The following is a 57,671-nucleotide window of genomic DNA, read 5'->3' on the forward strand; positions in this document are numbered from 1 at the left end:
CGCCCGCGGGGCGGCCGCCCCCGGGTGGTGATGGCTACCCGCCTGTACGCCCCCGAGCCGGCCGCCGCTGCCCTGCGGTTGCGCGGACTGGCCCGCGCCCTGCTAACGCCGGCGCGCAGGTAACGGTGCTGACCTCCACGCCTCCGGGCATGTGCGCCCCCGCCGACCCCGGCGTGACGGTGCGCTCCGCCCCGGCGCTGCGGGACGAGAGCGGCTACATACGCGGCTACGCCCAGTACCTCAGCTTTGACATCCCGCTCGCGGCGCGGCTGCTGGCCGGGCCCGCGCCGGACCTGATCGTTGCCGAGCCGCCGCCCACCACCGGGGCGGTGGTCCGTGTGGCCGCCGCCCTGCGCGGCGCCCCCTACGCCTACTACGCCGCCGACGTGTGGTCCGACGCGGCCGCCTCCACCGGCGCTCCCGGCTGGGTGGTCGGCGCCCTGCGGGAAGCCGAGCGCCTGGTGCTGCGCGGTGCCCGGGAGGTGTTGGCCGTCAATGACGGCGTCGCCGAGCGGGTGCGGGAGCTGGGCGCCCGGGAGGTGACGGTGGTGCCCAACGGCATCGACACCGACGTGTTCACGCCCACCGGGCCGCGCGCCGCCGACGCGCCGCGGGCCCCCTACTTCCTGTACGCCGGCACCGCCTCGGAGTGGCAGGGTGCGGGGGTGTTCATTGAGGCGCTGCGCCTGGTGCACGAGTCCGTGCCCGAGGCGCGGCTGGTGTTCCTGGGACAGGGCAGCGACTGGCAGGCGCTGAAGGACCTTGCGGGCGGGGACGCGCGCGTGGAGTTCCACGACCTGGTGCCGGCCGCGCAGGCCGCCACTTGGCAGCGCGGGGCAGTGGCCTCCGTGGTGTCCATCCGCCCCGGACTGGGCTACGACTTCGCTACCCGACCAAGATCTTCGCCGCCCTGGCCTGCGGCACGCCCGTGGTCTACGCCGGACCCGGGCCGGCGCGTACGGATCTGCCCGCCAACGCCCTGGGCTGGGCCAGCGACTACGACGTCGAACAGGTCGCTGCTTCCATGCGGGCCGCCCTGAAGGCCGCCCGTGCGGACGACGCGCAGCGGGCGCGGGCGGCGCAGCGCCGTCGGGAATGGGTCATGCGGCACCGCTCCATGCAGGCCGCCCTGCGCGATGCGGCCGGCGTGCTGCTGGCGGACTGACCCGCGAGTTCGCGCTTCGATTGGAGGGACTGCGGCGGTCGGTTCCCACGGACTGACCGCAGCATGTGAAAATGACTCGGTGAAGGTCCTACATGTCAACGATGTCGCTCGGATAGGCAGCGCTTTGGTGCGTCAGGCACGCAGCATCGGCCTCGACTGGAGCCTGTACGACACCGCTCGGGTCGATCCCCGCTGGTCACCGCGCACCCGCGCGCTGCGTCGCGCTTTACGTGGAGCTGTCTGGGAGGCGGGGCTCGCGCGCAGGGCATTGTCGGCGGATCTTCTCGATGTTCATGCGCTACGGTGACGGCTCACACTAGGTGCTGCGCCGCCCGTATGTGCTACACCTGCACGGAACTGACATCCGTGTGCGCCGGTACGAGGAGCCTTATACCAGTTTGGTGGAACGGGCAGTGCGGGAGGCACAGGACGTTTATTACACCACCCCGGACCTGGCCGATCATGTTCTGGACCTGGCGCCTGAGGCTACGCTTCAACCGGTTATTGTTGATGTGCGTGAGCTGCCCGTCGTCACCGGGGAGGTCGGTTCGCGGCCGCGTATCTTGTTTCCCTCGCGCTGGGACGCTGCTAAGGGCGGGTCTATGCAGTTGCGCCTTTTGGCGGCACTGCGTGAGGAGTTCGGCGACGCTGTTGAGCTTGAGGGCCTGGACTGGGGCGAGAACGCGGTGGCCGCCGCGCATGATTACGGGGTGTTGCTGCGGCCTCGCATGAATCACAGCGATTACGCACGGTGGCTCGGCAGCGGCACATTAGCAGTGGGCCAGATGACCGGCTACATGAGCATCTCCGAGCTTGAAGCAATTGCCACGGGCACTACCACGGTCATGGCGCTGAACTCGCGCTGGTATGACGGCTCTCATCCGACTACCCGCGATGTGCCCGTGCTGGGCGGGCTGACCGATGATGAGCATCTGCTCGAGGCTACCGTGATGGGCGTGCGTCAGGCGCTCGACGGCGCAAGGGTGAGCGACGGCCGCCGATGGGTGGCGGCCAATCATTCGCCCGCTGCTGCTGTGGAGCGTCTGAAGGAGCGCTTCGCTCATCTGGCGACGGGTGAGCCAACGGTCCGGCGCCCGGTTACTCCTGTGGCACCAGCTCGGCGCCCCACTGGTTGTTAGACGGGTCCAGAGCCCCAGCGTGGTGTTGCCCGCGGCGAAGCGTCGTGCCTGTTCGATGCGCGGAATACTCGCCGAGAAGGCCTCGAATGCCATGGGATGATCCAGCATGGTGCGCATTGAACGGCTGCGAGAGAGCAGGCGATCTCCGCCTGTGGCGCGCATGGCGACCTGCAGTACGCGCTTGGGCGTTGCCGGCATGGATATGCTCGCGGCCAGGTAGAGTTCCTGGTCTTGGCCCGTCATGGTCGCGTAGTGCTGGGCGATGTATCGCGCATACCAGTCGCGAGTCGCGGTCAACTCCTCTGAACCACGTAGCCAACAGTCCCAGACCTCGGAGTCGAGCATGGGCAGTGCCCAGTCGTAGCCGAAGAACTCGTAAGACTTTGTGGAGTTGTTGATGTACTTGGCCTGACGCTCCCTGACGTTGAACCAGCTCATCAGTCCCTGCACGCCGCGCTCGCCGGTAAGTGGAGTCTCCTTCTCGCAGCGCAGAATCTCCTCACGCAGCAGTGGCAGGTGTTGCCAGGCGGTGTAGCTGCCCTGGACTGCGGTGTGGTTGCGGGCGATCGCGGTGAGCACCTCGGACCGGGTGGGTGCGGAGGTCAACAGGTTGCGTGCTCCGCCGAACCGGCTGGGAAGTGCGTAACCAGGGCGTAGGACCGCAGCGAAGCCGGGGAGCAGTACGGCATCGTCGTCGATGAGGGAGCACTCACGTATCCTGGTTAGGGCGTACCAGTCCTGGACGTGGGGGAGGGATGTCATCCCCCAGGTGGCCGCTTGGAAGCGAGCGCCCTCAGTGGTTGCCCACTGCTGCGTGATTCGTGCTGGATCAAGATCAATGGAGAACCAGTCGATCCCCAGGCATCGGCGACGTTGCGGGAGATACCGGTCTCGCGCGCGCCCGGCTTGCCGTAGGTGAAAGCGACGACACGTGGTGCCTTCAGTCGCTTGAGCCAGATGGCGAGCAGGCGCGAATCGAGACCACCGGACAGAGGCACTACCAGTTGCCGATCACCCGCGTACTCGAGTAAACGGCCCACCGTCAGATCCATGGCCTCGTCGTATGCGGCGGCGTAGTCGGCCTCCGAGGTGATCGGGTCGTTGCAGTAACGGTAGGAGTCCCACAGCCTGCTCTCCCAGGTTCCGTCCGGGTGCAGGAGCACGGTCGATGCGGCCGGAGTGGCGTGCACGCCGTGTACCAAGGTGCGGTCACCGACGACGAAACCGGTGTGGAGGAACACATCCGCCGCCTCTTCATCCCGCCTCCATGAGCCGAGGCGCCGACGGAGTCGCTCAGGGTCATCGCTGACGATCCAGGCGCCGCCTGCACGCGCGAACAGCAGGTGGTGGGAGCGGGTGTGGTCAGTATCGATGCGCAGATCGTCGCCCTGCCGGGAGACAACAGTCCACTGACCGCGCCGATCCGCGGGCGTCGCGGTGACGACCGCGTCCACAGACGTCGCATCGGCGCACCAGTTCCTCAGTGGGCTCCAAAGCCTGGCGTCCCTAGAAGCCGCGTGCGACCACCGGGTGGAGACGAGATCAAGATGGACGCCGTCCATGGGACTCCTAACCATGGGACTCCTAACACAATTCGTATCGAGAGAGGGGGCCTGGCCCGGCACGAGTGCCCGGGGCCCGCCTGCACGTTCGTCGCCATGCGGGCCGCGTGGTTCAATACCCGTATGGCACAGCGGTTAAGGGATCGGTGGGCGGCGCTGAAGGCTGGGAGCCCCGTGCTTGGCGCTATTTTGACGCTGGTCTCTGGGACGGCGACCGCTCAGGGCGTCACCTTCCTCCTGCAGATCTTCATCGCCAGGGTGTACTCGGACACGGACAAGGGCCTGTTCGGGATTTACGGCTCCATCACCGGATTCGTCATCACCTTTGCCGCCCTGCGCTTCGACCTGACCATCATCCTTCCCAAGGATGACCGCTCGGCGAAGGTCCTGGCGCGGCTTTCGCGGCGCTGCATCGTCATCAGCTCGCTGCTGACATCCTTGGCCTGCATGATCGGGGCGAGGCTCTTGCGGGATCACTACCACCACTCCGACCATCTCATGTGGTGGCTGATGGCCTCCGGCGTCACGGTGTTCCTCGTCGCCCAGATCGCCAACGTTCAGTACTGGCTCACCCGTAAGGGACGCTTCGGGGACATTGCGCGTAACCGGGTGTTCCAGTCGACGGCCGTGGCCGGCTGCCAGTTGCTGGTCGGCGTGGTGATGCACGGGGGACTGTCCGCGATCATCATCGGCACGATCACCGGTCAGTTGTTGACTTTGATCTCGTTGGAGCGCCGGGTGCCCGAGCTTCACGGCTCGAAGGATCCGCAGGCACCGTCCATGCGCCAGATGATGCGACGCTACTGGAAGATGCCACTACTGAACGGCCCCAACGTCTTCGTCGACTCAGTACGAAACAACGGCATTAACCTCATTATCGGGGCGACCTCTGTGGCTGCACTCGGTCAATTCCAACTGGCCTGGAACATCATGCAGGTGCCGGTCGCCCTGATCGCCGGTTCGGTGTCCCAGGTGTTCTTGAAGAAACTCTCCGATGCGCCTCCCGGAACAATGCTGCCGCTGGTGCGGTCGGTATTGTGGCGCGCCTTCTTGGCCGCGATCGTGCCCTTCACCCTGCTGTACGTACTGGCTCCCTGGCTGTTCCCGCTGCTGTTCGGGGCCACATGGGACGATGCCGGGTACTACGCTCGGGCGCTCACACCATGGCTGTTCATAAACGTGCTCACCTCGCCGATCTCGAACATCTTCGTGGTCACCGAGCAGCAGAGCCGTCTGCTGGTCTTCGCCGTCGCCTACTGCGCTGTCCCGCTGATGTGGCTGTGGCTGAGCCCGCTGCCGATCATGTCCACGGTGTTCGTGCTGGGGATGTTGATGGCGCTTATGCTGGTGGGCATGCTGTGCATGGCGGTGTTGACTGCGCGCACCTATGACCGCACCGGCGATGGCTCAGCGCTGCAGAACGACGCCGAGTGACGGACCTACCCATCCGCTCGCACATCATGTGCGAGAATACGACGGTCGCATACAGCCTCGCATCCCGACATACGGGGAAGGAGCCGCGTGAAGAAGTCCTTCGTTCCTCTGGTAGTTTTCACCGACAACTACCCCTTCGACGTTGGTGAGGAGTTCTTCGAGCAGGAGATCGGCTTCCTGGCGGAGCGTTTCGAGGAGATCTGGGTCGTGCCGATGCGCAGCAGCGTCGGCGCGGCGAAGACCCGCCGGATGCCCCGGAACGTTTCCTCAGTGTTGCTGCCCCTGGATGAGGAACGTTCCTGGAAGCAACGGGTAGCCGGCTACCTGCCCCGGCTACTGGCGGGGCCCGGACGCATCGAACTTGGCAACACTCGCCGTTCTGCCGCCTGTGCGGTGCGCGAGCTCCATTTTGCTGTGGACGTGCTGTGCCGCTTCGACCGGTTTACCCGCACACGGTTGTACCGGGAACGGCTTGCGGGGCGGCCGCTGGTTGCGTATGGCTACTGGCTGTACTACGGAGCCGGACTGGCGCAGCTGCTACGCGCCACTCATGACGCGCCCGTCATTGCCGTCTCCCGTGCCCACGCATATGACGTCAACGAGGCGTACAAACCTCAGGGCCACCTGCCAGGGCGCCGTCGGCTAGTCGGAGGGTTGGACGAGATCTACCCGATCTCCCGCTATGCCGCGTCGTTCCTGGCCCCCTACCATTCCGTAGACAGCGCTAACATTGAAATCCGTCACCTGGGGGTGCCTGCCAGCGGCAGAGGTGACTGTACTCGTGAGCCGGTTCATATTGTCAGCTGTTCTCACCTGGCCCCTCGCAAGCGTGTCGACCGAATAGCCGACGCCGTGGGGGCGCTGAGCAGAGGTGGCAGGCATGTGCGCTGGACGCATATCGGCGAGCGCGACGAGCAGAGGTTGGAGACCATGCGAGAGTATGCCGCCCGTGTTGCACCCGAGGCGACGGTCGACTTCCTTGGTCATCAGTCCAACGATCGTACGCGCACGCTACTGGAGACGACGGGGTATACCGTGCTCGTCAACTCCTCGTCTGCAGAGGGAGTACCGGTGTCGATCATGGAAGCGATGGCCGCCGGGATACCAGTTGTGGCGACCGACGTTGGGGGGACGAGGGAGATTGTCCACGACGGAATAAACGGACGACTGGTGGCCGCTGACGCCACCGGTGATGAACTCGCGCTCGCGATCGCCCAGATCGCCGACGCCTCGGCGGACGACTTCAGCCGGATGCGGGAGCAGGCGGTGCGCACCTGGAGTGAGGACTTCAACGCCGACCGGCAGTACCGTGGAATAGCGGGGCGGTTGGTGGAGCTCGCCAATGAGCTCGGGCGGGAGACGGTGGTATGAGCGCAGACGGGAACGGGCGGTGGATGGTCTTTCACGCCCCCTACCCGCTCCATCCAGATCCGAGTTCGGCATCCCGACTGCGGCCGTTACGCATGCGGGAAGCGTTTGCGCAGATCGGCTACAGGGTCTTTGACCTCTCCGGCTCGGTTCGACGGCGGAGTGAGGCGTTTGCGGCGCTACGCGCGCGAATCGCCGACGGTGATCGGCCTGCCTTCCTATACAGCGAGAACTCGACCCAGCCCAATATGCTCGCCACGAGCGTGCGCACCGGTGTTGCTCCTTTGCTCGACTTTCGCATTATGCGGGCGATGCGGCATGCCGGAGTGCCCGTGGGCGTGTTTTATCGAGATGCCTACTGGCGTTTCGCGTTTGGGAGGGCGCCGGGCGTGCGTGGGTCGATTATCCCCGCTTTGCAGAGGGCGGACTTGGCTGGGTATCGCCGCAATGGAGTGCACTTCTTTGTTCCGGCGACGCCCATGACAAAGGTCCTTGGACTGGACGATCGGCTCTGCTCACCGCTACCTCCAGCCGGACAGGCGGGCCGACCGCAAGTGTTGCCACCGATGGATGGAACATTGCGCTTGGTGTACGTCGGGGGAATTGGCGGTCATTATGACCTTGACGTGTTCTTCTCTGCTCTTGTCTCGATTCCGTCTGTACAATTGGAGTTGGTTACTCGTAAACCTTTGTGGGACGCCGCAGCGGCTATGAACCCGGATCTTTCCGCGGAGCAAATCACGGTAAGTCATTTGTCGGCGAATGAGTTGGCGCCGGTGTATGTTCGTGCGAGTGTCGGTGTGCTTGCGGCACGTCCTAGTGAGTACTGGAGCTTTGCGGTACCAGTGAAGCTCTTCGAGTATCTGTCTTACGGGAGGCCGGTGATAGCCACGCGTGGAACGGAGGCAGGCAGAATCATTGAGCTAACGGTGCCGGGTGGGTGGTTGATTATGACCGGGAGGCGATTGTTGCCCTGCTGAGGCGCTTGAAGGAAGAACCAGAGGAGATCAAGGAACGAGCAGCGGTCGCGCGCGCCGCCGCCCGCATAAACACTTGGGCTGATCGGGCGCGTGAGGCCGCTAGAGTGTTGACACCGCAGAGTCTCGAGGTACCGTTCTGAACTGATCAGAAGCGGTTACGAAACAGGTCTTTTTCCGAGAAAGAGTTCTCGATGTCAGTTCTCGCGCCGTGGCTGCACAGCACGGGCTATCTGCTCTGCCTAATCGGATTGGTATTCGTGCCGGGCTGGGCGGTGCTGCATGCCCTGGGATACCGCGGCGTTCTCCCGGTCGCGGCGGCACCACCGGTGACCTTTGCTGGAGTCGCCCTACTCGGCCAGGTCTACTCCTGGATCGGGGTGCGCTACACGATCGTCTCCCTGGGCATCGGCCTGATCCTATGCGTACTCCTCGTCTTGCTGGGTGCCCGGCTCGTTCTCGGTGGTATCCCGGCGGTATTGCCGGAGGAGATGTCCCGAAGACGCCGAGGCACGGCGTGGATGGCACTACTCGTCGCGGTAGCCACAGGCATTCTGATCTGCGCGCCGATACTGGGTCAGTGGGATCCAGATCTGCCGGCTCAACAGATCGACTCGGTGTTCCACTACAATCTTGCCTGGACCATTACTCAGACCGGCGATGCATCATTGCTCAGCGGAGCCTCCTGGTCGTTCTCTCTACGAGCGATTCCGGCGTATTACCCACTGGTCTGGCATGCAATCGTCGCGGCGGTGGCCGGCCCTACACACATAGTATCTGTAACAAACACATTGGTTGTGCTGACCCCTACCATATGGACGCTTGGCATCGCTGCTCTCGCATTGGAGTCCTTCCCGAGCTCCAGATGGGCACCGGTCGTAGCGTCACTGACTACCGCACTACTACCGGTTTTCCCCGTTTATATGCTCGCCTATCGGCAACTGTGGCCGAATGCTCTGGGATACGCGGTACTCCCCGGCATGCTCGCGCTGCTGTGCCGTGCTTTGCGCATGCTGCGCGCCACCGTAACTGCGGGCCGGCGGCGAGCCGTCATTGCTCTCTTCGCCTTCTCCATCGCTCTGCTCGGAGCGATCGCCACGTATCCATCTGCCGTCTTCTCGGTTCTGCTCACCGGGATTCCGCTGCTGTATGGCATAGTTGAGGTCGCCGCCGGTTTCGTATCGCGCCGCCTCGGGAGGCGGCGCGCAACTATGTTTCTACTTGCGTTTGGTATCATCCTCGCCCTGATGGTATCTGGGCTACTGATACTCGAGCCCGGCGTAATGGCGCGTCTCGGCCGCGAGGGGTACGCAGGGGTATCCAATCTGTCACGGCGTCTATGGGCGCTGCTCACCCTTTGGCCGCTGGGAGCTGGCGGCTTCGGATACCGAGTGGCGCTTGTGCTGCAACTGCTGTTTACCGCCGCAGGATTGGCAATCACGGTACGCCATAGGCGATGGCGATGGATCGCCTGGGCCTGGCTGCTGCCAATGTCTTTGCTGGTCGCCGCCTATCTGCCACTTGGACCGCTGACCGCGCTCACGGGGCTCTGGTACAACGATCCGTACCGAATCTTCCCCCTGGTTCTGCCTGCGATCTGCCTACTGGCGGCAGCAACCGTGGAGTCTGTCGCTGTCGCAATCACCAGACATGCGAGCGCTCGTCATCGTCGGGCGGCTGCTGAGGTAACTGCCGCAGCGTGTGCCGTGATCCTGCTCGTGGGTGGTGTGGGTGCGAATTCGGCGCGAAGAAGTGTAAGCGAGACTTCTTACACCGCGGGCACCAATGCTTTGGTGCGTACGTTGACCGTCGACGAGGTGCAGATGATACGGTCGCTGCGAGGTCAGGCCGACCCCTCTCTCATGGTGCTCGGCGATCCGGCCGCTGGCGCGGCCTATGTTGAGGTTCTCGCCGGTCTGCGCTCGGTCTTTCCCCACATGACGTTCCGCTCCCTGGACTGGGACGCTCAGTACTTGGCGCAACACTTCTCTGACATCGGTGAGGACCCCACGGTATGTGAACTCGTGCGCCATTATCGGGTGGGCTATTACTACGCCGATGACGCCGGAACGGTCCCGGGAGTGGATATTGCGGAACGTGCACCCGGGTTGTACGGGGTGGATACTTCCACTGGCTTCGAGCTTGTTGCACGGGGCGATACTGCCTCCGTATGGCGCATAACCGCATGCGGCGATATGGACTCCCCTGGGCGTGACCCGTGGGGTCTCAACACCCCCTTTGAACCGGTCTACGGTCCTGATGGCGAGACGAACGTCTTTGACGATGAGGGCAGGCTGATTCTGGAGCCTAAATCAAGATTCGTCGGAGGAGCGTTGGCGAAGTAAGGACGGGGGATCGGCAAAGCTGTTGGATGGTTAGGGGATTTGTTAGGAGTATGATGACTTTGGCTGGTTGCGTGTCACGGCCCGGTTGGCTGAGGCGATGCTGGTGGTGGTGGGGTCGTCCTGGACGGTGCGGATCAGGCTTATGGGGTGAGGATGCGGCGGTGGGCGAGGGCGAGTACGGCCTGGCCCAAGTCGTTTGCCCTGGGCGCGTTTGCGCTCGTAGTAGGCGCGGGATGCGGGGTCGGATCTGAGGGATGCGAAAGCTGACAGGAACATGGCTCTCTTGAGGCGCTTGTTGCCGCCATGGCTGACGTACTCGCCGCGGATGGAGGACCCCGACCGCCGGGTGACTGGGGTTAGTCCGGCGTATGAGGCCAGGTGGGTGCCGGTGGGGAAGGTTCTGCCCGCGGTTTCGGCCAGGAAGGTGGCTGCGGTCCTGGCCCCCACCCCGGGCACGGGTGATCAGGGTGTCAAGCCCCGGGTTTTGTGGAGGGTGTTTTATCTGGCGCCGGTGGTTGCCGGCTGGGGTTGGTTGGTGGTGGTCTGCTCGCCGACGTCCATGGCCTCAGCCTCCGGCTCGGTTTCGGGCTCGGCGATGGTGTCGGTGTCGTCTGGTGGGGTGTAGGCCTGCTCGTGTTCGATCGGGGCGTGCATGTCGATGGCGGAGTGAGGCCGGACTGTGTTGAACCAGTGCAACCATTCGGCGGTACCGAACTCCACGTCCTCGATGCCCTCCCAGGGCCCATGGGAATCGAGGTAGTGGCGGTTGCGGATCAGCTCCGCCTTGTATAGGGAGTTGAGGGCCTCGGCCAGCGCGTTATCGTAGGAGTCGCCCTTCGACCCCACCGAGGCGACCGCGTCGCAGTCGGAGGGGGCCTGCCCGTAACGTATCGCCCGGTACTGCACCCCGCGGTCGGAGTGGTGAACCAGGCCGGTAAGGTCGGCCCCTTCACGCTGGCGCTGCCAGATCCCCATCTTCAGGGCGCCCCTGGGCCAGGTCGGTGTACAAGCTCGTTGAGGTCTGTCAGCCGATGGAGTGCTGGGTGTTTTTTGGACTCTCGGTTGTTGTGTGTTTGTCAGGCTGCTTTCGGGGTGGCGGCCTGCTGTAGTTCGCGTTCGAACTGGTTGGGTGTGCGGTAACCGATCCCCGAATGCAAACGCCTTTGATTGTAGGTCAATTCAATCCACGCCGCCACATCCCGTATCGCCTTATCCCGCGTGGGGTAGACCATACGATACACGCGCTCATTCTTCAATGTCGCGTTGAACGACTCCGCCTACGCGTTATCCCAGCACACCCCCGTACGCCCCACCGACGGCCGAATCCCATAAGAGGCCAGGTGGTCGGCGAAGGCCTGGGAGGTGTACTGCGACCCGCGGTCAGAATGGAAGATCGTCACCCCACGGGTCGGCTTGCAGTTCCGGGCCGCCATATCAATCGCCTGGCAGACCAGTTCGGTGCGCATATGATCCGCCAACGCCCACCCCACCACCTTCTTCGTACAACAGTCCAGCACGGTGGCCAGGTACACGAACCCCGCCCAAGTAGGAATGTAGGTGGGGGCACCTCCCACGAAGTGGGGGAATATCCCCGCACCACTTGAGCCCCGGAGCGGGCGCGGTGAAGTCACGGCACACCAGATCAGGCCGCTCATCCAGGTCCTCCACCGGAACCGTAGTACGGACCTTCCGGCGCGGCCGCGCGGCCCTCAAGCCCAGCTCCCGCATGATCGACCTGACCGTGTCCACGTCGGCCGGCACCCCCTGCCACTCCAGACTCCAGGGTGGCGGCCACCCGCCGGTACCCGTAGGTACCATCGGACTCATCAAAGATCTTCTCAACCAGCACACCGAGCTCCTTTCTGCGGATCGCGGTGGCCGATTCGGGCTTGCTGCGCCAGTTGTAGTAACCGGACTTGGAGACCTTCGCCCACTGGCACATCCAGGCGACCGGGTAGTTGCCCTCTTCGCGGCTGATCAGCTCATACCGGGTGGTCACGGCTGTTCCTTCGCGAAGAAGGCCGCCGCTTTCTTGTGGGAACTCATTCTCCATCCGAAGCTTATAGTTCTCCGCCTTCAGCCGGGCCAACTCCTCCGCATCCGTGGCTTCCTTCTGCTCCCGGGCGTCGGCGTGCTGCTTCCTGTATTTAGCGACCCAGTTGCCCACGGTCTGGGCCACCAAACCATAAGAGGCCGCGACCGACGCGATCGACCGCTCCTTATCCACCACCTCGCGAGCAACCTGTTCACGAAACTCCTCAGAGTACTTCGCCTCAAGTCACATCCATCATCCTAACTATCAGATCACGGGGAACGACAACCATCCCCAAGTCCAAAAACAACCCTCCAGTCCACGATGATCCGCCGCGAGTACACGTCAGTGACGAAAGCCACATACACCCAGCCGCTCATGGTACGTACGTAGGTAATGTCCGCGACCCACAGCTCGTTGGGGTTGAACGCGCTGAAGTGCCTGTTCACCAGGTCTGCGGGGCACTGCTCCTTCGGAGCCGACCGGGTCGTCCTGGGTGATTTGGCGCGGCGGATGCCGTGCTGGCCCATGGCCCGCATAAGCCTCTCGACGGTGCAGCGGGCCACATGCCCCAAACCATGCCGGGCGGATTCCTCGGGCCGGTTGAGCATCGCATGCATCTTCCTGGCCCCCAGCACGCAGTAGTTGTTCTCATGCACCCGTCCGATCTCGGCCTTCAGAGACTCATCGCGTCTGCTCCTTGCTGATGGGGGACGAGTCCTGGCTGCGCAAGTGGTGCTCGGGGCGATCTTGACACCAGCGCTAGTCAGTACCTGGCAGATCGGCACAGGCCCCGCAGCTCCTCCCTGTGTGGGAGTCGATGTACTCACAGATCAGCGGGACGGCCGGTGCGAGATAGCGGTCGATGGTCGCCGCGCTCATCGACACCCGACTCACGCCGCACGTCCTGGCTGTAGCGGTCAGTGCCTTCCGCGAGCTCGCCCGCGGCCTCCAGCAGGCCCCGGTAGCAGAGGCATTGATACCTTCAGGTGCTTGCCGTAACTCCCCCGCCGCTGGCCGCCCACACTCGCTGTAAGACCTTCAACGCGTCGTAGGAGTACTTGCGCGCCCTGCCCCTGGGCTCGGGCCTGCCAGCTCCGCCAGGACGCTTGGCCACCGCCCTCAGGCGCCGCCTGGCATTGTCCCGGCACCCGACCGGTCACCGCGCCCACCTCGTCCAGCATCCTCCCCTTGTCCTTCTAGGGGCGCCCTTGGCATACGCCCCCGCGTACTTCCTGGTGATCTCCGCCCTGGCCCGCACTGACAACCCACTCCCCATGCCCACCACGATCCGCGACTCTCGCGGGCAGTACCTGGATGAGGCACCGAACCACTTTCGCGGGCACCTGTAATGAGTCTCGTCGGTCGCTTGACTAGGGCCTACAACACATGCATAATTATAAGCGTTCCTGACCAGTCAGAGTTGAGCTGGAGACCTGATCATGCGTGCAGCGACATCCTTGGCAGCGGCGTTTGCAGTCACGCTATGCCTTCAAACCGCCATTACTCCCACCGTCGTCGCCGATGGTGTAAGTGGTCCCGGTGACGTCGGCATAAACATCGTCGATGACTTTGGCCAACGCCTCTGGTACGGTTCGGAGTCTTCGACGGTTGCAGCACTCGCTGACATCGCAGAAGAATTCGCCGAGTCCCATCCCGATACCGTTCTCGGCGTAGCTTTAACTTCGGACCGACAAGTAGTTGAAGTGTTCGTCACTTCACTTGACATTGGTGGTCTGGATGAGTTACTTGCTGTCGATGCCACCCATATACGCGCGGTCGTGAATGAGAATTCGCCAGAACAGATCAGAGCTGCAGAAGAACAGGTTCTAAGCCGCGATTGGGATGCGTTGAACATCGAGTCGGTCGCCCCCGACCCCATCGGGGACGGCATCGAGGTGACTGTCTTGGAGGAAGACCATGCGGCGGAATCGAGACAAAGCGGAAACCAGACAGACTTCGCCGACGTTGAAGAAAGTGTGCTCGACTCTCTGGGGGATCTTGGAGTACAAGTGCGCGTAACTCCCGGCGAGCCGGAAGTAGAGGCCAAGACAAGGAACAACGACAGTTCGTACTTCTACGCAGGTGGTGCGATTGTCCATGACAACGGAAGCCGATGCAGCCTGGGTGCGCCCATTGAAATCGGAGGAAAGTATTATGTGTTGACGGCTGGGCATTGCGGAAAAGGAACTTGGCGGAATGGAGGCAATGGAAACTTTGTCGGCAGTTTGTACACGACTACGTGGACAGGAACAGCGAACAAATACGGCGACTGGCAATTGCTGCGCGGTTCACATTACGCTCTACGTGTGTTCAATGGATCGCTTAGTTCTTCTTCGTCACTACCGATCAGCGGTGGAGACTTTGGCCGGAGAGCAGTTGGCCGCGAACTCTGTGCGTCAGGCTCAACCAGTGGAGCAACTTGCAGATATGTAGTTCGAAGTACGAATGCAACACGAAAGGTGGGGGGCGTCACAGTCGGACACCTGACGTCCGCGATACACGACGTGAATCGCGACGGTGTTGCTGACTGCAGCGGTTTCCGACCTGGTGATTCCGGCGGCTTGAGTTATTATGGCGATGGTAAAGGCGGAGCCACTGCCTACGGCATCGTCACGGCTTATACGACCGGAAGCTGCAGTTACAGTTTCACTCAGCTTTCCGGCGTGCGAGCTTGGAACGGAAAGGCCAATGTCGGCTAGTATGACACGCCAACTTTGAGACTGGATGTTTCTCGCCTAATGCTGTCAGCTCTCGTCCTGTTTGTTCACGGTTGTGCGGGCATGACATCTTTTTTTGCGGAAGAAGGGGCTCCATGCCATCATCGCCACCAGCTGTTCTCGTCCGGGATTGTCCACCGGGCACGTAAGTCCACTGCTAAGTTCCGAAGCGAGCGGCGGACCAGATCTATCTTGGGTAAATATGTGCCGCCTCCCAGACTCAGCTTGGAATAATGGCTTCGGGCGCTCGTGAGACGCTCCGTAAATATGAGGTTTTTCCGGTTTGGGGGTGTGGTGGGTGTCTGGTGTGAGTGGCAGGTGTAGTGAGGTGGGTTGGCACCGTCGGCCCGGGATCGTCCTTGGCTGGGCGAGAACGTTCTTTTCAGCCCGGGACCCTCTCGAATGCGGAGGGTATCGGGATGACGAGGTCGTGTCCGGCAGTTCGGTGCGTGCCGAACACAACCACCCACGCCCGAGCACGGCCATAATGCCGTAGCCCCACCTGAACCACCACACCCCTGCACGCGAAGATCCCGGAAGCCGATCCACGTCGCGGCATCAGAACCGACAGTGTCAGACATCCGGCGGTCACCGGCTGTCGTGACTTAGCGCCCAACATCCTGAAACCGAAAGAGCCGCTTTGTCGAACCCCTGGGAGTACAGGTGACAACGACCGTTCAAGAGGTAGAGCAGACCATGGAAACAGAGAAACAATGGTACTCGGCGGAGAATGGTGGAGCCAGGACGATGCGTTGTCATGAATCGGGTTCGGCGGCCAAGAGGGTCTGGGCTACCTTTCCAGCGGAGTCGCCGTCTCCATAAGGGGTTGCAAGAGTATCCGCTGGCCGCGGGCGCTCGGCGGCGGTTACGAGCTCCGGACCGGGTTCCACAAGCATGTTCCAACCAAGTTCCACGGTCTCAACCCATTCGGTCTGCGGGCGCACGGTGGTAGTTGGGGTTCGTAGGAGGAATGCCTCCTTCTGGAGGCCGCCGGAGTCGGTGATGACGCCGCGTGCGTGCATGACCGAGGCGACGAGGTCGGGGTAGGCGAGCGGACGGTGAGAACGCAGCGAACCACGATCGATCGAGATCCCGGCCGCCTCGCATTTCGCGACCAGCCTGGGGTGCGCGAGCAGCACGACCGGATGATCAACCGCTCCCAGTGAGTCGAGCACCGTGTTGAGAATCGCCGGATCGTCCGTGTTGTCCGGACGGTGGATTGTCGCCACGGAGTACGATCCCTCGGCCAGTCCCAACTCGTCCATGATGGCGCAGCCGGGCTGTGCGGCGACCTCGTCACGCACTCGGTAGAGCACGTCGGTCATGACATCTCCCACCAGCACCGCGCGGGATGCCAGCCCCTCCTCGGCCAGGTGATCCATACCCACCTGGGTCGGTGCCAGCAGGAGATCGGCGGCGTGATCCGTGAGTACGCGGTTGATCTCCTCCGGCATGCGCCGGTTGAAGGAACGTAGACCGGCCTCCAGATGGGCGACCGGAATATGCATCTTGACTGCGGCCAGCGCCGCGGCCAGGGTCGAGTTGGTATCGCCGTAGACGAGCATCCAGTCTGGGCGGTCGTCCTCCAGCACCCCGTCGATGGCGGCCAGCATTGCGCCGGTCTGACGCCCATGCGTGCCCGAGCCGACCCCCAAATGATGGTTCGGTGCCGAGATGCCCAGATCGGCGAAGAAGACATCAGAGAGCATCGGGTCGTAGTGCTGCCCGGTGTGCACGATGACGTGCTCGATGCCAGCTGCCTTGAAGGCGCGATCAATCGGCGCGAGTTTAACGAACTGCGGACGGGCGCCTACTACGGACATGACTCGCATGTGAGCTCCTGTGGCTAGTTGGCGGCGGAGGCTGTCAGTTCTTTGACAATGGTGTGGATGGTCTGTTTCTCGCGCTCGAAGCTCAACTCGTGCGCGGCGCGGTCAGAGGCGTGCTTATAGTCGGCTACCGTCTCCGGTGTCAGCGTACGCAGGGTTGCGACGATGTCAGACACCTCGTTGGTTGTCGAGCTGACCCCGACACCGTAGGTATCAACTACCCGTACCATCTCAATCGTCGGTCCCACGGCCACGGCCAGACGTGCCTGGATGAAGTCAAAGATCTTGTTGGGCAGAGTCAGACGTGCGTTGGTGTTGAATGGTGGGATCCAAAACACGCCGACATCATATTCGTTGAGAATGGCGGGCAATGCCTCGGGCGGCACCGGGTCGTGGAAAATGATGCGTTCGCAGTCCGTGGCCCGTTTCTCGAGTGCGGAAAGGTAGGTGCCGCCGTCCCCGCCGGGAACGAGGTACAGATCCAGAGTGAAGTGCTCGTCAAGCTGTTTGACGGCGTCGATAGTTGCTTCAATGTTGCGACCGAAAATCGCTCCGCCGGAGTGCACAAGACGGATTGGGCCTTCGGTCATAACGGGGGAGGGGGACAGGTCTGCGAAGGGTGCGGCATTGCGCACCAGCCTAGGACTCACACCATAGTGGTGGTGATATAGGTCCGCGATCTCACCGCCGACGGTTGTTACGGCCGCACACCGTGGAAGATACGTCCGGCAGATGTGGTCCATGAGCGGGGCCACGAGCAGGCGCCAGCTGGTCACATGCGTGCGTTCTTCGGGTGCCCATTCGTGCATGTCCGCCCAGATCGGTGCACCGTGAGCTACGGCGAAGGCGGTGGGGATTGCACGTGCGTCGTTGGCGACGACCATATCGAAGCGGTCATCACCCACCAGACGTATTGCCGTTTGCGCCGCGGGGGCGGCCGTTTCCGCGGAGCGCAGGCGGCGGGTGGCCAGTTTCAGTACACCGGACGGGGTCTGTGGCAGGGAGGGCGCGGAATCCGGTATCTGCAAGTGATTGGCCACATGCGGCGGTGTAGGACCGTATCCCACACTTGTGACCTGGCCGATCTCTGCCAGCGCGCTGATTTCGCGCAGAACACGCGCGTCGCGGGCGATCGGGGAGAAGGAGATCACGAGGATGGCGGGGCGTCGGCTCACGGAGGCATCTTAGGACAGTCGTCTCACGCTCGCCGGTCGATCCGCAGACGTCGATGACCTACGATTGCTCAATCAGAGGTTTGTTAAGGAAGGAACCTGCATGCGCATCGCCGTCGTCGCCCTGGGAAAGATCGGTCTGCCCCTGGCGGTCCAGTACGCCGGAAAGGGCCACGAGGTCATTGGCGTGGACGTTAACCCCGCCACCGTCGAAGCCGTAAACGCCGGCCGGGAGCCCTTCCCCGGTGAGGCCGAGCTCGCCGACCGACTGGCCCAGCTGGTGCCCGCCGGGGCGCTGCGTGCCACCACCGACTACGCCGAGGCCATCCCCGGCGCCGACGCCGTGGTGCTGGTGGTGCCCCTGTTCGTCAACGACGAGACCTGGGAGCCGGACTTCGAGTGGATGGACGCCGCCACCCGCTCCCTGGCCGGGCATCTGACCCCCGGCACCCTGGTCTCCTACGAGACCACCCTGCCGGTGGGTACCACCCGTGGCCGCTGGAAGCCGCTCATTGAGGAGCTCAGCGGGCTGCAGGAGGGCAAGGACTTTCACCTGGTGTTCAGCCCCGAGCGGGTACTGACCGGGCGGGTCTTCACCGACCTGCGCCGCTACCCCAAGCTGGTGGGAGGCCTGAACGAGGCCGGCACGCAGGTCGGCATCCGCTTCTACGAGCAGGTCCTCGACTTCGACGAGCGCACCGACCTGCCCCACCCCAACGGGGTGTGGGACATGGGCACCGCCGAGGCCGCCGAGATGGCCAAGCTCGCCGAAACCACCTATCGGGACGTCAACATCGGCCTGGCCAACCAGTTCGCCGTCTACGCCGACAAGGCCGGCTTCGACATCCAGCGCGTCATCGACGCCTGCAACTCCCAGCCCTACTCCCACATTCACCGGCCCGGCATCGCCGTGGGCGGGCACTGCATCCCCGTCTACCCGCGCCTGTACCTGTCCACCGACCCGGACGCCTCGATCGTGCGTACCGCCCGCTCCTTCAACGCGACCATGCCGCAGTACGTGGTCGACCGTGCGGTGGAGCTGCTCGGCAGTCTCGAGGGGCTGCGCGTGGTAGTACTGGGCGCCTCCTACCGCGGCAAGGTTAAGGAGACGGCCTTCTCCGGCGTGTTCCCCACCGTTGAGGCGCTGCGGGAGCAGGGGGCCCAGGTGCTGGTCCACGACCCCATGTACACCGACGCAGAACTGGCCGATTTCGGCTGGGACGCTACCACCTCGGTGACGCCGTCGACGTTGCCATCGTCCAGGCCGATCACCCGGAATACGCCACCCTAGCCCCCGCGGACCTGCCCGGCGTGCGGCTGCTGCTGGACGGCCGTCGCGTCACCGACCCCTCCCTGTGGGCGGGCACCCCTCGCCTGACCATCGGCGGGGGCAAGTGACCTGGCTTCAGGCACTGCCCGCAGCTGCTTTCCTCCTAGCGTTCCCGCTCGCACCGGGCTACCTGGTGGAGCGGGCCTTCGGGCTGGCGCGCCTGCAGTCCCTCGGCGCGGCCCCAGCTATGGGGGGCCGTCGTCGTCGGCGCGCTGAGCGTCCTGTACCACTGGGGCGGGGTGCCCTGGCAGACGGGCACCGTTCTCCTCGGCACACTGGTGCTGCTGGCGCTGCTGTTCTGCGTGCCCTCACGACGCATCCGCGACCGGCTCGGCGCCTGACTACACCGACGGTGACCACACCCTGTGGTTGATTAGCGCCTGCGTGGAGTCCTGACTACCGCGTTTCCGCCGTAGTCGTCTGGCAGGGCGGAACCGGCAACCTGGAGTGGCGGGGAAGTGACTGACTGATCTTCGGTAGCCTGATTCCTGTAACTCGCCGGTTCTACGCCAGAACCGTTTTCGGAACAGTTAAGGAGTCCCGATGATCGCTTGGGGTGCACTCGTGCTAGCAGCTGTTGGAATCAGCCTGCTGGTGGTGCTTCCCGGAATGCTGTTGCTGGCGGGCTCCGGAGCAGACCGGTCGCTGGCCCTCGCCGCGGGACCGGCGGTGACGGTTGCCATTGCTGGCGTGGCCGCGGTCGTGTTCTCGCGGTTTGGGATCGTGTGGGACGCCCGAACTGTGGGTGGACTGTTCGTGCTCCTTGGCAGTATCGGAATCGCGGGCGTGCGATTACGTGGATCAACGGTGTGCTGCCACGGCCTACCGCTAAAGCTTCGCGCGCCCCTCCACAGCATCGGCGAGCGCACCGGGTGGTCCGCACTCGCTGCATCGATCATCGGTGCGGTTACTGCTGGGGGAACGCAGATCATTCTGTTCGCTAAAACCATCGGGACACCGTGGGCTATGCTGCAAAACACGGACGCGATGGTGCAGCTCAATCTGATTGAGGAGATTCATCGCAGCGGCGATGCGTCGATGCTAACCGCTGCCATCCCGGTGACGGGAGGTAGCTACCCAACCGTCTGGCACTCATTCGCCGTGTTCCTTACGCCGTTCGCTTCCACACCCTTTACTTTCAACGCCCTGCTCGTGTCTCTGTTCGGTGTGCTGTACCCCACCGGCATGGCGATGCTGGCCACGGCTGCGGGCGGCGGTCCGATCGCGCGTGTGGCCGCCCCTTGGCTTGCGCTATCGGCTCCGTGGTTCCCGGGATTCATGCTGACTTTCAGCTCAATGACCTCAGCCGGATTCGCTGTGGCGCTGGTCCCGTCCGCAATCGCTGCGGTTGTGCTGTTGTGGAGGAGCTACTCGACTGGCGATCGCTGCTGCTTGTGGCAGCGATTGTGCTCGGCGTCGGGCTGGCCAGTCCAGGCGCGGGGCAGTGGGCGGTTCTGGTTTCATGTGTGCTGCTGTTCGTCAGACTGTTTCCACGAACCCGTGGGTCACGGACCAAGGCTCGAAGAGCTGCTTCTCTAGCAGCACTGGGTTTTGTGTCGTCGCTCCCGATTATTGGCATGATGGGAGTTGCCAGGCTACGTGTCATGGGATCCTTCCCACACGGGGCGACAACGTTGTGGTCGCGGATGCTCGCACCTGTTTTGCTGACGGACATCAAGTCCACCGTGTCCCCGGTGCACAACTGGTTTTGGTATTGCATACCTTGTGTTTGTTGGGAGTTTTTGGCACGCTGCGGCTCACACGGAACGTACGCCCGGTGCTGCTTAGCGCGCTGGCCGTGACGGTTGTCTGCGTCTGGATCACAGGCCTGCCGGAAGGACCATGGTGGGCGCTGGTCGGCGGCTGGTGGCGCGACTATCCGCGGTTCCTGGCACTCGAAGTGGTCTGCCTGGCAACCTGCGCTTCGATGACCCTGGAGGCACTTGTATCATGGTTCAACGGAAGGCTTGCCGCGCCGCAGGCCGCCCCGCGCGCTTTGCGAGCTCGAGCGGCTGCTGCATGGCTCCTGCCCCTGGTGCTGGTTGCCTCGATATGTGTGCCCAACCTGAGCGTTTTCCGGCAGTTGACCGCGCGCGGCTACATATACCTGGTCCATCCGCCCTGGGTCACCGTTGAAGAGGCCCAGCGTATGGTGACCGTGGGTGATGAACTCCCACAGGACGCGGTCGTGTACGGTTTCCCGCAGTCGGGCGCAGGACTCATACCGGTCTTGACCCCGGCAACCAGCGTGCACCGCTCGTGGAGCCCAGCTGGTAGTGCCGATCAGAAGTTCTTGGCAGCGCACTTCGATGAGCTTGGTGGTAATCCGAAGGTGTGCGAAGCCATCAGAAGGATCGGTGGTACGCCCTACTACTATGAGGACTCCGAGATCTCGGATCTGGAGCGTTGGATGTACTTCCCAGGGTATGACGCAGTCGATCTGTCTGCCGGCTTCGAGCTAATTGCGGCCCTGGACACGGCGCGCCTCTACCGTGTCACAGCCTGTGACTGAGACGAACAAGCGGCTAGTTGTATGAACACGAACCTGATGCCAATCGCACGTATTGTGGTGGAGTTGCTGCCGTCCACGACCGTTGTCTCGAGCGTGCCCACGTCTTTGACTTGGGTGGCGGCGGTGGCGTTGCTGCTGGTGCCGGGGTGGCTGCTGGCGCGTTCCTGGGGGGCGAGAGGCGTTACCGCGATCGGTAGCGCGCCGGCGCTGACGCTGGCTTTGCTGGGGCTGGCCACGCTGGCGGCCCAACGTTCGAACCAGCGCTGGGAGCTACAGAATCTCTTCACCGGCTGGCCCGCGGCACTGCTGGTAGCCAGCTGCATTTTGGGCGTCGCCCTGCGCCGGCTGCCGCATTATGTAGCCACAACAGTCGAACGGGCGCGGCAAGCGGACATTCCGGCAGGAATCGACCGGTCACCCATGCCACGGCGCGAGCGATTGTTCCTGGTGGGCGCTGTCGTCCTGGCCGGTGCCGCGACCGCGGTCCCCGTTGCGGTCGGCACCGGCTCGTGGAACAACCCCGCGCAGGCCTCCGACGCAGTGTTTCATCTGTCGGCAACCGCTTCGTGCGAGAGACCGGCACGGCGTCGTTTCTCGGTGGGCTGGCGCCGATGTACGACGGTATGGCCGTGTATTACCCCACGGGCTGGCATGCCGTGGCCGCGCTTCTGCCGGGTGATGTGGTTACGGGAGCTAACCTGCTGGTGGTGGTGCTTACCGCCCTGGTGTGGCCGCTGGGCATGGCGGCACTGCTGCGCGAAGTCCTGTCGGAGGCCGGCGGGGTGCTCGCGGTCGGGACCGCTTTGTCGGGCTCCGTGGTGTCGCCCTTGTTGCTGCTCACCAGCGTGTGGCCCTACGGCATGTCGGTGGTGGTACTCCCCGGCGCATTGGCGCTGATCGTGCGCGCCGTGCGCGCAGGCAGGGTGGGCGCAAGAGTGCGCGCCGCCGCCTGGACGCTTGCGCTGGGCGCGTCTTTCGGAACGCTGATCGCTCATGGGGCGGCCGTGTTCAACCTAGCGGTCCTGGGCCTTCCGCTGATTGTGACCGCCGGGTTGCCGGTGCTGCGGCGTGCCTGGGGCAGGGGAGTGGCTGCTCGCACGGGTCTCTTGGCGGCAACGGCGCTTGGGTTGATCATCTTGGCCGGTGGCGCGTGGATCATGCGCCGTTCCCTCGCCTCAGTTTTCAACTATCCCCGGGGAGCGGCGAACATCTGGGAGACACTGTTCGCCGTCGTAACCGACCACCCGTTGCTTGCGTCCTTCACCCCCTGGATTCCCGGAAACATCCTGGTATTCGCATTAGCCGTGTGGGGGGCTGCCGCATGGAGGCGCATTGAGGCTGTACGCGCCTGGGTGGTGGGAACGGCGATCGCTCTGGTGCTGTTGCTGCTCGCATCGGGTCCCGCCTGGCCACTGCGGGCGCTCGCCGGCCCCTGGTACACCCAGCGGGCGCGAATCATGCCTCTACTCACGCTGGGGATGCTGGTGCTCGCAACCATAGGCGTGCAGGAAGCACAGCGGCGCTGGAGTCCTGTGGGGACAGCGATCGCAGCCGACCGGCGTAAATGGGCGCTACTACTGCGGCGACATGTGCCCGCAACGATACTCATCGTCTCCTTGATTGCCGCACCCGGGTGGCGCTGGGGGCTGCGCATCGAACTGCTGGAAGCGATCCACGATCCGGAGCGCGCTTCCTACGGTGCCATGCTCTCGGACGGTGAGCTTGACTTCATTCGCCGCATAGGCGAGGAACTCCCGGAGGACGCCGTGGTCCTGGGAGACCCGTCCAACGGCAGCGCCTACCTGTGGAGCGTCGCCGGTGTACACGTGCTCTACCCGTCCCGTCCTAAGCCGTCGAGTACAGAACTGGCGTGGCTCGGTGAAAACGCCGACCAGATAGATACAGATCCGCGGGTATGCGAAATCCTGAACCGGCACGGCGTCGGCTACTACTACAGCGACGACGCCGAGCCCGATGGACTCACCGGGGGCGTGCGTGAGCCCCTATGGGGGGAGGCGCTGGCTCGGGTGCCACACAGCGCACTGGAGGAAGTCGACTCCCAGGGCGATGCGACGCTTTGGCGCATCACCGCCTGCGGTGACGAGGGCGATTAGGTCCCGCGGCGCCCGAGTTTAGGATCAGTGGGCGCCGCGGGGCGGGGTTACTGCCCCTGCGAGGCGTACTTGGCCTCGACCTCTGCCTTGAGCGGCCGCCACCAGGCCTCGTTGTCCCGGTACCAGTCGATGGTGGCCTGCAGGCCGGAGCGGAAGTCCGTGTACCGCGGGGTCCAGCCGAGCTCCTGCACCAGCTTGGAGTTGTCGATCGCGTAGCGCATGTCGTGGCCGGGGCGGTCGGCCACGTGCTCGTAGTCGCTGGGGTCGTGACCCATCAGCTCCAGGATGAGCTCCACGACCTCCTTGTTGTTCTTCTCCCCGTTCGCACCGATCAGGTAGGTCTCGCCGATGCGGCCCTTCTCGATGATGTCCCACACGGCGTCGTTGTGGTCCAGCACGTGGATCCAGTCGCGCACGTTCTCACCCGCGCCGTACAGCTTGGGGCGCACGCCGTCGATCAGGTTGGTGATCTGGCGGGGGATGAACTTCTCGATGTGCTGGTAGGGGCCGTAGTTGTTGGAGCAGTTGGAGATGGTGGCCTCCACCCCGAAGGAACGCACCCAGGCGCGCACCAGCAGGTCGGACCCGGCCTTGGAGGAGGAGTAGGGGGAGGAGGGGTTGTAGGGCGTGTCGGGGGTGAACTTGGCCGGGTCATCCAGCTCGAGGTCGCCGTAGACCTCGTCGGTGGACACGTGGTGGAAGCGCACCCCGTGACGGCGCACGGCCTCCAGCAGCGTGAAGGTGCCCACCAGGTTGGTGCGGATGAAGGGGGAGGGGTCGCGCAGCGAGTTGTCGTTGTGGGACTCGGCGGCGAAGTGGACCACGACGTCGGCGTCGGCCACCAGCGGGTCCACCGTGTCCATATCGGCGATGTCCCCGACGACCAGGTCGATGCGGTCGCCCAGGTCCGCCAGGGAGCCCCGGTTGCCGGCGTAGGTGAGCTTGTCGAGCACCGTCACCTTCGCGTCGGGATGACGCACCAGGGTCTGGTGGACGAAGTTGGCACCGATGAAGCCGGCGCCGCCGGTGATGAGGACATGCATGGAGTGCTCCCACTGCGCTGCTAGAAGGCGTTCGAACGATCGCAATCATGCCACAGGACCTTCCTGCTGGGCGGGGGTCCAAGTATCCACGCGATGTGGCAATGACCGCCCACTTATCTCTGATCGCTCAACGCATTCGAATTACGTCGAGATAATTACGCATCTGTAGTTAAGTGACATGGATCAATTCGCTCGCCATGTCTCGGGTATCGGCGGTAACCTGCCTTTCAGGTCACATCAGTCACATGTGTCTCAACGTGCACATGTGACTCACAGGTTTTGTTCGCGGTGCTGAAAGGACCTTATGCGCCTCCCACGACTTCTCGGGCTGACGGCGGTGGTTCCGCTGCTCGCGGCCGGACTCATGCCTGCTACGACGGCGACGGCCGATCCGGCGGCCGCACCCGTGCAACTGCTCGAACTGACCACCTCCACCGGCGAGGCCACCGAAGTCGCCGAGGCCGGGCTGGCGGAGGAGACGACCCCAGCGGGTACGAGCGGCGGCACCGGCGTCGCCCCCGCGCTTAATGCGCGTCTGGCAACTGCGGCCCGGGCGGCCGCCGGCGACGTGGATCCGGAGGCGGACGCGCTCCTGCTGACTGAGCCGTTGGAGGTGGATGACTTTCTGGTGGCCGGCTTCACCTGGAGCGGCGCCGATGAGCTGCCCGACGGGCTGGACGTCTACCTGCGCGTGCGGGAGAACGGCGTTTGGTCCGACTGGTACCTGAACGAGGCCAGCGGAGCCGGCCGGGATGACACCACCGGGGTGGCCGGAACCGAGGAATTCATCACCGGCGGCGCCGACGCCGTGCAGGCCAGCGTCGTCGGCGATGCGGCCGACCTGCCCGCCGACCTTCAGCTTGCGCTCATCCCCGGTCAGCCTGTCGGCGAGGAGGTGCTTGAACCCGAGAGCCTCGACTCCGTGGATGCCGAGCCCACCGGGGTGGCCACACCTGAAGAAGCACCTCAAGACCTGACCGGTGGGTTGGCGACCCCCACCCCCGTCTCGCCGGAGACCGCTGAGGACGACGCGCAGGAGGGAGAGCCGGGGCCCATCGAGACCACCTCTGCAACCACCGAGCCCGCCGCGGCCTCGACCGGCGCGAGCGGCGGCACCTCCGTCAGCCCGAACCTGCCCGCCGCGCTGTCTGCCGCTACCACCGCGGGCGGCCTGCCGGTACCCGTGATCACCGCGCGGAGTGGGGCGCCAACTCCTCCTACATGACCTGGACGCCGTCATACGTGGCGGCCAAACACGTGATCGTCCACCACACCGCCGGGACGAACAACTACACCTCCAGCCAGTCCGCCTCCATTGTGAACGGCATTTACTACTACCACGCGGTCACGCTCGGCTGGGGCGACATCGGCTACAACTTCCTGGTAGATAAGTACGGGCAGGTCTTCGAGGGCCGTTACGGTTCCACCAGTGCCGCGGCCGGCAAGATGGTGGTGGGCGGTCACGCCTACGGCGCCAACACCGGCACCATGGGCATCTCCATGATGGGCACCTACACGTCCGTCTCCCCTTCCAGCACTCAGCTGACCAACGTCGGCAAGATGGCCGGCTGGTTCCTGAAGCGGGCCGGGGTCACCAGCGCTACGGGCTCCGCCTCCTTCACCTTCAAGTCCACGGAGAAGTACGCCGCCGGCCAAACCATCTCCCTGCCCGCCATCTCCGGCCACCGCGACGTCGGCTACACCACCTGCCCGGGCGACGTCGGCTACTCCAAGCTGGGACAGATCCGCTCGACCGCGCAGAGCCAGATCAACAGTGCAAGCAGCAGCGGATCGGCGTCGACCACGACGAGTACCAATGGTGCGCGCAGTCACCAGATCTACCTCAACGATTCCTGGTCGGCGACCGCCAACACGGTCTTTACCTACACCACTCCGGCCACCACCGTTCTGGCGGGAGACTGGAACGGCGACGGCAAGGACACCACCGGCGTGCGTAACGGCGCCGCCTACGGCTTCCGCAACACCAACACCTCCGGCGCCAGCCTGCGCACCTTCGCCTATGGCAAGAACACCGATCAGGTGCTCGTAGGGGACTGGGACGGCAACGGCACCGACACCCTGGCGGTGCGGCGCGGCAACACCTACTACTTCAAGAACTCTATGTATGGCGGGACCGCGGACAAAGTGGTCACCTACGGCGCCGCCTCCGATGAGGTGATTGTCGGAGACTGGAACGGGGATGGCAAGGACACCCTCGCGGTGCGACGCGGCCGGCAGTACCACATCAAGAACTCGCTGACCGGTGGGAAGGCGGATCAGGTCATCACCTACGGCAAACCCACCGACACCGTTCTGGTGGGCGACTGGAACGGGAACGGCAAGGACACCCTCGCCGTGCGCCGCAACGCCACGTACTACGTCCGAAACTCTCTGTCCAGCGGTGTTGCTGACATCGTCCAGATCTACGGCCGGGCCGGCGACCAGACGATCGTGGGTGACTGGAATGGAGACAAGAAGGACACTCTCGGCGTGGTGCGCTGAACAGCGCGATGTCGTTCGCGCAGATACGTAGCGCATATGGCAGCTTGTAGGCTTGTGCTGCTCGCTCGGCCACGATGTCAGGCGTGCACACGTCCCGTGCCCATCCGAGAAGGAAGTACATGAAGCTGTTTGTGCAGATCCCCTGTCTCAATGAGGAGGGGACGCTAGGCATGGTCCTGGACACGATCCCCCGCCAGATCGAGGGCATCGACGAGATCGAGATCCTCGTCATCGACGACGGCTCCAAGGACCGCACCGTGGAGGTGGCTCGGGAACACGGGGTCAAGCACTTTGTGCGTCACGCACGCAACATGGGCCTGGCCCGCTCCTTCCGCGACGGCGTGGACTACGCCCTGGCGCACGGCGCCGACATCGTGGTCAACACCGACGGCGACAACCAGTACAAGCAGGAGTACATCGGCGACCTGGTGGCACCGGTGGTGCGCGGCGAGGCCGATATTGCCATCGCCGACCGGCAGACCGCCAAGATCGCCCACTTCTCCTGGTTCAAGAAGCGCATGCAGCACTTCGGCTCCCAGGTGGTCAACTACGCGGCCGGCACGCGCCTGCCCGACGCTGCCTCCGGCTTCCGCGCCTACTCCAAGAACGCCCTGCTCAAGCTCAACGTGATCACCCAGTTCTCCTACTGCATGGAGACGATCATCCAGGCGGGCAACAAGCGGCTGCGCATCGCCTCGGTGCCGATCACCACCAACCCCAAGACCCGCGAATCCCGCCTGTTCAACAACATCTTCCAGCACATGGCCAAGTCCGGTGGGGCGATCACCCGCTCCTACCTGATGTTCAAGCCGCACGTGGTGCTCGGTTGGCTGGCGACGTTCTTCGCCATCGTCGGGGCCATCCCGTTCATCCGCTTCTTCATCCTGTGGTGCATGGGCACCGCCGGCGGTCACATCCAGTCTCTGGTCTTCGGCACCACCATGCTGGTGGCGGCCCTGCTGTGCGTGGCCCTGCTGGTGATCGCCGACCTGCAGCGCACCAACCGAGTGCTGATCGAGGAGACCCTGGAACGGGTGAAGAACATCGAGTACGGACGTGTGGATGACACGCAGATTCCCGGTATCCGAGCCGCCCTCATCCCCGGTCTGCGGCCGGGCGGGGACGACGGCTACGGCCAGGGGAACTGAGACATGCGCAGGGTTCTGGGCTTCGGCACCTACGACGTCGCCTCACACCCGCGCGTCGAGGTGCTTCTGGAGGGGCTACGACGCACCCCCGGCAACGAGGTGCTTGAGCTTGATGAGCCCCTGGGTCTGAGCACCGCCGACCGGGTCGCGATCCTCAAACAGCCCTGGCGGCTACCGGTTCTCGCCGGGCGACTGGTCTCACGCTGGTCCCGGCTGGCCGCAGGTAGTCGCCGCTACCGCGGCTCCCACCGGCCCGACGCCCTGCTCGTGGGCTACATGGGTCATTTCGACGTACTGCTTGCCCGCCTGCTGTACCCTCGCACGACGATCGTTCTGGACCACTTGATCTTCGCCTCCGGCACTGCGCGCGACCGCGGTGAGGACGGGGTGAAGGCGAGGCTCCTGTCAGTCCTCGACCGCATGGCCACGCACTCCGCGGATATCGTCGTCTTGGACACCGTCGAGCACGCCGCCAAGCTGGACGATTCCATCGCCGACCGCGGGGTGATCGTCCCGGTCGGTGCCCCCGCCTCCTGGTACGAGGCCGGAAGGGCCGCGGCGGCGGCGCGCGTTGACGACGACGGTGTGCGAGATGCGGATCGTCCCCTTACCGTGGTGTTCTTCGGGCTGTTCACCCCGCTCCAGGGCGCGCCATATATCGCTGCTGCTCTGCGCCTGCTCGCCGAGCACGGCACTCCGGTGCGGGCACTACTGATCGGAGCGGGGCAGGATCGCGCCGAATGCGAGCAGATCCTGGCCGACTCCCCAGCCGAGCAGATGGTTCAGTGGCGCGACTGGGTGGACTCCGCTGAATTGCCCCGCGTAGTGGCCGAGCACGATGTCTGCCTCGGCATCGTCGGCACCACCGACAAAGCGCTCGACGTCGTCCCGAACAAGGTCTACCAGGGGCTGGCGGCCGGATGCGCCGTCATCACTTCCGACACCGCCCCACAGCGGAGACTGCTCGGTGACGGCGCCCTGTTGGTGCCGCCGGGTGATCCCCAGGCCCTGGCAGACGCGTTGGAGCATCTGGCAACCGATCCGGCGGCGCTGCGCGAGGCACGTGAACGCGCCGCGACCGCCGCGGAGGCCTTCGTACCCGAGCAGGCGGTTGCCACTTTGGCCGCCGTCCTTGACCGCGTGGAAGTCCGGGAGACGAGTCGGTGAACGCGGTCATCAAGAAGACCATGGGAGCACTGCGCTCCACACCGGTACGCGTCGGTTTCCTGATGCTCGTGGTGGTCCTGGCTATCTACGCCGTGGTCTCCCAGTGGAATGACATCGTCACGGCCATGGCCGGCATGAGTCCCCTGCTACTGCTCGGTTCGCTGCTTGCCGGTTTCGCCTACGTACTGCTGACCATGTTCGCCTGGAGGGTGCTGTTGGCAGACATGGGCACCACGCTGCCGCTCGCCGCGGCCTTCCGCGTCTTCTTCATCTCCCAGCTTGGCAAGTACATGCCCGGAGGCGTGTGGAACATCCTCGCCGCGGCCGAGCTCGGTGCGGACCATGACATTCCGCGCCGTCGCTCGGTGTCGGTCATGGCGGTGACGGTAATCGTCTCCATCGTCACCGGCGCCGCACTGGCGGTGGTAACGATGCCGTTCGCCTCGGAGCGGTTGCGCGAAAGCTATGGCTGGGTGAGCTGGACGCTGCCCGTCTTCGTCGTCATGCTGCTGCCGCCGGTCCTCAACCGGCTACTCGCGCTGGTCTTCCGGCTCACGGGACGGCCGCCGCTGGAGCATCCGGTCAGCTGGTCCGGGATCGGCGCTTGCACGGCGTGGACACTCGTCGCTTGGGCGGTCGCCGGCGTTCAGGTGTGGCTGTTGGCCATCGGCATCGGTATGACCGGCTCGCCGGCCACGCTGGCGTTGTGCATCGGCGGTTACGCCATGGCCTGGACCGTCGGTTTCCTGATTGTCTTCGTCCCCGCGGGTGCCGGCGTGCGCGAGGGCGTGCTCGGGCTCGTTCTGGCGGGGTCGCTTACCACGGGCGGCGTCGTCGCCGTGGTGCTGCTGTCCCGCGTGGTGCTGACCGTCGCGGATCTCTCCATGGGTGGGGCGGGAATTCTCGCCGCCCGGCAGGGGCATAGTCGGGAGCGGACATTGCCTGAGTAGGTGTTCCGGGGCGGCCACCGGGCGAGGGTAGGAGTCGGTGATACATGAGGAGTGACATGGTGGAAGATGTTACGGACGCCGTTGCGTCGATACGTCGAAGTCGGACAGGTGACAGCAACGGACGGTTCCGGTGGAGCTTCTGGTGGCGTCGGCGGCGGGCCGACATCGGCGTCGCCCTGGCGATAGGCCTGTTCGCTCTCGCCCTCGCGGTGGTGCAGATCATGCGTGTAACCGAGATCAGCCCCATCGACGAGGCGACCCATATTGACTACGTATGGCGCATCATGCACGGTGAGCTTCCCCACCGCGGCGATATCTACACCCCCTTTACGCTCGAGGAGTGGTCCTGCAGGAAGCAGGCGAGTTTGTACGACAAACTGCCCGAATGCGGTGTGACCGATCCGTCGCAGTTCGACGTGATCACGGAGAACTACAACGCCTGGCAGCCGCCGGGCTTCTTCGCCGTGGTTGCACTGATGACCCGCATCGGCATGGTCGTAACCTCCCTCGACCCGGTGACACTCATGCGCATCTCCTGCGCGGTCCTCGTCGCGGTTGGCCTAATGATGGTCTACGCCCTGATGCGCATGTGGTCCCTGCCACGCGGGCTCGCTGCGCCGGTGACACTGCTGCTGCTTGCCAACCCCTTCACCCTGATGGTGGCCACAACCGTTTCCACCGACGCGCCGTTCCTCATCTTCGGGGTGTTGTCGGCGATTGTGCTCACGCGTGAGCTGTCTGGGAAGTCGGCGGCATTGCTGGCCTGATCACCGGTGCCTGTGCGGGGTTGGTCAAGACGATCGCCCTGGCGTCGTTGGTCATCGTGCTTGGGGTCCTGGGAATTGTCGCAGTGGTGCGACTGGTGCGCGGGCGCGGCCGCTGGTGGCAGCCGCTGCTGACTGTAGCTGCTGGTGTTTCCGGAGGGGGTCTGGTGACCCTGCTCTGGGGGCGATACGTGACCGCCCACACGCCGACTGGCTGGGAGAACCAGGTTCTCGGCCAGAACAACACTGAATATGTGGGTCAACCGTTCGACGAATGGCTGCCGACGCTCACCCACGTGTTCGGATACACCTCGGGATACTGGGAGGGGTCACCGGTCATGACCTATCACGGGCAGCTCCTCACCAATTTGGCGGGGCTGGCGCTGACTGTGGCGCCCTTCTGCGGGCTCATTGCGCTGCGCGGGCGTGAGCGACTCCTGGCGGGTATCGCGGTAGCGGGGCCGGTGCTGGTGGTCCTGTTGGTTCAGGTCCAGTCATGGGTGCGCGAGGAGGTCTACTTCCCCATCGTTTCGGCGCGTTATGGGGTCACGCTGATCCCGCTCACCGCCTTGGTCCTAGGACTGCTACTAAAGTCGTTAAAGAAGCGCGGGCATATCGTCGTCTGGTGCCTGTGTGCCCTGGTGCTGCTGCTGGTGGTCATCGATATCCTCGGAGTGGGGAGGGTCTCCTAGCACGCGGAAATATGCGGGCACAGACGCGGGACGGGGCTGACTCAAGCTCCGGCGTCGAGCGGCCCTGAACGGCCGCGCAGGCCGTCCCGGATGCCTCGGCGCAGCAGGCGTCTGCGCTCCTTGCCGCGGTCCGGCAACACGGAGTTGAAGGCTACGTACTTGGCCAGCCAGTACACGTACCGCACCCGCCACCGCCAGGGCATGAGCGCGTGCCTGCGGACCAGGGCTATGGTGTTGCGGGCGAGGTAGTAATTGCGAGTCGGCCCGTGGACGTGCACTGGTTGCGACCTGCCCGGCAGCATGACGACGTCGTCGCCCAGCGAATGGTGCAGCTTGGCGTCGGGAACAACCAGTAGCCGGTAACCGGCCTGGTGAGCGCGCAATCCCCATTCCAAGTCGACGTGGTCGATGAACAAGGATTCGTCCATGTCCCCGATCGTGTCCAGCGCGTCGATGCTCACCAGGCAGCCGGAGGCGATGAGGAAGGCAACCTCGAGCCGGTCGGTGTCCAGCTCCGCATGTGTTGCCCGCCCCGGTTTCCACGAGCGACACACGTAGACGAGCTGATCGCCGCCCTCGCGGTCTTCTTCCGGTAAAGGTCCTACTGCGGCGACCCGTCCCGTGGAGTCGAAGCCGGACAACAGCTTCTCCACCATTCTCGGAGCCGGCAGTGAATCATGATCAGACAGCAGTATGTGGGAGGCGCCCAGTTCGCGAGCGCGCGCGATACCGACGTTCTGAGCCGCGGCGATTCCCCGGTTGTGTCCCAAGGCCAACACTTCGGCGTTTGTTTCAGCCGCCGCTCTTTTGATGCGGGTCAACCCGTTTGCGGGGGTGCCGTTGTCGACGACGAGTACGTGATCGCACTGTTCGTCCAGAACCCGGAGTAGCTCAGCGATGTCATGATCGGGGCCGAAGGTCACGACAACTGCTACCACTACCGGCATGCGTGTCCTCCCTAGCAATGCTGTGCTCCCGCAACTGGGCTCCCACAGGGTAACCCGTCCGACGCGGTCGACGCAGCCGGAGAAGTTGCGGGAGACATCACCTGCTGCTCCCCTCTGCGCCCGTGGCCTAACGGGTATGGTGGCCTGGTCTGTCCGGCGCGGACGCGCATACGCGAGTCCCTGAGGACTCGTCTGCGCTCCGGCGTGCACCCCGAGGCAAGTGAGGACTGCATGAACAAAACGAACGTGAGGTCCAGGAGGTCGTTCTGGCAGGAGTGGGACCTCATTCAGGCCTTCGGGCAGCGCGACCTCAAGTCGAAGTTCAAGGGGACTGCTCTGGGCTGGCTGTGGTCACTCGTGGTTCCCCTGGCCTCCCTGGGCATTTACACGCTGATATTCGGCGGACTGTTCAAAATGGTTCCGGCAACTATCGCCTCACGGCATGAGGGTATCGGAATCTTTGCCGTATGGCTATTCGCAGGCCTGACTATTTGGGGGTTCTTTCAGAACTCAATTAATGCGGGAATCAATGGGCTGCTCGGTTCCGGGGGTCTGTTGCAGAAGGTCTATTTTCCGGCGTACTCCGCAGTGCTCGGTTCCTGCCTCGCCATCGGGGTGCAGTCGGGTATCGAGGTCGGGCTGCTGCTGGTCGTGTTGTTGTGCCTGACGAACGTGTCCTGGACCTGGCTGTTGCTGGTGCCATTCTTGCTGCTGCTCGTTGTGTTCACCGGTGCCATTAGTGTGGTCCTGTCCATTTGGAACATCTACGTTCGCGACCTTGCGCACCTCGTGGGCGTCTTTCTGCAGCTGATGTTCTATGCAACTCCCATCATCTATAACCCTGACATCGTGCCCGAGTCTGTATGGGGTCTGCCAGCCCACGATCTCATTCAAGCGATGCCCATGGCCCAGTTCATCAGTTTGTTCCGGTCGCTGGTCTACTCGCTTCAACCGGGGCCATTGGCGACTGGCTGGCCTGCTGTACTTGGGCAGGACTCGCCCTCATTGGTGCGGTGCTCGTCTTCCGCAGGTGGGGTGCCGACCTGGGGGAGAGGATCTGAACATGAACACTGCAGCTGCTCCAACCGGTTCCCACACCGGTGACGACTTCGCCATTGAGGTGCGTGGCGTTTCCAAGCACTTCACGCTGCATGCCGACCGGCGTGACTCCCTCAAGGAACGCTTCGTGCGCGGACGCTCTCGCGACACCCACGTCTTCCACGCCCTGGACAATGTCAGCTTCGCGGTGAAGAAGGGCATCACCTTCGGGCTTGTCGGGCACAACGGGTCCGGCAAATCCACTATGCTCAAGATCCTCGCCGGCGTGTACCGGCCTAACGAGGGCGAGGTCATGGTCTCCAGCAAGGTGGATGCGCTGCTGGAGGTCGGGGCCGGCTTCCACGGCGAGCTCACGGGCCGAGAGAACATCTACCTCAACGGGGCCATCCTCGGGCGCACCAAGAAACAGATCGATGACTCCATCGATTGGATCATCAGCTTCGCGGACATCGGTGACTTCATTGACGAGCCTGTCAAGGTCTACTCCTCCGGCATGACGGTTCGGCTCGGATTTGCTGCAGCCGTGGCCATCGAGCCGGAGATCCTGGTGGTCGATGAGATCATCGCCGTGGGAGACGAGGAGTTTCAGCGCAAGTGCTTCGACCTCATGCGGCAACTGCGCGACCGCGGCACCACCATTGTGCTGGTGACGCACTCGCTGTCGCTGGCCACCGAGATGTGCGACGAAGCCGTCTGGCTAGACCACGGCAAGGTGCAGATGGTTGGCGATGCCGATGAGGTCGTGTCCGCCTACCTGACCTCAGTCAATGAGAAGGAGGCCCGCCAACGGGCGCAGGAGCAGCCGGAGGAGGAGTTCCCTGAGGATGATCAGTACAAGCTAAATCAGGCAACGGCGACTGCCGCATGACCGGCGTGGAGCTGTTGGACGGCGACCTCGAAGATGTCGCATTCGCCACGTACGGCAAGCCCCTGATCGTGCGCGTGCATGTGAACGCCAAGAAGGATCTGCACGACGTTGAGCTGGGGCTCGGGTTCTCGACCGACGGCGGCGTTACGATCGCGGGCCCCAACTCCAAGGCGGCGGGCACGCTGTACTCACTACGTGAAGGCGATTCCTTCATCGACTATAAGATCGATCAGGTGGTCTTCCAGCCCGGAAGACTGTGGCTGACTACCTGCTTCGTCAGGGACGGACAGATTTTCGACCTGTCCGATCGGCGTACTGAACTCATTGTCCGTGCCGACAGGACCATGGACGAACCCGGACTGGTCACACTTGCTCCGGGACACTGGAGTAAACGGCCGGGGCTTCCCGTCCCCGGGGAAGGACAGCAATGAGCACATCCGCCAACGAACCGGAAGAACTGCTTGGCGTGGATTCGGACACCAGAGCGCGTGACTGCGAGGAGGAAATCCGGCAGCTCCGCGCAACCCTGCACAAGATGAAGCACGAGATGGCCGAGCTCTCCATGCGCAACGAAGAGCTCGAGAAGGAACTGCGGCGTGCCAACAGGGTCGTCAGCGGCGCCTGGGAGCAGATCGACGTCTTGCGCCATTCCTCATCGTGGCGGGCCACCGCACCGGTGCGTGCCTTCAAGACCCGCCTGCGGGGAGCCCTGAGGTGAGGCGCCCGCGGCTGAAGAGACGCGGCCCGCTGGTGTCGGAGGTGTCTCGAGGGCGCGTGCACATCGAGCGCGGTAGGCCCACCACTGTCGTGGGCTCTGACCGCGTGGCCCTGGTGGCACAGTTCTCCGTCGGCCCGCTACAGCCCAAGTCGCTGTCCGAGTATCTCAAGCGGTTGGATACGGCTGGATACGCGACCATGGTGATCTCGACCTGCGAGTCCGCCGAGCCACTGGAGTTCCCGGCGGGGATTCCGAACGACACGATGATCATCCGGCGCCCGAACCTCGGCTACGATTTCGGGTCGTGGGCCACCGCCCTGGGGTGCTTCCCAGAACTGCGCAATGCAGGAACGGTGCTGCTCACCAACGACTCCCTGCTGGGCCCGTTCGCTCCGATCGATGAACTGCTGGAGTGGGCCGTCGCGCCTGGTCCGGACATCCGTGGCCTCACCGCATCGTTCCAGTTTGCCCACCATATTCAGAGCTTCTTTCTGTCCTTCAGGGGCGGGATACTCGCCGATCAACCCTGGAGGGACTTCTTCAACTCCGTCCGTGTGGAGTCCGGGAAGGAGGACGTCGTCCTCTCCTATGAGATTGGCGTGTCCCGTCTGGCCTTCGCCGAGTGTTACTCGACCGAGGTGTGGGTGACCGGCCCGGAGTTGGGAGTTCCCTACGGAAACCCCACCGTCGACGGCTGGAAGAACCTGATCGAATCCGGTGTGCCCTTTCTCAAGCGCACTATCATGACCCATCCGTCTACCGAGGCTGAAGCGGCCGAGGCGGCTCAGTACATTCGGCGGCGGTTCGGAACCGACGTCAACGAGTGGTAAGGACCTGCGATGACCAAAGTCACCAAGACCGGGCTCGTACGCCGAGCAAGCTACTTCGCTGCCCGAGGCCGAAATGCGCTCGCCAACCTGGTCGCCAGCGGCAGCGTCCGCGGCTACCAGAGTAAGCACTGTGCGGACTTCAACGAGTACGTCTCACGGTTGGGAGGACGGCAGAATTCCGGATTCCCGGACCACTGGCGGGTGGACGACTCGCTCGTCAACGAGGATCCGGCACGGGTCGCAGTGGTGATCCACTGCTTCTACCCCGAGCTCATGGAGGAACTATTCGAGCACCTGCGTGTCATACCCGTCGACTTCGATCTGTTCATCACCAATGCCTCCCAGCATGAACTCACTGTTCCACGGGAGCAGCTGCCGCGGCTGGGACACGTGTCCATCGTTGAGGTGGCCAATCACGGGCGGGACATCTTCCCGACCGTGCAACTGATCAACGCCGGCTTCCTCGACCCATACGACATCGTGCTGAAGGTACACACCAAGCGAAGCCCTTGGCGTGAGGATCACGCGGATCTCGCCGGCGACGGCGCAGGTTGGAAGGATCAGCTGCTGGGTGACCTGCTCGGCTCGGAACAGCGGGCTAAGGAGATTCTCAACGCCTTCGCCTCGGACTCCTCCCTGGGCCTGGTCACAGCCGACGATTGCGTGGTCGGACCCGACTTCTGGGGCGGGGACCAGCACATCGTCGAGCAGCTGCTGCGCCGGTTGGAATTGTCGCTGGACGATCCTGATGCCCTGCGCTTCGCCTCCGGTTCCATGTACTGGATCCGTGGGTTTCTGCTGCAGGGCCTGCGCGCCCTGAACCTGCAGCACGCAGACTTCGATGAGGAGAACGGGCAGGTAGACGCCACCACCGCGCACGCCGTTGAACGTCTGCTGGGTATCCTCACCGAGGAGGCGGGCCTGCGAATGGCCGAGGTGGCCGAACTCGGCAAGCAGGACACGAGTGCATCCGACGTGTATTTGCGTTTCGAACGAGGCACGGGCCGGTACGCGCGAGCTCAGGTGATCCCCTTCTACCTGCCGCAGTTCCACGACTCGCCCCAGAACAACCGCTGGTGGGGGCAGGGATTCACCGAGTGGTCGAATGTCACCGCCGCGATCCCGGGATACCGGGGGCACTACCAGCCGAAGCTGCCGACCGAGCTCGGTTTCTACGACCTCGCCAACGACGAGGTCCGGCGCAAGCAGGCCGTACTGGCTCGCGAACACGGCATCGCCGGCTTCATGTACTACTACTACTGGTTCTCCGGCGAGAGACTGCTGAACGTTCCGATCGAGCGGTTACACGCATCCGATCTCGATCAGCCCTACTGCATCATGTGGGCAAACGAGAACTGGACCCGTCGCTGGGACGGCAGGGCCGCGGACATCCTCGTCGGCCAGGACTATACGAAGGTGCCGGCCGAGACCTTCATCGACGACGTCATGGAGTTCCTCCTCGACTCGCGCTACATGCGTATCGACGGCAAGGCCGTCCTGGCCGTATATCGCCCGGCACAGATGACGAACTTCCCGGACGTCGTCGCGACCTGGCGCCAGAAGGCTCGTGAGGCGGGCGTTGGCGAGTTGTACGTGCTCGCCGTCGCAGTTGCGGAGGAGTTCGACGGTATCCAGGCTCTCGGCGGCGAAACCGGCATAGATGGCACGCTCCAGTTCCCCCCACACAACCTGCCCTGGGTGGCCGGTCCGGCGACAGAGGTCGGCCTCGACTCGCGTTGGCGCGGGAACTTCATGAGCTACCAGGAGACTGTCAAGGCTTCGCTGGCCATGTCCGGCACACTGGATGACAGCGAGTATCCGGGGGCCATGGTCGCGTTTGACAACACTGCGCGCCGCCAGTGGACGGCGGACACCTGGTACGGCTCGAACCCGTACACCTTCCGTCGCTGGGTTGCAGGTCTGATCGACTCGGTGATGTCTCGGGAGCCGGAGCACCGCGTGGTGTTCATCAACGCCTGGAACGAGTGGGCGGAGAGCGCCGTGCTGGAGCCGACTACGCGTTTTGGCCGGACCTTTTTGCTGGCGCTGCGCGACGCTGTTTGGATCTGACCGTCCAGGTGAAGAAGCAATGCCAGCGGCCCGAGAACCAGTCAACTGCATGGCTGACTGGTTCTCGGGCCGCTGTTGTTGTCTGTACGGCTAGCGCCGACCGATGCCCGCGTAGGTGAAGCCCGCGGCCTTCCAGTCCTCACGTGGCAGCGCATTGCGGCCGTCGATCACGATGCGGCGGGCCACCAGCTCGGCCGCCTTGGCGGGGTCGAAGGTGGTGAACTGCTTCCACTCGGTTCCCAGCACGATCAGGTCCGCGCCGGTCAATGCCTCTTCAATAGAGCCGGCAATCTGGTAAGGCAGGCCCTCGCGGTCGGCCAGGATGGGGCCGGCCGCCGGGTCCATGACCACCACGGAGGCGGACAGACCGGTCAGCTCCTGAGCCAGGTCGAGCGCGGGGGAATTGCGCATGTCATCGCTGTCGGGCTTGAAGGCTGCACCGAGGATCGCCACCCGCTTGCCGGCCAGGTCCTCGCCCAGCAGTCGCCGGGCGGTGTCTACCACGGAGTGGCGCACGGCGTCGTTGACCTTGTCCACCTCAGCGAGGAAGCCGAGCGCCTGCCCCACCCCCAGCTCATTGGCGCGCGCTGGAAGGCACGGATGTCCTTGGGCAGGCAGCCGCCACCGAAGCCGATGCCGGCACGCAGGAAGCGCTTGCCGATACGGTCGTCCAGACCGATGGCGCCGGCCAGCGCAGTCACGTCTGCGCCGACGGCGTCGCAGATCTGCGCCATGGCATTGATGAAGGAGATCTTGGTGGCCAGGAAGGCGTTGGCGGAGATCTTCACCAGCTCAGCGGTCTGGTAGTCCATCACCAGCCGGGGCGTGCCCGCATCGATAATCGGCCGGTACAGCTCGTCCAGGACCGCTTGCGCGTCCGCCGCGGCCTGCTCGTCGTCGGGCAGCCCATAGACCATGCGGTCGGGGTCCAGCGTGTCCTTGACCGCGAAGCCCTCGCGCAGGAACTCCGGGTTCCACACCAGGATCACGCCGGTGGGGGCAACCTGCTCGGCCAGGCGGGCGGCGGTGCCCACGGGGACGGTGGACTTGCCGGCGACGACCTCTACGCCGTCGGCGCACTGACCCAGGTGCGGCAGCATGCCCTCGATGGCTGCATTCACGTAGGTGAGGTTGGCGGCGCCCGTCTCGGACTGGGGCGTGCCCACGCCGATGAAGTGCACCTGCGCGCCGGCGATCGCCGCGTAGTCGGCGGTGAAGGTCAGTCGACCGGCCTCCACGTTGCGGCGCAGGATCTCCTCGAAGCCGGGCTCGAAGAAGGGGGCCTTGCCCTGGGACAGTAGCTCGACCTTGCGGGCGTCTACGTCGACCCCCACCACCGTATGGCCCAGCTCGGCCATTGAGGCCGCGTGCACGGCGCCCAGGTATCCACAACCAATTACGGAGATTCGCATGCAGGCAGGTTAGCCGACGGGCACGGGTTTTGAATGCGCGTGCCGCCGCGAACGTGGTCCAACCTTCAGCCGACTTGCCCACAGCAGCGGGACCCGGGTCACGGTTGTGTGCCGGTGGCAACGAGCCGCGTTGTAAGCCCTATGGTGAACCGGTGCAACATGCGAGAACTTGGAACAGCGGGCGGGGCGCCGGTGCCGCCGGCGAGGCTCCCCGCCCGGCGGCTGGATCCCCGGGAACCGCGGGAATCCAGCGATTGGTGGTTGTGGGCTTCGTCCTGTGCGCTGCGGGCCGGGCGCTGCTGATACCGCTGTTCGGCAGCGTTGATGAGGTAAATCACCTCGATTACGCCTTCCAGCTCTGGCACGGGCAGTGGCCCGACTTCTTCGAGGGCCCGGTCATTCCGGGATCGGGGCCCAAGACACCCTTGTCGGTGCAGGCGGTTTCACAGCACCCGCCACTCTTCTACTTGATCATGGCGCCCTTGGCAGGACCTCTGACAGACTCCTACGGGGTACTCATCGCGGGGCTCGCCGCGAGGGCAGTGAACGTGTTGCTCGGGGCCACAGCTGTTGCGACGATCGGCTATGCCGCGCGGGTTGCCTTCCCCAAGAATCAGCTGCTGGCTCCGGTTGCGACGCTGATCGCAGCTCTATGCTGCTCGATGTTGGGGGTCTCGGGGGCCGTGTACAACGACACGTTGGCCACGCTGCTGATGGCCGTCTGCATGGCGCTCACCTTCCAGTTCATCCGCTTGGGTCCTTCACGATGTCGCTGGATCCTGCTCGCCATGGTCTGCTGTGCGGCACTACTGACCCGCTTGTCGTTGATGGTGGTCGTCGCCGTCTGTATGGCCGCAATCGTGGCGGAGGGATTCGCACGGGGTGCTGGCCGGGACCGCTGGGGGCGATGGACCTCAATGGTCAACGCCGTGGCCATAGGGTTGTTGGTAGCACTGTCGTCTGGCTGGTTCTACCTGCGCAACGTGCGCCTAACCGGAACGATCACGGGTGGGCATCCCGATTGGGCGGCCGAACACTTCAACACGGTCAGTGTCTCGGTGGGCGAGCTCGCGACACGTGCCGAAACATGGCACCGGCTGCTCTCACTATTCGTCCCTGTTCCCGCCCTCGGGCGGATCGGTCTGTTGCTGATACTGGTGCCTGCCGCGTGTGGGCTTGGGGCAGGCATCGTGGCGATTGCGCGCAAGCGGGTGCAGCGGGTGGATCTTGCCGTTGCTGGTCTGCTTGGTGTCGAGGCGGTCCTCATAGTGGCGATGCAGCTGAAGTACTCGGCCGGCGGTGGTGGCCTGCACCCGCGTTATCTATTGCCAGCGCTGCTCACGCTAGCGGTCGTGATGGCCGCCGGGCTGACGTGTTCACGGCGACTGGCCGGTGTCGCCACCGGTGTCTGGCTTGTTGCATGGGCGATGTTCTTTGTGCGTTGGTGGTGGCAGCAGGCGCAGCAGTTCTCGGCCAACCCGGACGGAGGGTTCCCGGCCTGGCCGACGCCCGCGACAGTGCTGCTGTGCGCAGGATGCGTGCTGTGGTTGCTCGCTGTTGTCCGTATTGGTCGCTTAGGAGTATCCCGGCGCCGTACAGCTATATGAACACAGGGCTGCAATGTCGTGGATTCGGCGACTCGAAGACGAAGCTTGTTTAGGCGCCGAGGCATGCTTGAGATGTATGCCGCACGTTGTGATCCGCGGCCCGTGTCCCAGCAACGACCTCCGTGCTGTCACTCGACAACCGCGCAGTGAGCATCCCGGTACGGATAAGATCTGTGCGTGTACGGGGTGGGGTAACCGCTTACGGGCCCTACCTACTCTCACCCATATTTGGAGCCCCATGACTGACACCGCCGACACCCCCGACCGCACCGACGGCATCGAGTTGCTCAAGCCGCTCGGCGTTGAGACCACCCCGATTCCCGGCTTCCTGCGCATCGATCTGACCGTGCACGGCGACAACCGGGGCTGGTTCAAGGAGAACTGGCAGCGGGAGAAGATGACGGCCCTGGGGCTGCCGGACTTCGGGCCGGTGCAGAACAACATCTCCTTCAACGATGAGGTCGGGGTGACTCGCGGCATCCACGCCGAGCCGTGGGACAAGTACGTGTCGGTGGCCACCGGGCGAGTCTTTGGCGCCTGGGTGGATCTGCGGGAGGGGCCGTCCTTCGGCACCGTGTACACCACCGAGATCGACCCGTCGGTGGCCGTGTTCGTGCCCAAGGGCGTGGGCAACGCCTACCAGACGCTGGAGCCCAACACCGCCTACACCTACCTGGTCAACGACCACTGGTCGCCCGACGCCCAGTACACCTTCCTGAACCTGGCGGATGAGACAGTCGCTGTGCCGTGGCCGATCCCGCTGGACCGAGCGATCCAGTCCGACAAGGACCGCGCTCACCCGCGCCTGGCCGACGTCGTTCCCTTCGCCGCCACCGATGGCGCCGCGGGCGGCAAGCGCGTGCTGGTGACCGGCTGCAAGGGCCAGCTCGGCCGCGAGCTCATGAAGCAGCTGCCCGAGGCCGGATACACCCCCACCGGCGTGGACCTGCCGGAGGTGGATATCTCCGACGCCGAGGCCATGGCCGCCTGGGACTGGTCCGCTTACGACATCATCATCAATGCCGCCGCCTGGACGAACGTCGACGGCGCTGAGACCGCTGAGGGGCGGCCCCTGTCCTGGCGCGCCAACGCCACCGGCCCGGCCAACCTGGCCCGGGAGGCGGCCCGCCACGGGCTGACCCTGGTGCACATCTCCAGCGAGTACACCTTCGACGGCACGCTCGAGCCGCACACGGAGGCCGAGCCCCCCAGCCCGCTGGGCGTGTACGGCCAGTCGAAGGCGGGCGGCGACGCCGCCGTCGAAGCGGCCCCCAACCACTACCTGGTGCGCACCTCCTGGGTGGTGGGCGACGGCAAGAACTTCGCCAAGACCATGGCCTCGCTGGCCGCACGCGGCATCGCCCCGAAGGTGGTGGATGACCAGACCGGCCGACTCACCTTCACCACCGACCTGGCGGCCGGCATCATCCACCTGCTGCGCACCGGCGCCGAGTTCGGCACCTACAACCTGTCCGGTGAGGGACCTGTGGTCTCCTGGTGCGATGTCGCCAAGCGCGTGTTCGAACTGGTGGGGCACAGCGCCGACGAGGTCACGCCCGTGTCCACCGCCGAGTACTACGCCGGGCAGGAGGGCATCGCCCCGCGCCCGCTTCGCAGCGCCCTCGACCTGAGCAAGATCAAGGCGACAGGCTTCACGCCGGGCAACTCCATGGAGCGCCTGGACGCCTACGTGCCGACGATCGAGCTGTAATGGTTCGACGCGGGGCACCAGTCATGCAAGTGGCGGCTGGCGCCCCGCACCGGCGTTGTGCCGACGGCGGAGTGAGGACGTCCCCCCGCGAGTGCACCACTCGCCGACTCCGATCTAGCAGTCGTGAACGCCCCCAAACAGCCTGGCATCACTCTTACCTGTGACCTATTGCCGGGCTCTCAGTATCCTCGATCACCTGCGTCTCGATTCGGAGCGCAGCCGAAGATGTGAAACTGCTCACACTGCCCTTGTTAACACAGACTACTTGCCGCGAGCGGAGCGGCGGAGCCGCGACTCGACTAGCAAGCCTGTGGGGGCGCTGAGACAAATACAATAGTGGTCAGCGTGCGGATGCGTGAGGAATTACAACACGATTATTTAGTCTAACAACTAATATGCAACGGCGGTCGCTGATATGGCGGGTTGTGAACGGCCTATGAAACAGTAGTTCATAATAGGCTTTTGTGCGTTATTGCAATGAAGGTGAGACCGTTTGTGATGCCGCTCTCGCGTGATTTACGCGCTATCCTGTTAGTGCGGATCAAAGATGACTCCGTCCCTGCCCGTTCGACTCAAGGAGAGTCTGGTTATGTATATGCGCCCTGTGCATACTCTGCCCGATACGAAGTTAAATCGTCGCCAGGTGCTTGTGGGGGGAGTGGCTGCGGCATCCACGCTTGCTGTGACCACTTTGGCTCCGCAGGTAGTCCCTAATGCGGAGGCGGCTTCGAATGGTTTTGTATTCGCGTTTCAGGCGAACACGGGTAAGTTGTGGTGGTCGGCTTCTGATGACCATAGTCAAGGCATGTTGGCCGACACTAGTCCGTCGATAGTCAAAGTTGAAAAAGGCTACCAAATGGCGTTCCAAGCAAATACGGGTGTGCTGGTGCTCTACGGTAGTGCGGTCAAGGCTAACACTGGTCTCAAGATGATGGCTGGAACGTCGCCGTCGGTTTGTCGTTTGTCTAATGGAACTATTGTGGCTGCCTATCAGGCAAGTAATGGTAGTCTGTCTGTGTGGAGTAGCAAGACGGGTGCTCGTGATTTGAAGCTCGGTATGAGGAAAGGAACTTCCCCGTGTATTGCTCCAGGCCCGAACGGCGCCTACCGCATTGCATTTCAAGCTAACACGACCAGCCTGTGGACCTATGGTAGCGCTACCGGCGCGGGCCACGACCATAAGCTTGGGATGATGCCGGGAACCTCTCCAAGTATCGCCTGGGTTGGTGGCGGATATCAGACTGCCTTTCAGGCTAACACGGGCGAGTTGTGGGTGACCGGGGATGTTTATAGTTCTCGTTTGGGGAATAAGCTCGACTCCAAGTCGAGTCCTGCCATTGCGAAAGGTGGTGGCAATAATACCTATCGTATTGCTTTCCAGGGGAGTGGCCACTCGCTGCAGCACTGGGATAGTGCCAAAGGGTTTTCCTCATACAAGCTTGGCATGAAGCAAGGCACATCGCCTGCGATTACGGGGCTTGCATCGGGGGGTTATCATGTGGCTTTCCAGGCCAACACTGGATCCCTGTGGACGGCTGGGAGTGGGAGCAGCCAGGGAAATATGAGGCTTGGCATGAATAATAGCACGAGCCCGGCTATCTGTAGCGATACGCTTTCTTCTGCGTCTTCCGGTAGCACGGCGGGTGATAAGGCTGTGGAGGCGGCGCGCAGCTACATCGGAGTCCCCTATAAATGGGGAGGCGAGTCGCGCTCGGGTGTTGACTGCTCGGGGCTCACCATGCTGGCGTGGAGATCCGCTGGTGTCTCGCTTACTCATAAGGCGAGCGCTCAGTATAACCAGGGGACCCGTATTTCACGGGCGCAAGCCCGGGCTGGCGATTTGTTGTTCTGGTCATCAAACGGAACTGCGGCCGGAATCCACCACGTGGCGATCTATGTTGGAAACAACAAGATGATTCATGCCCCCAGCCCGGGAAGGACCGTTTGTGAAGTCACGGTCTACACCTCCGGAATCATGCCGTACGCTGTGCGGCCGAAGTGATCTGCTGGGGTGTCCGTTTCGGGTATTCTCCTGGCTCTGAAGGGCTGCATGAATAGGCGGGGCGACGAAGTCGCCCCGCCTATTCGGCATCAGCTCCGCTCGCGCTCAAGCAGGCCGAGCAGGTACTGGCCGTAGCCGGACTTGACCAGCGGCTCGGCGCGCTCGCGCAGGCCATCGTCGTCGATGAAGCCCATGCGCCAGGCGACTTCCTCCGGGCAGCCGATGTTCAGGCCCTGGCGGTGCTGGACGGTGCGCACGAAGCCGGTGGCGTCGGCCAGTGAGTCGAAGGTACCGGTGTCCAGCCAGGCGGTGCCGCGGGGCAGCACCTCCACGGTGAGTCGACCGGCGTCCAGGTAGGTGCGGTTAACGTCGGTGATCTCGTACTCGCCGCGCGCGGAAGGCTCAAGGTTCTTGGCGATCTCCACCACGTCGTTGTCGTAGAAGTACAGGCCGGGTACGGCGTAGTCGGACTTGGGGTGGGCGGGCTTCTCCTCGATGGACACGGCCTTGAATCGGCGTCGAACTCCACTACGCCGTAGGCGGTCGGGTCGGCGACCTGGTAGGCGTAGACGACGCCGCCGTCGGGGTTGGTGTGGCGGCGCAGGCGCGTGCCCATGCCGGGGCCGTAGAAGATGTTGTCGCCCAGCACCAGGCGGCCGGCTGGTCGCCGATGAAGTCCGCTCCCAGTACGAAGGCCTGCGCCAGGCCGTTGGGGACCTCCTGCACCGTGTAGGACAGGTTGACGCCCAGCTGGGAGCCGTCGCCCAGCAGTCGGTGGAAGCTGGGCGCGTCATGCGGCGTGGTGATGACCAGCACGTCCTGGATGCCAGCGAGCATGAGCGTGCTCAGCGGGTAGTAGATCATCGGCTTGTCGTACACCGGCACCAGCTGCTTGGAGGTGCCCAGAGTGATGGGGTTCAGACGCGTGCCGGAGCCGCCGGCCAGGATGATGCCTCGCATGGGCACAGTCTGGACCATCCGGGGTTCTTTTCGCTGCAAGTAGGCAGGACAGGTTTGCGTGATTCCGCTGTGCGCGCCGCTTCAGAACCGACTCGTCGGCTACCGTTGGCGCTCATGGAACGTCTTGACGGTGCGCGGCAGCGCTACGACTGGGGCTCGCCCGAGGCCATACCTGAGTTTCTCGGCATCCAGGAGGACGGCGAGCCTGGGCCGAGCAGTGGTATGGCGCTCACCCCGCCGGTCCTACCCGTGTAGGTGACCGTACCCTGCCGCGCTAATCGACTCCGACCCGCAGCGCCTGCTCGGCCAGGATGTGGTGCGGCGCTTCGGACCCAAGCTGCCGTTCCTGCTTAAGCTCATCGCCCCGGCCCGTGTGCTCTCCCTGCAGGTGCATCCCTCGCTGGAGCAGGCGGTCGAGGGCTATGAGCTGGAGAACGAGGCCGGCGTCCCCTTGACCAGCCCGGTGCGCAACTACAAGGACACCAACCACAAACCGGAGATGGTGCTGGCGCTGACCCATTTCGAGGCGGTTGCCGGCTTCCGTGCGCCGCGGCGGGCTGCCGAGGTGTTGGCCGAGCTGCGGTCCCCGTTGGCCCGGCGCATGCGACGTACCCTGCGGCTGAATCCGACCCGCTTCGGGATCCGACAGGTGTTCACCGACCTCGTCTCCGCCGCTACCCGGCCCGCGCCCGCGGAGATCGCTGAACTGGTGGAGGAGATCGACGTCCGGCTCACCGCCGGAGACTCGCCGTCGCGGCGCGTGGACTCCAATGTGATCAGCATGTGGCGATCCTTCCCCGGCGATCCGGGCGTAGCGGCGGCGTTGCTGCTCAACCCCGTCACCCTGCGGCCGGGTGAGGCGTTGTTCGTGCCCGCGGGTAGCGTCCACGCCTATATCTCGGGCATGGGCATTGAGGTGATGGCCTCTTCGGACAATGTGCTGCGTGCCGGGCTGACCACCAAGCACGTGGACGTGCCGGAGATGCTGGCCTGCGTGGACTACGTGGCGGCGCCGCCGGTGCGTCCGGCACCCGAGTACCTGTCCCGGGCTACCCGCGCCTATTACGTGCCGGTGGACGACTTCGAGCTGCTGGTGACCACCGTCGTCCCCTCCGACGGGCGTGTGCAGGTTCCCGGCCGCGGACCGCGGATTGTGCTGGCCACGGAGGGGAATACGAAGGTGACCACTCCGGCCGGGCAGGCGTCGCTGGTGCGAGGACAGGCGCTGTTCGTCGGCGCCGACGAGCGCACCCTCGCCGTCGAGGGGGAGGGCACGGTGGTCCAGGCCGACGTGCCGTAGGACCTGTTGGGACGGCATCGGGTGCCGCGTTTCGGGTGACCGTAGCTTTGTCGTCCTTCCCTTCCTGGGCTTGTCTGTACCACAAAACGGTACTACCATAAACGAGTGAACTTCGAGTTCAGTGCCTCGGCCGACAAGCACGGTGTGCCGCACGCCGATGCGGAGTATGCCGTGACGCATCATGTCGACTACGAGCTCCTCGAATCTCGTCGCCCGGGGGTGCGGTCGTTCATGTTTGTGGGGCTGCCCCATCCTCAGGCGTTTCGGTATCTCGAAGTCGGGGTGTCCGTCGACGGCAGAGGTCGCCGAATCATCTTTCGTGCCATGGAGGTTTCTGACCTCTACCGTCACTTGGTGCCGCCGGCCGACCGTTAAGCGGTTTGGATCACTGAAGGAGACAACTATGAGCAACGAGTCCCGTGCCCTCACCGACGCTGAAGAGGTCTACTACGACCAGTACGACGAGGATGTGACCGCGGGTCGCGTACCCATCATCGGTCATGGTGCCCGCCGGGATGGCACACGCATCAGCGATGCCGAGCTCGACGACATATTCCGTGGTCGCCCGACCCTCGGTCGTAGTCGCGCAGCTGGGCGCGGGCGCTCTCCCCGCCGCCAGGTGCGCCTACCCGAGCGCACCAACGCCGCCTTGGACGCATACGTTGAGAAGCACGGCACCACCGCATCAGCCGTTATTCGCGAGGCGCTTGAGGCTTATCTCGCTAACGCCTGATCTGAGTCGATTGTCGCAGGTGGACGTAACTACTACCGACATCGGCGGCCGGTCGGTTAGGCGCCCTCCTGGCGGGCCGCCGCCTGAATGAGCTCTGCGTCAGCGTCCGGGGAGACGAGCACCGCGGTCAGTCCGTTGCGCCAGGCGGCGAGCACGCCGCGCATCGCCTCCAGGGCGGTGTTGGAGCACACGAGCGCGGCTCGCGGCCGCGCCCCAGTTCCAGGCGCGCGTTCGGTGCTGTCGGATCCGTCGGGCGCGTCGGTCGGGTTTGACGACTCGGCCAGTCCCGCGACCAGGGCGGTGCGCGACGCCTGCGCGGGTGCGCCTGGAGCCTGCGTCGCGTCCTGCCGGACCGCGGCGCGGGCGCCATCGACTACCGGCGCGGTAAAGGCGTCCGGTTGCGACATGACGTCGGCTACGCCATCGAGCACCAGCGGCGGCAGCGACCCGGGCCAGTGCATGGCCAGGGCGGCGCGCGGCACCAACACCTGCAGCTGCGCATGTGCGTCCAACTCGTTCGGCGCAAAGGCCACCGACACGTCGGCGGGGGAGGTGAAGGTAACCGTCCCGCCGGCGAGCCAGGCGCCGCAGCACCAGGTCACCGTGCGCCAGTGCACTCCCATGCCCAGATGTACGAGCAGGCCCGGCTCGGTGCCTGCGACCGGGGCTTCCTCGGTGAGCAGATTGGCGATCTTGCACTGCCACATGTCCAGCACACGTCCGGTCAGTTCCACCCGCTCGCCCGGCGCGTACCACACGAGCCAGGCGCGATCGGCGTCCGTGGCCGTGGGGAGCAGTGCGGTGAGAGGGTCGTGGATGCGGTCGGCGGTGCGGGTCACAGCACAGATCTAAGCAGAGGCCGCTCGCCGCTGCCGTGGCGCCTTCATGTTCCAGGTCATGAAGATGGCCGTAACAACGCCGGTGCGTGGCGGTGCGCCGCAACCGGATACCAGCTGTGGGCCACGTCACAATAGATGAAGAATTAGATAGTGTAACGGCGTGTCTGCGCCGATCTGCGCGTCGTCGCAATTAAGTGAAGTTCTTGGCCACGGCTTGACTCGCAGCGGCTCACACCCGTGTAATTCTACGTAAACATCGTCTGCATCCTGAAGGGAAGCCATCGTGTGGAACATCCTCGGCGACGGGCCGCTTGAGCGGTCCGACGACGCCGACGACGAGGCGCTCCTCCTTCTGCTCGGCGACGACGACCCCGACGAAGGCCCCCTGGCCTGGCAGGAGCGCGCGCTGTGCGCTCAGACCGACCCCGAGGCCTTCTTCCCTGAGAAGGGCGGCTCCACTCGCGAAGCCAAGCGCGTATGCGCCTCCTGTGAAGTCCGCGAGGAATGCTTGGAGTACGCCCTGGCCAACGATGAGCGCTTCGGGATTTGGGGAGGGCTGTCCGAGCGCGAGCGCCGCAAGCTCAAACGGCGCGCGGTATGAGCCAGGCGGGAAGCGCCGCCCAGCAACCTGCACCCGGCGGGGTCCTTGCAGTCCTCGTCTCAGCCGGGGTCACTACCTACCTGCCTGAAACCCTGCGGGCCCTGGCCGGCCAGACCGTCGCTCCCGACGTGTTGCTGATCGTCGACGTCGCCTCCCGTGCCAACGGACTCGGTGACGGCACCCCCATCGAGGAGGCCGTGGTCGAATCCGGCGCCGACGCAGCGACCGCCGTGCGCGTAGTGCACGTCCCCGAGGCTGCCGGTTTCGGTGATGCCGTTGGGCGTGGCCTGACCAAGTACGCGGAGCTGATCGCCAAGGGCAACCGCAAGCGCCGCCGTCACCGCGACCACTTCACCGGGACGCACCAGACGGGTCGGCCGGCTGCGGCCACCGGCGCAGTGACCACCTCCTCCGGGCAGCTGACCGGCCCCACCGGTGCCATGTCGCCGATCTCCGAGGCCGAGGTCTACCGAGTCGCCGGGGCAGACGCCCCCACCGTCGAGCCCGACGAAGGCTCCTGGCTGTGGCTGCTGCACGACGACTCCGCCCCCGATCCCGACTGCCTGGCGGCACTGCTAGCGGTCGTGCATACCGCCCGCTCGATCGCCCTGGCGGGGCCCAAGCAGGTCGACTGGGAGCGGCCCCACGAACTGCTTGAGGTGGGCCTGCGCACCACCGCCTCCGCCCGCCGCGCCAACGACGTCGTGGAGGGAGAGGTTGACCAGGGACAGCACGACGACCGTACCGACATGCTTGCCGTCGGCACCGCCGGGGCCCTGATCGACCGCGCCGTATGGGACCAGCTCGACGGCGCCTCGCCGGCGTTCCCGATCTTCGACGATGGCCTGGAGCTGTCCCGCGCCGTACGCCTGGCCGGCCACCGCGTGGTCGTGGTCCCCGACGCCTTCCTGCGTCACCGCCGCGCCAGCTATCTCGGCCTGCGCCCCGCCCAGCAGCCCCATGGTCCACACCGGGTCGGGTCGCACGACGATCAGTCGACCGACACGCCTCCGGCCACCACCGTCCCCGAACCCGACCCGGACCGCTCCTTCCGCGCCCGGCGCATTGCGCAACTGACCGCGTGGGCGACCTTCTCGGCTCGCCCCGTGCCGGCGCTGCTGACCTGGATCGTCCTGCTCGGGCTGGCCCGTGCCGCTTGGCGGCTGCTGACCAAGCGCCCACGTTGGCCCGCGACGAGTTGGCCGCCGCCCTCGCCGTCGCCCGCAGCGGCGCAACGATCCGGCGCGGCCGCAGGCGGCTCGCCGCACACCAGAGCGTGCGCCGCTCCGTACTGTCCGAGCTGTACGTCAGCGCTGCCGACATCCGCGCCGCCCGCCGCGACCAGCGGCGCCAGGAGCGCGAGCGCGCCGCCCGCGAGGCTGCCCGCAGTGAGCTGGAGCTGCGCGAGTTGGCGGCCCTGACCCGGCGTCGCCGCCTCACCCTGGTGGGCACGCTGATCGTGGCGGGAGCCTTCGCCGCCGTCGGGCTGTCGCAGGTCCTGGTCACCCGCACGGTGACCGGCGCCGCGCTGCCCGGCCTGGGGGCGAACGGACGCGACCTGTGGGACGCCGCCTGGTCCACCTGGGCCACCTCCGCAGACGGCTACCCCGCCGTCTTGAACCCGCTGCTGGCCGCCCTGGCCCTGCCGGTGGCGATCGGCTCCTGGGGTGGCCTCGACGGTGACGCCTGGTGCACATCCTGCTGGTGCTGGCCATCCCCCTGGCGGCGCTCGGCGCCTGGTACGCCGCCGGCGCCGTGACTCGCCGCAACCCGTTGCGCGCCTGGGCGGCGCTCGTGTGGGCGCTGGCACCGGCGCTGCTGCTGGCCATCGGGCAGGGCCGCCTGACCTCCGTCATCGTGCACCTGACACTGCCGTGGGCCTGATGGCGCTCGCGCGCGCCGTGGGGGCGGACCGGCGCGACGTGGTCCTGTCGGGAATGGTGGGCGCGCACCACGCCACCCAGGCGGAGAAGGCCGAACTCGACCGTTTCGCCGCCGAGCGCCTGGAGGACTTGGCCGAGCTCGCCGACGATGCTCCGAGGCCCCCCAGCCGGCACAGACCGCCGACGCCTCTGAGGTCAATGCATCCGCCGCCCCGGCCGACGCCTCCCCGACCGCCGACGCGACCGCGGACGCGGAACCCTCGACGACGACCGATGACGCCGCCGCGGCGGAGCCCGTCGACGCGACCGAAAGCGCTGGCCCGCCTCTGCCCCTGCCCGAGCGGTACGGCCCCGGCTCGCCCACGGCCGCCGCCGCAGCGGGACTGCTGCTCAGCCTGATCGTGGCCGCCGCCCCCGCCACCGCCGCGCTCATCGTTCTCGGCCTGATTGCGCTGGCGGTATGCGTGCGCCGTAGCGCCCTGCGCCTGCTGCTGGCGCTTGCGCCCGTGGCGGCCACCGCCGCCCCCGCCTGGTGGCGCGCCGCACGCCTGGCCCGGGCCGTGACGCGGGCGACGCCGTGCGCTACCTGCTCACCGACACCGGCCTGCCCATCGCCGTTGCGCCGCCCAGCACCATCGAAACCCTCCTGGGCATGCCTCAAGACGTCGAGTCCCTGATCACCGACCCGGCCCTCGCGCTGGCCGTCAAGGCCCTGCTCGCCGTCGTCCCCGCCGCCGCCGTTTGCGGACTGCTGACCGGCGGGCGGCGCGGCAACCGTGCCCGCGCCGGCTTCCTCCTGGTGCTGGGCGGGACGGCCCTGGCCGCCGCCGGGACGCGGGTCATCACCGGAGTCGGTACCCATACCGACGGTACCGGTTCGCTCACCGTCACCGCCTGGGCCGGTACCGGCATCTCCTTCGCCCTGGCCGGTCTGCTCACCGCCGCCCTGGCCGCCGGCGACGCCGCGTATGCGGCCCTGCCCGCCCACGCTCCCGGCTGGAGGCGCTGGGCGCGCATCGGACTGGTGGGTGTCAGCGTCATCGCCGTCGCCGCTCCACTGAGCACGGGCGGTGCCTGGGCGTTGGCGGCCCACGCCTCAACCGCGACCGGCACCGACGCCGACCTGCTGGCCCTGCGACCCGCCGGCAGCAGCGTCCCCCTGATCGCCGCCGAGATTCAGGCCTCCGACACCGCCGGACGCGTGCTGATCCTGTCGGGAAGCGACTCCGGACTGCGCGTGCGCCTCTGGCGCGGGGACGGCACCCAGCTGACGGACGTGACCCCCGACGTCCTCGCCGCCCAACTTGCCGCGCGCACAGCCGCCGAAACCACCGTCGCCGCAGGTCCCGCGTCTACCCAGGCAGACGCCCGGCTCGCCACCACCCTGACCGACCCGGCCGACGCCGAACTCGCCGACCTGGTGGCGCGCGCCGCCGCCGGCCAGGACGAGGACGTGGCCGATGCGCTGGCCGCCCACGGCATCGCCGTCGTGTTGCTAACCGACGCCGCCGGTGATGAACTGACCGCCTCCACTCGCGCCGGCTTGGAGGCCACCCCCGGCCTGGAACAGCTCGCCCGCACCGACTCCGGCACCTCCTGGCGGGTCGCCCCCGCCACCGCCGTATCCGCCCGGGTCACGCTGCGGGCCGCCGACGGCACCGCCACCGCCGTCCCCGCCACCGCCGCCGGAGCCACGGTTGTGCGCACCACCCTGCAGGCGGACACCGGTCGGCGTGTGCTCATGCTTGCTGAACGCAACGACGGCGCCTGGCGGGCCACGCTGGACGGCCAGGCCCTCCAGACCACCACCGTGCCCGACGCGGCCGGCCGCTGGCGCACCGCCTTCATCGTCCCCGCCGGCGGCGGCGAACTCGTGGTCACCCACGGCACCACCCTCGGCACCATCGCCTCCCGCGGAATCCCCGTCATCTGGGCCATTACCGCCTTGTTCGCCCTGCCCCTGCGCCGCCGGAGGAGCACCGTATGACCCCCTCCCGCCGCAGACTCTTCGCCATCACCGGGCGCGTCGCCTCGGCGCTCCTGGTATTGGCCGCGGTCCTCGCCCTGACCTGGTGGGGGACCGGCAGCCCCCGCGCCACCAGCCAGAACGTGACCGCCACCGCCGTGCCCGCGCCCGCCTCCGACGTCGTCTACGCCTGCCCCGCCGCCCCCAGCAACACCATCGGCGGCATCGACATCGACGAGCCCGAGGCGTCCACCACCATCACCGCTCTCGACGCCGACTCCGCCCTCACCTATGGCTCCCAGCCACTCGCGGATGCCACCACCACATCGGATACGGCGCAGGGCGGTATCTTGACGGTGCGGTCCTCCGGCGGTCAGGCCGCCGGCGCTATTGGCGTGGTCACCACCGTGACGGCAGGCGGCGACCTGCGCGGCCTGAGCGCCGCCCCCTGCGCCACCCCCGCCTCGGTCGCCTGGATCGTCGGCGGCTCGGGGGCCGTGGGCTCCTCCTCCGAACTGCGGCTGACCAACCCCGGTGTCACTACGGTGACCGCCACCATCCACCTGTACGGCTCCACCGGTGAACTCACCCTGCCCTCCTCAGGGCAGGTGGCCGTGAGCGCTGGCGAGACCGTCGGCGTGCTGCTCGAGAGCGCCGGAGCTCAGGACGACCGCCTGGCGCTGAGCGTGGAGGCGGACGGCGGCTCGCTCATTCCCGCCCTGGTCACCGAATCGCTCGACGGCGAGACCCCCGCCGGCGTCGACACGCTCACGGCCGGGGCCGCCCCCGACACCGACCTGACCGTCCCCGGCGTCGTGCTTGTGGAGCCCGCCGCGCAGGGGGAGACGGAGGTCGACGGTGCCGCCTCCTCCGACTCTCCGGTGGTGCGCGTGGTCAACCCCGCCGGCACCCCGGCCACCGTGTCGATCTCCCTGATCGGCGCCGACGGCGAGGAGGAGCTGCCGGGCGCCACCGCCATGACCGTGGACCCCGGCGCCGTCTTCGATGTTTCCCTGGCGGGCGTGGACCCCGGCGCCTACGCCGTGCACGTCACCTCGGACACCGCGGTTGCCGCTGCCGTCAAGCTCGTCCGCAGCGCGGGGGAGTACCCCGACCGCTCCGGCGCCCTCGCCCACGACACCGCTTGGGTGCAGGCCGCCGTCGACGCCGCGGGCTCCACTCTTGCCCTGCCCCGCGACGACGGCCTGGAAACCACCGTCGTGCTGACCAACACCGGCCAGGCGGACGCCACCGTCACCCTGGCCTCCGCGGACGGGGAATGGACCGATGACGTCACCGTCCCCGCTACCAAAACGCTCACGCCGAAGGTACCCGACGACGTGTCCGCACTGGTGCTCACCGGCGCGAGCGGGCAGCAGGTCTCCGCCGCAGCCGTGGTCACCGCCGAGGTGTCCGGGGACGCACCGGGCACGTTCATCTCCGTGCTGCCGACCGTGCCCGACGCCGCCGCCCAGTCCTCCCGCAACCTCCTGCTGTACTGACTCGCCGGGGTGAAGGCCCGGCATTCTGACTCAGGCCAGTGGAAAGGCGAGGTCGGTGACGTCGGTGGCACCCACCCGCCAGGCGGCCCCGCTGCGCTGCCAGACCTGGCCGTCCGCGTCGGTCAGTTGCAAGGTTCCGGTAACGCGGTCGGCGGCCAAGAGGACCGCCGCCGGAGAGGTAATCGGGGTGCTCAGCGGCCCGCCCACCGGGACGCGGGTCACGCCCGTTGCCGCCGTCGCGGCCTGCCCGTCCGCGGCCGCCGCCAGGACGGCGACGCTCACCGGGTCGTACCAGACGACGGCGTCGGTGCGGGCAGCGACGGCGGCCGGCAGCTCCAGCGGCTCGCCCAGCCCGGTGGGGGTGCCCCCATCGCGGACGATGGCGGCCACGCTCACCCGCTGTGCCGAACCGTCGGTGCGGTGGCGCACCACGATGCGGGCGGACTCGGCGGCGAGGTCGAAGGCCAAAACCTCCCGGCCCTCCAGCCAGGGGGCCGCGAGTGCGGCGCGCCGGCCGCGGCCGTCCACCGCCAGCAGAGTGCCGGCGGCGGCAGTCCACACCCAGCCGTGGCGGTCGGCGACGGGGGCGAGTAGTTCAGGGGAGTCGGCCTCGGCGTCGGCGTCCCCCACCGACAGGATCACGTCGGCCGCGTCCGCACCGGCCGGCACGCGCAGCAGACTGGAGCGGCTCAAAACGTAGACGGTCCCGTCGGCCCCGAGCGTGGGGTGGGAAGCGGGGCCGGCTCCCAGGGTCTGAGCCGCCACCAGGGTGGTGCGGGTGGAGGCAGTGCCCTGCACGACCGCGCCCGCACACATGCCGACCACCGCCCCGGGGTCGGCGTCTACGGCGGGGAGGGCCGCCGCCGTCCCGAGTTCCTGACCGTCGGCTCGTACGGCCACCTCCTGCACCTGGAAGCCGCCGTCGGATGTCGCACCGGCCAGGGTGGCCCGGATTTGGGCGACCAGCAGCTCGGACTGTGCCCGGTCCAATGCGCCCAGGCCGGTCAGATTCACTTTGGCGGTGCCGGTCTCCACGACGACGCCGTCATCACCCACTGCGGCGGTGTCGGGGACGGCCGTGACCACCCCCGCGGCGAGCCAGGCGGAGGGCCCGCCCAACAGCGCTTCGACCAGGCGCCGGGGCAGTTCGTGTCGCGGCAGCCATCGCAGCTCCGGGATCAGACGCTCGCGGTCGGGGGTGAGAAAATACAGGGGCGCGTCGGCGAACTCGGTGCTCAGGTCGCCATCGGACAGGAGCATGCCGGCCGGCAGCTCCGCTATGCGCCACTGGCCGGCGTCGTCTGCCGCCAACGCGTAGCGGCAGTTGTGGTCGGACTCGGCGGCATCGGTGAATACGCCGGCAGGGTCGACGTCGCCGATCAGATCCACCGTCACGCTCACCGCGTCGCCGACGAGGGTGACGACCGGAGCGGTCGAACCGTCGTAGACACTAACCATCGCGGTGGGCTGCCAGGAGTCGGCGGCGTCCTGCGTCAAGAAGGTGCGGGCGGTGGCGAAGTCGTCGAAGAAGCCGGCCGCACAGGCACGCAGGAAGCCGGTGACGATCTCCTCGGGGGCGGCGCCATCGGCCGGCCCGGCCGCGCTCTGGATGAACTGCTCGTCTGCGCCGTGGGCGACGTCGGAGCCGGAAACCTCCCCGGACGTGGGCAGACCGGTGCAGGCGGCGAGCGTGCCCGCGCCACCCAGCAGCAGGGCCGTGAGCGCGCGTCGGCGCGGCAGTCCCGGCGCGCCAGAACTCCGACCGGGGGCGGGTGTGCTCATGGGCGTTCGTCCTCGCGCAGCCCGTGCAACCGTGCGTCTTCAGGAGTTTTCGCGGTGGGGGACTCGTTCCGACCGTCGGCTCCGCCCGGGCCGGGAGCCCCGGGCTCGCTGGCGGTGGGGCCGGCGATCTCCGCGTCGTCGTCGCGGTCGACGTCGGAGCGGCGGGAGGCCGGGGACGGGGTCAGCGCCGAGGAGACCGGCGAGGCCTCATCCGGTTCGATGTCGTGGGTGCCGGCGCGGGAGACGGGCGGGGCGTCGTCGGGGACCACGCCCAGGGGGCCGGGCTTGGTGAACGTGCCGGGGGTCGCGTCCGGGCCGAGGCGACGCGGCAGGGTCAGCAGAAAGGAGGCGCCGTCGGCGGGCCAGCCCCAGGCGGTGAGGGTGCCGCCGTGGAGGACGGCGTCCTCAAGGGAGATGGACAGGCCCAGTCCGGTGCCGCCCAGGGTGCGTTTGCGGGAGGGGTCGGCGCGGTAGAAGCGGTCGAATACCTTCTTGACCACGTCCGGGCTCATACCCACTCCGTGGTCGCGCACGCGCACGGCGACGGCGTCGTCGCTGGCGGCGACGGTGATGTCGATCGGTGAGCCCTCGGCATGCTCGAGGGCGTTGACGATGAGGTTGCGCAGAATGCGCTCCACCCGGGCCACATCCACCTCGGCAACTACCGGCTCGCCGGGCAGGTGCAGGCGGATCTGCGAGCCGGAGGCCTCGACGTGGACCGCCACCAGATCCAGCACGCCGCGCAGGGCGGCGGTGATGTCCGCCTCGGCGGCGCGCAACTGCACCCGGCCGGAGTCGATGCGGGAGATCTCCAGCAGATCGGACAGCATCTGTTCGAAGCGGTCGATCTCACGCATGAGGATCTCCAGGCTGCGGGCGGCGAAGGGATCTTGGATCTCGTCGCGGGACTGCCAGA

46 protein-coding genes and 9 pseudogenes (1 of these 55 running past the window's edge) are annotated in these 57,671 nt (G+C 65.6%); 38 read left to right on the forward strand and 17 right to left on the reverse strand.

Features of this window, described 5'->3' with window-relative positions; all coding sequences use genetic code 11:
- Window positions 1-149 precede the first annotated feature (149 nt).
- Together BW737_RS09500 and BW737_RS20225 are read left to right on the forward strand one after the other, a co-directional pair.
- Window positions 150-1,040, forward strand: coding sequence for a glycosyltransferase (locus BW737_RS09500; protein ID WP_338063893.1), 891 nt, complete (start codon window positions 150-152; stop codon window positions 1,038-1,040).
- Window positions 1,025-1,165 carry a hypothetical protein gene (locus tag BW737_RS20225; protein WP_338063894.1) on the forward strand — a complete coding sequence of 47 codons (141 nt, stop codon included), beginning with the start codon at window positions 1,025-1,027 and terminating at the stop codon, window positions 1,163-1,165. Before BW737_RS09500 ends, BW737_RS20225 begins: the two co-directional genes overlap by 16 nt.
- A gap of 770 nt (window positions 1,166-1,935) precedes the next feature.
- Here BW737_RS20225 and BW737_RS16275 read toward each other — a convergent pair.
- Window positions 1,936-3,066, reverse strand: coding sequence for a hypothetical protein (locus BW737_RS16275; protein WP_180272174.1), 1,131 nt, complete (start codon window positions 3,064-3,066; stop codon window positions 1,936-1,938).
- Window positions 3,063-3,758: an asparagine synthase-related protein gene (locus BW737_RS09510; RefSeq protein ID WP_086615224.1), complete on the reverse strand. Its 696-nt coding sequence runs from the start codon at window positions 3,756-3,758 to the stop codon at window positions 3,063-3,065. The genes BW737_RS16275 and BW737_RS09510 overlap by 4 nt, the downstream gene beginning before the upstream one ends.
- Window positions 3,759-4,040: 282 nt before the next feature.
- On the opposite strand from BW737_RS09510, the gene BW737_RS09515 reads away from it, so the two are divergent.
- From BW737_RS09515 to BW737_RS09530, 4 genes are all read left to right on the forward strand, one after another.
- The gene (locus BW737_RS09515; RefSeq protein ID WP_086615225.1) at window positions 4,041-5,300 is read left to right on the forward strand and encodes a lipopolysaccharide biosynthesis protein; all 1,260 of its coding nucleotides are present in this window, start codon (window positions 4,041-4,043) and stop codon (window positions 5,298-5,300) included.
- A gap of 87 nt (window positions 5,301-5,387) precedes the next feature.
- A complete protein-coding gene (locus BW737_RS09520; protein ID WP_086615226.1) occupies window positions 5,388-6,671 on the forward strand; it encodes a glycosyltransferase in 1,284 nt (427 codons plus the stop codon).
- Window positions 6,672-6,763: 92 nt separating this feature from the next.
- Entirely contained in the window at window positions 6,764-7,648 is an 885-nt protein-coding gene (locus BW737_RS09525) for a glycosyltransferase (protein WP_257210677.1), read from the forward strand.
- Between the two features lie 191 nt (window positions 7,649-7,839).
- Window positions 7,840-9,990, forward strand: a complete 2,151-nt coding sequence (locus BW737_RS09530; RefSeq protein WP_086615227.1) for a DUF6541 family protein — start codon at window positions 7,840-7,842, stop codon at window positions 9,988-9,990.
- Window positions 9,991-10,130: 140 nt separating this feature from the next.
- Here BW737_RS09530 and BW737_RS09535 read toward each other — a convergent pair.
- The 6 genes and pseudogenes from BW737_RS09535 to BW737_RS09560 form a co-directional block, all read right to left on the reverse strand.
- Window positions 10,131-10,446 (reverse strand): annotated as a pseudogene (locus BW737_RS09535) (transposase); the annotation flags it as partial.
- A 42-nt stretch (window positions 10,447-10,488) separates the two neighbouring features.
- Window positions 10,489-10,923 (reverse strand): annotated as a pseudogene (locus BW737_RS09540) (transposase); the annotation flags it as partial.
- A 143-nt stretch (window positions 10,924-11,066) separates the two neighbouring features.
- Window positions 11,067-11,255 (reverse strand): annotated as a pseudogene (locus tag BW737_RS09545) (integrase core domain-containing protein); the annotation flags it as partial.
- A gap of 12 nt (window positions 11,256-11,267) precedes the next feature.
- On the reverse strand, window positions 11,268-11,645 hold the full coding sequence (locus tag BW737_RS09550) for a DDE-type integrase/transposase/recombinase (RefSeq protein ID WP_086615230.1): 378 nt from the start codon (window positions 11,643-11,645) through the stop codon (window positions 11,268-11,270).
- Window positions 11,642-12,250: pseudogene (locus BW737_RS09555) on the reverse strand (transposase); the annotation flags it as partial. The gene BW737_RS09550 and the pseudogene BW737_RS09555, both read right to left, overlap by 4 nt.
- A 44-nt stretch (window positions 12,251-12,294) precedes the next feature.
- Window positions 12,295-12,810, reverse strand: a complete 516-nt coding sequence (locus BW737_RS09560; RefSeq protein ID WP_180272175.1) for an IS3 family transposase — start codon at window positions 12,808-12,810, stop codon at window positions 12,295-12,297.
- Between the two features lie 423 nt (window positions 12,811-13,233).
- Here BW737_RS09560 and BW737_RS16280 point away from each other — a divergent pair, with 423 nt between their 5' ends.
- Both BW737_RS16280 and BW737_RS15740 read left to right on the forward strand, forming a co-directional pair.
- Window positions 13,234-13,374 carry a hypothetical protein gene (locus BW737_RS16280; protein ID WP_180272173.1) on the forward strand — a complete coding sequence of 47 codons (141 nt, stop codon included), beginning with the start codon at window positions 13,234-13,236 and terminating at the stop codon, window positions 13,372-13,374.
- A gap of 90 nt (window positions 13,375-13,464) precedes the next feature.
- Window positions 13,465-14,724: a chymotrypsin family serine protease gene (locus tag BW737_RS15740; protein WP_143233363.1), complete on the forward strand. Its 1,260-nt coding sequence runs from the start codon at window positions 13,465-13,467 to the stop codon at window positions 14,722-14,724.
- A gap of 773 nt (window positions 14,725-15,497) precedes the next feature.
- Here the strand turns inward: BW737_RS15740 and wecB are convergent.
- Entirely contained in the window at window positions 15,498-16,574 is a 1,077-nt protein-coding gene (wecB, locus tag BW737_RS09565) for a non-hydrolyzing UDP-N-acetylglucosamine 2-epimerase (protein ID WP_086615234.1), read from the reverse strand.
- Between the two features lie 14 nt (window positions 16,575-16,588).
- Window positions 16,589-17,746: a glycosyltransferase gene (locus BW737_RS09570; protein ID WP_086615235.1), complete on the reverse strand. Its 1,158-nt coding sequence runs from the start codon at window positions 17,744-17,746 to the stop codon at window positions 16,589-16,591.
- A gap of 100 nt (window positions 17,747-17,846) precedes the next feature.
- On the opposite strand from BW737_RS09570, the pseudogene BW737_RS09575 reads away from it, so the two are divergent.
- From BW737_RS09575 to BW737_RS09590, 4 genes and pseudogenes are all read left to right on the forward strand, one after another.
- Window positions 17,847-19,141 (forward strand): annotated as a pseudogene (locus tag BW737_RS09575) (nucleotide sugar dehydrogenase).
- Between the two features lie 475 nt (window positions 19,142-19,616).
- Window positions 19,617-20,612 carry a DUF6541 family protein gene (locus tag BW737_RS09580; protein WP_086615236.1) on the forward strand — a complete coding sequence of 332 codons (996 nt, stop codon included), beginning with the start codon at window positions 19,617-19,619 and terminating at the stop codon, window positions 20,610-20,612.
- Entirely contained in the window at window positions 20,536-21,585 is a 1,050-nt protein-coding gene (locus tag BW737_RS09585) for a DUF6541 family protein (protein ID WP_338063896.1), read from the forward strand. The genes BW737_RS09580 and BW737_RS09585 overlap by 77 nt, the downstream gene beginning before the upstream one ends.
- A 36-nt stretch (window positions 21,586-21,621) precedes the next feature.
- A pseudogene (locus BW737_RS09590) lies at window positions 21,622-23,699 on the forward strand (DUF6541 family protein).
- A gap of 47 nt (window positions 23,700-23,746) precedes the next feature.
- On the opposite strand, the gene rfbB reads toward BW737_RS09590, so the two are convergent.
- Window positions 23,747-24,742 carry a dTDP-glucose 4,6-dehydratase gene (rfbB, locus tag BW737_RS09595; protein ID WP_086615239.1) on the reverse strand — a complete coding sequence of 332 codons (996 nt, stop codon included), beginning with the start codon at window positions 24,740-24,742 and terminating at the stop codon, window positions 23,747-23,749.
- 304 nt (window positions 24,743-25,046) lie between these two features.
- Here rfbB and BW737_RS18310 point away from each other — a divergent pair, with 304 nt between their 5' ends.
- The 7 genes from BW737_RS18310 (at window position 25,047) to BW737_RS09625 (ending at window position 31,965) form a co-directional block, all read left to right on the forward strand.
- Window positions 25,047-25,967: a hypothetical protein gene (locus tag BW737_RS18310; protein ID WP_257210678.1), complete on the forward strand. Its 921-nt coding sequence runs from the start codon at window positions 25,047-25,049 to the stop codon at window positions 25,965-25,967.
- Window positions 25,964-27,244, forward strand: a complete 1,281-nt coding sequence (locus BW737_RS18315) for an N-acetylmuramoyl-L-alanine amidase (RefSeq protein ID WP_257210679.1) — start codon at window positions 25,964-25,966, stop codon at window positions 27,242-27,244. The genes BW737_RS18310 and BW737_RS18315 overlap by 4 nt, the downstream gene beginning before the upstream one ends.
- 119 nt (window positions 27,245-27,363) lie before the next feature.
- Entirely contained in the window at window positions 27,364-28,392 is a 1,029-nt protein-coding gene (locus tag BW737_RS09605; protein WP_086615240.1) for a glycosyltransferase family 2 protein, read from the forward strand.
- Between the two features lie 3 nt (window positions 28,393-28,395).
- Complete coding sequence (locus BW737_RS09610; protein WP_086615241.1) at window positions 28,396-29,559, forward strand: glycosyltransferase; 1,164 nt, start codon at window positions 28,396-28,398, stop codon at window positions 29,557-29,559.
- Entirely contained in the window at window positions 29,556-30,509 is a 954-nt protein-coding gene (locus BW737_RS09615) for a lysylphosphatidylglycerol synthase domain-containing protein (RefSeq protein ID WP_218961884.1), read from the forward strand. Before BW737_RS09610 ends, BW737_RS09615 begins: the two co-directional genes overlap by 4 nt.
- A 56-nt stretch (window positions 30,510-30,565) precedes the next feature.
- Entirely contained in the window at window positions 30,566-31,276 is a 711-nt protein-coding gene (locus BW737_RS09620) for a hypothetical protein (protein ID WP_086615242.1), read from the forward strand.
- A 20-nt stretch (window positions 31,277-31,296) separates the two neighbouring features.
- A complete protein-coding gene (locus tag BW737_RS09625) occupies window positions 31,297-31,965 on the forward strand; it encodes a hypothetical protein (protein ID WP_086615243.1) in 669 nt (222 codons plus the stop codon).
- 41 nt (window positions 31,966-32,006) lie between these two features.
- Here BW737_RS09625 and BW737_RS09630 read toward each other — a convergent pair whose 3' ends face one another.
- Complete coding sequence (locus BW737_RS09630) at window positions 32,007-32,912, reverse strand: glycosyltransferase family 2 protein (protein ID WP_086615244.1); 906 nt, start codon at window positions 32,910-32,912, stop codon at window positions 32,007-32,009.
- Window positions 32,913-33,143: 231 nt separating this feature from the next.
- On the opposite strand from BW737_RS09630, the gene BW737_RS09635 reads away from it, so the two are divergent.
- From BW737_RS09635 to BW737_RS09655, 6 genes are all read left to right on the forward strand, one after another.
- Entirely contained in the window at window positions 33,144-34,016 is an 873-nt protein-coding gene (locus BW737_RS09635) for an ABC transporter permease (RefSeq protein ID WP_257210681.1), read from the forward strand.
- Window positions 33,976-34,839, forward strand: a complete 864-nt coding sequence (locus BW737_RS09640; RefSeq protein ID WP_257210682.1) for an ABC transporter ATP-binding protein — start codon at window positions 33,976-33,978, stop codon at window positions 34,837-34,839. The genes BW737_RS09635 and BW737_RS09640 overlap by 41 nt, the downstream gene beginning before the upstream one ends.
- Window positions 34,836-35,270: a Wzt carbohydrate-binding domain-containing protein gene (locus BW737_RS18320; protein WP_257210683.1), complete on the forward strand. Its 435-nt coding sequence runs from the start codon at window positions 34,836-34,838 to the stop codon at window positions 35,268-35,270. The genes BW737_RS09640 and BW737_RS18320 overlap by 4 nt, the downstream gene beginning before the upstream one ends.
- Complete coding sequence (locus BW737_RS18325) at window positions 35,267-35,557, forward strand: methyltransferase (protein WP_257210684.1); 291 nt, start codon at window positions 35,267-35,269, stop codon at window positions 35,555-35,557. Before BW737_RS18320 ends, BW737_RS18325 begins: the two co-directional genes overlap by 4 nt.
- 89 nt (window positions 35,558-35,646) lie before the next feature.
- Window positions 35,647-36,387, forward strand: a complete 741-nt coding sequence (locus BW737_RS09650) for a rhamnan synthesis F family protein (protein WP_257210685.1) — start codon at window positions 35,647-35,649, stop codon at window positions 36,385-36,387.
- Between the two features lie 9 nt (window positions 36,388-36,396).
- Window positions 36,397-38,457 carry a glycoside hydrolase family 99-like domain-containing protein gene (locus BW737_RS09655; protein ID WP_086615245.1) on the forward strand — a complete coding sequence of 687 codons (2,061 nt, stop codon included), beginning with the start codon at window positions 36,397-36,399 and terminating at the stop codon, window positions 38,455-38,457.
- Between the two features lie 90 nt (window positions 38,458-38,547).
- On the opposite strand, the pseudogene BW737_RS09660 reads toward BW737_RS09655, so the two are convergent.
- Window positions 38,548-39,869: pseudogene (locus tag BW737_RS09660) on the reverse strand (UDP-glucose dehydrogenase family protein).
- A gap of 263 nt (window positions 39,870-40,132) precedes the next feature.
- Here BW737_RS09660 and BW737_RS09665 point away from each other — a divergent pair.
- The 3 genes from BW737_RS09665 (at window position 40,133) to BW737_RS09675 (ending at window position 45,189) form a co-directional block, all read left to right on the forward strand.
- On the forward strand, window positions 40,133-41,476 hold the full coding sequence (locus BW737_RS09665; RefSeq protein WP_143233365.1) for a hypothetical protein: 1,344 nt from the start codon (window positions 40,133-40,135) through the stop codon (window positions 41,474-41,476).
- Between the two features lie 238 nt (window positions 41,477-41,714).
- Window positions 41,715-43,187 carry a sugar nucleotide-binding protein gene (locus tag BW737_RS09670; RefSeq protein ID WP_086615247.1) on the forward strand — a complete coding sequence of 491 codons (1,473 nt, stop codon included), beginning with the start codon at window positions 41,715-41,717 and terminating at the stop codon, window positions 43,185-43,187.
- A 604-nt stretch (window positions 43,188-43,791) separates the two neighbouring features.
- The gene (locus tag BW737_RS09675; RefSeq protein ID WP_257210686.1) at window positions 43,792-45,189 is read left to right on the forward strand and encodes a C40 family peptidase; all 1,398 of its coding nucleotides are present in this window, start codon (window positions 43,792-43,794) and stop codon (window positions 45,187-45,189) included.
- 89 nt (window positions 45,190-45,278) lie between these two features.
- On the opposite strand, the pseudogene rfbA reads toward BW737_RS09675, so the two are convergent.
- Window positions 45,279-46,149: pseudogene (gene rfbA, locus BW737_RS09680) on the reverse strand (glucose-1-phosphate thymidylyltransferase RfbA).
- Between the two features lie 114 nt (window positions 46,150-46,263).
- On the opposite strand from rfbA, the pseudogene manA reads away from it, so the two are divergent.
- The 3 genes and pseudogenes from manA (at window position 46,264) to BW737_RS09695 (ending at window position 48,182) form a co-directional block, all read left to right on the forward strand.
- Window positions 46,264-47,449 (forward strand): annotated as a pseudogene (manA, locus tag BW737_RS09685) (mannose-6-phosphate isomerase, class I).
- A gap of 105 nt (window positions 47,450-47,554) precedes the next feature.
- On the forward strand, window positions 47,555-47,824 hold the full coding sequence (locus BW737_RS09690; protein WP_086615249.1) for a hypothetical protein: 270 nt from the start codon (window positions 47,555-47,557) through the stop codon (window positions 47,822-47,824).
- Between the two features lie 28 nt (window positions 47,825-47,852).
- On the forward strand, window positions 47,853-48,182 hold the full coding sequence (locus tag BW737_RS09695) for a ribbon-helix-helix protein, CopG family (RefSeq protein ID WP_086615250.1): 330 nt from the start codon (window positions 47,853-47,855) through the stop codon (window positions 48,180-48,182).
- A gap of 56 nt (window positions 48,183-48,238) precedes the next feature.
- Here the strand turns inward: BW737_RS09695 and BW737_RS09700 are convergent, their stop codons facing one another.
- Entirely contained in the window at window positions 48,239-49,021 is a 783-nt protein-coding gene (locus tag BW737_RS09700) for a TIGR03089 family protein (RefSeq protein WP_257210687.1), read from the reverse strand.
- Window positions 49,022-49,373: 352 nt separating this feature from the next.
- Between BW737_RS09700 and BW737_RS09705 the strand changes: the two genes are divergently transcribed.
- The 7 genes from BW737_RS09705 to BW737_RS09715 all read left to right on the forward strand — a co-directional run bounded on the left by BW737_RS09705 (window position 49,374) and on the right by BW737_RS09715 (window position 54,973).
- The gene (locus tag BW737_RS09705) at window positions 49,374-49,622 is read left to right on the forward strand and encodes a WhiB family transcriptional regulator (RefSeq protein WP_275405338.1); all 249 of its coding nucleotides are present in this window, start codon (window positions 49,374-49,376) and stop codon (window positions 49,620-49,622) included.
- Window positions 49,619-51,043, forward strand: coding sequence for a glycosyltransferase family 2 protein (locus BW737_RS18330; RefSeq protein WP_257210688.1), 1,425 nt, complete (start codon window positions 49,619-49,621; stop codon window positions 51,041-51,043). Before BW737_RS09705 ends, BW737_RS18330 begins: the two co-directional genes overlap by 4 nt.
- On the forward strand, window positions 51,031-51,381 hold the full coding sequence (locus BW737_RS18335; protein WP_257210689.1) for a hypothetical protein: 351 nt from the start codon (window positions 51,031-51,033) through the stop codon (window positions 51,379-51,381). The genes BW737_RS18330 and BW737_RS18335 overlap by 13 nt, the downstream gene beginning before the upstream one ends.
- Window positions 51,327-51,506: a hypothetical protein gene (locus tag BW737_RS18340; protein WP_257210690.1), complete on the forward strand. Its 180-nt coding sequence runs from the start codon at window positions 51,327-51,329 to the stop codon at window positions 51,504-51,506. The genes BW737_RS18335 and BW737_RS18340 overlap by 55 nt, the downstream gene beginning before the upstream one ends.
- Before the next feature lie 400 nt (window positions 51,507-51,906).
- Complete coding sequence (locus BW737_RS18345) at window positions 51,907-52,182, forward strand: hypothetical protein (RefSeq protein ID WP_257210691.1); 276 nt, start codon at window positions 51,907-51,909, stop codon at window positions 52,180-52,182.
- On the forward strand, window positions 52,158-53,492 hold the full coding sequence (locus tag BW737_RS18350; RefSeq protein WP_257210692.1) for a hypothetical protein: 1,335 nt from the start codon (window positions 52,158-52,160) through the stop codon (window positions 53,490-53,492). The genes BW737_RS18345 and BW737_RS18350 overlap by 25 nt, the downstream gene beginning before the upstream one ends.
- Window positions 53,489-54,973, forward strand: a complete 1,485-nt coding sequence (locus tag BW737_RS09715; protein WP_086615251.1) for a DUF5719 family protein — start codon at window positions 53,489-53,491, stop codon at window positions 54,971-54,973. The genes BW737_RS18350 and BW737_RS09715 overlap by 4 nt, the downstream gene beginning before the upstream one ends.
- A gap of 30 nt (window positions 54,974-55,003) precedes the next feature.
- Here the strand turns inward: BW737_RS09715 and BW737_RS09720 are convergent, their stop codons facing one another.
- Window positions 55,004-56,755 carry an LpqB family beta-propeller domain-containing protein gene (locus tag BW737_RS09720; RefSeq protein WP_086615252.1) on the reverse strand — a complete coding sequence of 584 codons (1,752 nt, stop codon included), beginning with the start codon at window positions 56,753-56,755 and terminating at the stop codon, window positions 55,004-55,006.
- Window positions 56,752-57,671: the 3' portion of an MtrAB system histidine kinase MtrB gene (gene mtrB, locus BW737_RS09725; protein ID WP_257210693.1), read on the reverse strand. Its footprint extends 907 nt past the window's final position; only the last 920 of its 1,827 coding nucleotides appear in the window; the start codon falls outside the window, past its right edge — the gene reads right to left on this strand; it ends in the stop codon at window positions 56,752-56,754. Before mtrB ends, BW737_RS09720 begins: the two co-directional genes overlap by 4 nt.

It is taken from the genome of Actinomyces ruminis (genome assembly GCF_002154335.2).
Taxonomy (GTDB): domain Bacteria; phylum Actinomycetota; class Actinomycetes; order Actinomycetales; family Actinomycetaceae; genus Actinomyces; species Actinomyces ruminis.

What these genes read in the sequence shown, in the direction of transcription:
- BW737_RS09500 (WP_338063893.1), top strand. Translation starts at nt 150, where the DNA reads ATGTGCGCCCCCGCCGACCCCGGCGTGACGGTGCGCTCCGCCCCGGCG.
- BW737_RS20225 (WP_338063894.1), top strand. Translation starts at nt 1,025, where the DNA reads ATGCGGGCCGCCCTGAAGGCCGCCCGTGCGGACGACGCGCAGCGGGCG.
- BW737_RS16275 (WP_180272174.1), bottom strand. Translation starts at nt 3,066, where the DNA reads ATGACATCCCTCCCCCACGTCCAGGACTGGTACGCCCTAACCAGGATA.
- BW737_RS09525 (WP_257210677.1), top strand. Translation starts at nt 6,764, where the DNA reads ATGCGGGAAGCGTTTGCGCAGATCGGCTACAGGGTCTTTGACCTCTCC.
- BW737_RS09530 (WP_086615227.1), top strand. Translation starts at nt 7,840, where the DNA reads ATGTCAGTTCTCGCGCCGTGGCTGCACAGCACGGGCTATCTGCTCTGC.
- BW737_RS09550 (WP_086615230.1), bottom strand. Translation starts at nt 11,645, where the DNA reads ATGAGCGGCCTGATCTGGTGTGCCGTGACTTCACCGCGCCCGCTCCGG.
- BW737_RS15740 (WP_143233363.1), top strand. Translation starts at nt 13,465, where the DNA reads ATGCGTGCAGCGACATCCTTGGCAGCGGCGTTTGCAGTCACGCTATGC.
- wecB (WP_086615234.1), bottom strand. Translation starts at nt 16,574, where the DNA reads ATGCGAGTCATGTCCGTAGTAGGCGCCCGTCCGCAGTTCGTTAAACTC.
- BW737_RS09580 (WP_086615236.1), top strand. Translation starts at nt 19,617, where the DNA reads ATGATCGCTTGGGGTGCACTCGTGCTAGCAGCTGTTGGAATCAGCCTG.
- BW737_RS09585 (WP_338063896.1), top strand. Translation starts at nt 20,536, where the DNA reads ATGTGTGCTGCTGTTCGTCAGACTGTTTCCACGAACCCGTGGGTCACG.
- rfbB (WP_086615239.1), bottom strand. Translation starts at nt 24,742, where the DNA reads ATGCATGTCCTCATCACCGGCGGCGCCGGCTTCATCGGTGCCAACTTC.
- BW737_RS18310 (WP_257210678.1), top strand. Translation starts at nt 25,047, where the DNA reads ATGCGCCTCCCACGACTTCTCGGGCTGACGGCGGTGGTTCCGCTGCTC.
- BW737_RS18315 (WP_257210679.1), top strand. Translation starts at nt 25,964, where the DNA reads ATGACCTGGACGCCGTCATACGTGGCGGCCAAACACGTGATCGTCCAC.
- BW737_RS09605 (WP_086615240.1), top strand. Translation starts at nt 27,364, where the DNA reads ATGAAGCTGTTTGTGCAGATCCCCTGTCTCAATGAGGAGGGGACGCTA.
- BW737_RS09610 (WP_086615241.1), top strand. Translation starts at nt 28,396, where the DNA reads ATGCGCAGGGTTCTGGGCTTCGGCACCTACGACGTCGCCTCACACCCG.
- BW737_RS09620 (WP_086615242.1), top strand. Translation starts at nt 30,566, where the DNA reads ATGGTGGAAGATGTTACGGACGCCGTTGCGTCGATACGTCGAAGTCGG.
- BW737_RS09630 (WP_086615244.1), bottom strand. Translation starts at nt 32,912, where the DNA reads ATGCCGGTAGTGGTAGCAGTTGTCGTGACCTTCGGCCCCGATCATGAC.
- BW737_RS09635 (WP_257210681.1), top strand. Translation starts at nt 33,144, where the DNA reads ATGAACAAAACGAACGTGAGGTCCAGGAGGTCGTTCTGGCAGGAGTGG.
- BW737_RS09640 (WP_257210682.1), top strand. Translation starts at nt 33,976, where the DNA reads ATGAACACTGCAGCTGCTCCAACCGGTTCCCACACCGGTGACGACTTC.
- BW737_RS18320 (WP_257210683.1), top strand. Translation starts at nt 34,836, where the DNA reads ATGACCGGCGTGGAGCTGTTGGACGGCGACCTCGAAGATGTCGCATTC.
- BW737_RS18325 (WP_257210684.1), top strand. Translation starts at nt 35,267, where the DNA reads ATGAGCACATCCGCCAACGAACCGGAAGAACTGCTTGGCGTGGATTCG.
- BW737_RS09655 (WP_086615245.1), top strand. Translation starts at nt 36,397, where the DNA reads ATGACCAAAGTCACCAAGACCGGGCTCGTACGCCGAGCAAGCTACTTC.
- BW737_RS09670 (WP_086615247.1), top strand. Translation starts at nt 41,715, where the DNA reads ATGACTGACACCGCCGACACCCCCGACCGCACCGACGGCATCGAGTTG.
- BW737_RS09695 (WP_086615250.1), top strand. Translation starts at nt 47,853, where the DNA reads ATGAGCAACGAGTCCCGTGCCCTCACCGACGCTGAAGAGGTCTACTAC.
- BW737_RS18330 (WP_257210688.1), top strand. Translation starts at nt 49,619, where the DNA reads ATGAGCCAGGCGGGAAGCGCCGCCCAGCAACCTGCACCCGGCGGGGTC.
- BW737_RS18350 (WP_257210692.1), top strand. Translation starts at nt 52,158, where the DNA reads ATGCCTCAAGACGTCGAGTCCCTGATCACCGACCCGGCCCTCGCGCTG.
- BW737_RS09715 (WP_086615251.1), top strand. Translation starts at nt 53,489, where the DNA reads ATGACCCCCTCCCGCCGCAGACTCTTCGCCATCACCGGGCGCGTCGCC.
- BW737_RS09720 (WP_086615252.1), bottom strand. Translation starts at nt 56,755, where the DNA reads ATGAGCACACCCGCCCCCGGTCGGAGTTCTGGCGCGCCGGGACTGCCG.